Annotated in this window: 57 protein-coding genes and 2 riboswitches (2 of these 59 only partly in view); of the genes, 9 read left to right on the top strand and 48 right to left on the bottom strand. The window is 37.6% G+C overall.

The features are described from left to right. The 17 genes in view from AEA09_RS06465 to AEA09_RS06385 are tightly spaced (at most 25 nt apart) and all read right to left on the bottom strand, a layout consistent with a single transcriptional unit that may run on beyond the window. On the bottom strand, window positions 1–69 hold the beginning of the coding sequence (locus AEA09_RS06465; RefSeq protein WP_053583056.1) for a class I SAM-dependent methyltransferase. The gene continues 768 nt to the left of window position 1, outside the view; the window shows 69 of its 837 coding nt (coding positions 1–69); it begins with the start codon at window positions 67–69; its stop codon lies beyond the left edge, outside the window. Further along, window positions 66–1,571 (bottom strand): cobyric acid synthase, encoded by a 1,506-nt coding sequence (locus AEA09_RS06460; RefSeq protein WP_053583055.1) that lies wholly within the window; start codon window positions 1,569–1,571, stop codon window positions 66–68. Before AEA09_RS06460 ends, AEA09_RS06465 begins: the two co-directional genes overlap by 4 nt. Before the next feature lie 12 nt (window positions 1,572–1,583). After that, entirely contained in the window at window positions 1,584–2,120 is a 537-nt protein-coding gene (locus AEA09_RS06455) for a cob(I)yrinic acid a,c-diamide adenosyltransferase (RefSeq protein WP_053583054.1), read from the bottom strand. A gap of 25 nt (window positions 2,121–2,145) precedes the next feature. Then, on the bottom strand, window positions 2,146–2,709 hold the full coding sequence (locus AEA09_RS06450; RefSeq protein WP_053583053.1) for a nitroreductase family protein: 564 nt from the start codon (window positions 2,707–2,709) through the stop codon (window positions 2,146–2,148). A gap of 15 nt (window positions 2,710–2,724) precedes the next feature. Continuing rightward, the gene (gene cobA / locus AEA09_RS06445) at window positions 2,725–3,492 is read right to left on the bottom strand and encodes a uroporphyrinogen-III C-methyltransferase (protein WP_053583052.1); all 768 of its coding nucleotides are present in this window, start codon (window positions 3,490–3,492) and stop codon (window positions 2,725–2,727) included. Further along, the gene (locus AEA09_RS06440; RefSeq protein ID WP_053583051.1) at window positions 3,489–4,127 is read right to left on the bottom strand and encodes a precorrin-2 dehydrogenase/sirohydrochlorin ferrochelatase family protein; all 639 of its coding nucleotides are present in this window, start codon (window positions 4,125–4,127) and stop codon (window positions 3,489–3,491) included. The genes cobA and AEA09_RS06440 overlap by 4 nt, the downstream gene beginning before the upstream one ends. Further along, complete coding sequence (locus AEA09_RS06435) at window positions 4,120–5,487, bottom strand: cobyrinic acid a,c-diamide synthase CobB (protein ID WP_053583050.1); 1,368 nt, start codon at window positions 5,485–5,487, stop codon at window positions 4,120–4,122. The genes AEA09_RS06440 and AEA09_RS06435 overlap by 8 nt, the downstream gene beginning before the upstream one ends. 11 nt (window positions 5,488–5,498) lie before the next feature. Next, window positions 5,499–6,620, bottom strand: coding sequence for a cobalt-precorrin 5A hydrolase (locus AEA09_RS06430; protein WP_053583049.1), 1,122 nt, complete (start codon window positions 6,618–6,620; stop codon window positions 5,499–5,501). Next, complete coding sequence (gene cobM / locus AEA09_RS06425; protein ID WP_053583048.1) at window positions 6,613–7,398, bottom strand: precorrin-4 C(11)-methyltransferase; 786 nt, start codon at window positions 7,396–7,398, stop codon at window positions 6,613–6,615. The genes AEA09_RS06430 and cobM overlap by 8 nt, the downstream gene beginning before the upstream one ends. Beyond that, complete coding sequence (gene cobI, locus AEA09_RS06420) at window positions 7,398–8,105, bottom strand: precorrin-2 C(20)-methyltransferase (protein ID WP_053583047.1); 708 nt, start codon at window positions 8,103–8,105, stop codon at window positions 7,398–7,400. Before cobI ends, cobM begins: the two co-directional genes overlap by 1 nt. After that, window positions 8,098–9,300 (bottom strand): bifunctional cobalt-precorrin-7 (C(5))-methyltransferase/cobalt-precorrin-6B (C(15))-methyltransferase, encoded by a 1,203-nt coding sequence (locus AEA09_RS06415; RefSeq protein ID WP_053583046.1) that lies wholly within the window; start codon window positions 9,298–9,300, stop codon window positions 8,098–8,100. Before AEA09_RS06415 ends, cobI begins: the two co-directional genes overlap by 8 nt. Beyond that, the gene (locus AEA09_RS06410; RefSeq protein WP_053583045.1) at window positions 9,275–10,408 is read right to left on the bottom strand and encodes a cobalt-precorrin-5B (C(1))-methyltransferase; all 1,134 of its coding nucleotides are present in this window, start codon (window positions 10,406–10,408) and stop codon (window positions 9,275–9,277) included. Before AEA09_RS06410 ends, AEA09_RS06415 begins: the two co-directional genes overlap by 26 nt. Further along, complete coding sequence (locus AEA09_RS06405) at window positions 10,408–11,067, bottom strand: precorrin-8X methylmutase (protein ID WP_053583044.1); 660 nt, start codon at window positions 11,065–11,067, stop codon at window positions 10,408–10,410. The genes AEA09_RS06410 and AEA09_RS06405 overlap by 1 nt, the downstream gene beginning before the upstream one ends. Then, window positions 11,057–11,839: a precorrin-6A reductase gene (gene cobK / locus AEA09_RS06400; RefSeq protein WP_053583043.1), complete on the bottom strand. Its 783-nt coding sequence runs from the start codon at window positions 11,837–11,839 to the stop codon at window positions 11,057–11,059. The genes AEA09_RS06405 and cobK overlap by 11 nt, the downstream gene beginning before the upstream one ends. Beyond that, window positions 11,836–12,717, bottom strand: a complete 882-nt coding sequence (locus AEA09_RS06395) for a sirohydrochlorin chelatase (protein WP_053583042.1) — start codon at window positions 12,715–12,717, stop codon at window positions 11,836–11,838. Before AEA09_RS06395 ends, cobK begins: the two co-directional genes overlap by 4 nt. 14 nt (window positions 12,718–12,731) lie before the next feature. After that, window positions 12,732–14,390, bottom strand: coding sequence for a precorrin-3B C(17)-methyltransferase (gene cobJ, locus AEA09_RS06390; RefSeq protein WP_053583041.1), 1,659 nt, complete (start codon window positions 14,388–14,390; stop codon window positions 12,732–12,734). Window positions 14,391–14,397: 7 nt separating this feature from the next. Beyond that, window positions 14,398–14,769 (bottom strand): (2Fe-2S) ferredoxin domain-containing protein, encoded by a 372-nt coding sequence (locus AEA09_RS06385; protein ID WP_053583040.1) that lies wholly within the window; start codon window positions 14,767–14,769, stop codon window positions 14,398–14,400. Window positions 14,770–14,907: 138 nt separating this feature from the next. After that, window positions 14,908–15,088, bottom strand: a riboswitch (cobalamin riboswitch). Between the two features lie 251 nt (window positions 15,089–15,339). Beyond that, window positions 15,340–15,522, top strand: a riboswitch (cobalamin riboswitch). A gap of 348 nt (window positions 15,523–15,870) precedes the next feature. Here AEA09_RS06385 and AEA09_RS06380 point away from each other — a divergent pair. From AEA09_RS06380 to AEA09_RS06365, 4 genes are read left to right on the top strand one after another with little or no spacing between them, the layout of a single operon-like run. Continuing rightward, window positions 15,871–16,620, top strand: a complete 750-nt coding sequence (locus AEA09_RS06380) for an energy-coupling factor ABC transporter permease (protein ID WP_425411969.1) — start codon at window positions 15,871–15,873, stop codon at window positions 16,618–16,620. Between the two features lies 1 nt (window position 16,621). Next, window positions 16,622–16,894 carry an energy-coupling factor ABC transporter substrate-binding protein gene (locus AEA09_RS06375; RefSeq protein WP_053583038.1) on the top strand — a complete coding sequence of 91 codons (273 nt, stop codon included), beginning with the start codon at window positions 16,622–16,624 and terminating at the stop codon, window positions 16,892–16,894. 5 nt (window positions 16,895–16,899) lie between these two features. Next, window positions 16,900–17,673 carry a cobalt ECF transporter T component CbiQ gene (gene cbiQ / locus AEA09_RS06370; RefSeq protein WP_053583037.1) on the top strand — a complete coding sequence of 258 codons (774 nt, stop codon included), beginning with the start codon at window positions 16,900–16,902 and terminating at the stop codon, window positions 17,671–17,673. Next, window positions 17,670–18,506, top strand: coding sequence for an energy-coupling factor ABC transporter ATP-binding protein (locus AEA09_RS06365; RefSeq protein WP_053583036.1), 837 nt, complete (start codon window positions 17,670–17,672; stop codon window positions 18,504–18,506). The genes cbiQ and AEA09_RS06365 overlap by 4 nt, the downstream gene beginning before the upstream one ends. Window positions 18,507–18,544: 38 nt before the next feature. On the opposite strand, the gene AEA09_RS06360 is transcribed toward AEA09_RS06365, so the two are convergent. Beyond that, window positions 18,545–18,988, bottom strand: a complete 444-nt coding sequence (locus AEA09_RS06360; protein WP_245622798.1) for a GNAT family N-acetyltransferase — start codon at window positions 18,986–18,988, stop codon at window positions 18,545–18,547. A gap of 286 nt (window positions 18,989–19,274) precedes the next feature. Between AEA09_RS06360 and AEA09_RS06355 the strand changes: the two genes are divergently transcribed. Continuing rightward, a complete protein-coding gene (locus AEA09_RS06355; RefSeq protein ID WP_053583034.1) occupies window positions 19,275–20,126 on the top strand; it encodes a sugar nucleotide-binding protein in 852 nt (283 codons plus the stop codon). Window positions 20,127–20,135: 9 nt separating this feature from the next. Here AEA09_RS06355 and AEA09_RS20595 read toward each other — a convergent pair whose 3' ends face one another. Further along, window positions 20,136–20,240, bottom strand: a complete 105-nt coding sequence (locus AEA09_RS20595; protein ID WP_156312174.1) for a DUF3889 domain-containing protein — start codon at window positions 20,238–20,240, stop codon at window positions 20,136–20,138. Between the two features lie 1,359 nt (window positions 20,241–21,599). Further along, window positions 21,600–23,753 (bottom strand): ATP-dependent helicase, encoded by a 2,154-nt coding sequence (locus AEA09_RS06350; RefSeq protein WP_053583033.1) that lies wholly within the window; start codon window positions 23,751–23,753, stop codon window positions 21,600–21,602. 530 nt (window positions 23,754–24,283) lie between these two features. Between AEA09_RS06350 and AEA09_RS06345 the strand changes: the two genes are divergently transcribed. Next, a complete protein-coding gene (locus AEA09_RS06345) occupies window positions 24,284–24,928 on the top strand; it encodes a 2OG-Fe(II) oxygenase (RefSeq protein ID WP_053583032.1) in 645 nt (214 codons plus the stop codon). A gap of 293 nt (window positions 24,929–25,221) precedes the next feature. Here AEA09_RS06345 and AEA09_RS20435 read toward each other — a convergent pair whose 3' ends face one another. From AEA09_RS20435 to AEA09_RS06330, 3 genes are all read right to left on the bottom strand, one after another. Then, on the bottom strand, window positions 25,222–25,584 hold the full coding sequence (locus AEA09_RS20435; RefSeq protein WP_082332575.1) for a GreA/GreB family elongation factor: 363 nt from the start codon (window positions 25,582–25,584) through the stop codon (window positions 25,222–25,224). A gap of 265 nt (window positions 25,585–25,849) precedes the next feature. Then, the gene (locus tag AEA09_RS06335; protein WP_053583030.1) at window positions 25,850–27,151 is read right to left on the bottom strand and encodes an NCS2 family permease; all 1,302 of its coding nucleotides are present in this window, start codon (window positions 27,149–27,151) and stop codon (window positions 25,850–25,852) included. A 468-nt stretch (window positions 27,152–27,619) separates the two neighbouring features. Beyond that, on the bottom strand, window positions 27,620–28,873 hold the full coding sequence (locus tag AEA09_RS06330; protein WP_053583029.1) for an MFS transporter: 1,254 nt from the start codon (window positions 28,871–28,873) through the stop codon (window positions 27,620–27,622). Window positions 28,874–29,137: 264 nt separating this feature from the next. Between AEA09_RS06330 and AEA09_RS06325 the strand changes: the two genes are divergently transcribed. Next, window positions 29,138–30,049: a LysR family transcriptional regulator gene (locus tag AEA09_RS06325; RefSeq protein ID WP_053583028.1), complete on the top strand. Its 912-nt coding sequence runs from the start codon at window positions 29,138–29,140 to the stop codon at window positions 30,047–30,049. Window positions 30,050–30,264: 215 nt separating this feature from the next. On the opposite strand, the gene AEA09_RS06320 is transcribed toward AEA09_RS06325, so the two are convergent. Both AEA09_RS06320 and AEA09_RS06315 read right to left on the bottom strand, forming a co-directional pair. Then, entirely contained in the window at window positions 30,265–30,543 is a 279-nt protein-coding gene (locus AEA09_RS06320; RefSeq protein WP_053583027.1) for a hypothetical protein, read from the bottom strand. A gap of 436 nt (window positions 30,544–30,979) precedes the next feature. Then, a complete protein-coding gene (locus AEA09_RS06315) occupies window positions 30,980–31,552 on the bottom strand; it encodes a hypothetical protein (RefSeq protein ID WP_053583026.1) in 573 nt (190 codons plus the stop codon). Between the two features lie 371 nt (window positions 31,553–31,923). Between AEA09_RS06315 and AEA09_RS06310 the strand changes: the two genes are divergently transcribed. Beyond that, window positions 31,924–33,162: an IS110 family RNA-guided transposase gene (locus AEA09_RS06310; protein WP_053582568.1), complete on the top strand. Its 1,239-nt coding sequence runs from the start codon at window positions 31,924–31,926 to the stop codon at window positions 33,160–33,162. 410 nt (window positions 33,163–33,572) lie between these two features. Here the strand turns inward: AEA09_RS06310 and AEA09_RS06305 are convergent, their stop codons facing one another. Together AEA09_RS06305 and AEA09_RS06300 are read right to left on the bottom strand one after the other, a co-directional pair. Continuing rightward, window positions 33,573–34,127: a DUF6241 domain-containing protein gene (locus AEA09_RS06305; protein ID WP_053583025.1), complete on the bottom strand. Its 555-nt coding sequence runs from the start codon at window positions 34,125–34,127 to the stop codon at window positions 33,573–33,575. Between the two features lie 355 nt (window positions 34,128–34,482). Next, window positions 34,483–34,893 (bottom strand): hypothetical protein, encoded by a 411-nt coding sequence (locus AEA09_RS06300; protein WP_053583024.1) that lies wholly within the window; start codon window positions 34,891–34,893, stop codon window positions 34,483–34,485. A 303-nt stretch (window positions 34,894–35,196) separates the two neighbouring features. Here AEA09_RS06300 and AEA09_RS06295 point away from each other — a divergent pair, with 303 nt between their 5' ends. After that, complete coding sequence (locus AEA09_RS06295; protein WP_053583023.1) at window positions 35,197–35,616, top strand: hypothetical protein; 420 nt, start codon at window positions 35,197–35,199, stop codon at window positions 35,614–35,616. A 373-nt stretch (window positions 35,617–35,989) separates the two neighbouring features. Here the strand turns inward: AEA09_RS06295 and AEA09_RS06290 are convergent, their stop codons facing one another. The 21 genes from AEA09_RS06290 to AEA09_RS06190 form a co-directional block, all read right to left on the bottom strand. After that, the gene (locus AEA09_RS06290; RefSeq protein WP_053583022.1) at window positions 35,990–36,940 is read right to left on the bottom strand and encodes a hypothetical protein; all 951 of its coding nucleotides are present in this window, start codon (window positions 36,938–36,940) and stop codon (window positions 35,990–35,992) included. Next, the gene (locus AEA09_RS06285) at window positions 36,933–38,033 is read right to left on the bottom strand and encodes a DUF6677 family protein (RefSeq protein WP_053584630.1); all 1,101 of its coding nucleotides are present in this window, start codon (window positions 38,031–38,033) and stop codon (window positions 36,933–36,935) included. Before AEA09_RS06285 ends, AEA09_RS06290 begins: the two co-directional genes overlap by 8 nt. A gap of 2 nt (window positions 38,034–38,035) precedes the next feature. After that, window positions 38,036–38,473, bottom strand: coding sequence for an anti-sigma factor (locus AEA09_RS06280; RefSeq protein ID WP_053583021.1), 438 nt, complete (start codon window positions 38,471–38,473; stop codon window positions 38,036–38,038). Beyond that, complete coding sequence (locus AEA09_RS06275; protein WP_245622796.1) at window positions 38,473–38,988, bottom strand: sigma-70 family RNA polymerase sigma factor; 516 nt, start codon at window positions 38,986–38,988, stop codon at window positions 38,473–38,475. Before AEA09_RS06275 ends, AEA09_RS06280 begins: the two co-directional genes overlap by 1 nt. 844 nt (window positions 38,989–39,832) lie before the next feature. Further along, window positions 39,833–40,423 (bottom strand): VanZ family protein, encoded by a 591-nt coding sequence (locus AEA09_RS06270; protein WP_053583019.1) that lies wholly within the window; start codon window positions 40,421–40,423, stop codon window positions 39,833–39,835. A gap of 378 nt (window positions 40,424–40,801) precedes the next feature. Beyond that, a complete protein-coding gene (locus AEA09_RS06265) occupies window positions 40,802–40,996 on the bottom strand; it encodes a hypothetical protein (RefSeq protein WP_053583018.1) in 195 nt (64 codons plus the stop codon). A 442-nt stretch (window positions 40,997–41,438) separates the two neighbouring features. After that, entirely contained in the window at window positions 41,439–41,846 is a 408-nt protein-coding gene (locus tag AEA09_RS06260) for a hypothetical protein (RefSeq protein WP_156312067.1), read from the bottom strand. A 274-nt stretch (window positions 41,847–42,120) separates the two neighbouring features. After that, the gene (locus AEA09_RS20155) at window positions 42,121–43,059 is read right to left on the bottom strand and encodes a YolC/YozM family protein (RefSeq protein ID WP_211263231.1); all 939 of its coding nucleotides are present in this window, start codon (window positions 43,057–43,059) and stop codon (window positions 42,121–42,123) included. Window positions 43,060–43,261: 202 nt separating this feature from the next. Then, entirely contained in the window at window positions 43,262–43,567 is a 306-nt protein-coding gene (locus tag AEA09_RS06250) for a hypothetical protein (RefSeq protein WP_053583016.1), read from the bottom strand. A 159-nt stretch (window positions 43,568–43,726) separates the two neighbouring features. Then, the gene (locus AEA09_RS06245) at window positions 43,727–44,011 is read right to left on the bottom strand and encodes a hypothetical protein (protein WP_053583015.1); all 285 of its coding nucleotides are present in this window, start codon (window positions 44,009–44,011) and stop codon (window positions 43,727–43,729) included. 180 nt (window positions 44,012–44,191) lie between these two features. Then, complete coding sequence (locus tag AEA09_RS06240; protein WP_053583014.1) at window positions 44,192–44,437, bottom strand: hypothetical protein; 246 nt, start codon at window positions 44,435–44,437, stop codon at window positions 44,192–44,194. A gap of 523 nt (window positions 44,438–44,960) precedes the next feature. Then, on the bottom strand, window positions 44,961–46,757 hold the full coding sequence (locus AEA09_RS06235) for an ABC transporter ATP-binding protein/permease (protein ID WP_053583013.1): 1,797 nt from the start codon (window positions 46,755–46,757) through the stop codon (window positions 44,961–44,963). After that, window positions 46,757–48,700, bottom strand: coding sequence for an ABC transporter ATP-binding protein/permease (locus AEA09_RS06230; protein ID WP_053583012.1), 1,944 nt, complete (start codon window positions 48,698–48,700; stop codon window positions 46,757–46,759). The genes AEA09_RS06235 and AEA09_RS06230 overlap by 1 nt, the downstream gene beginning before the upstream one ends. Window positions 48,701–48,720: 20 nt before the next feature. Further along, on the bottom strand, window positions 48,721–49,395 hold the full coding sequence (locus tag AEA09_RS06225; protein WP_053583011.1) for an ABC transporter ATP-binding protein: 675 nt from the start codon (window positions 49,393–49,395) through the stop codon (window positions 48,721–48,723). Window positions 49,396–49,406: 11 nt separating this feature from the next. Next, window positions 49,407–50,786 (bottom strand): ABC transporter permease, encoded by a 1,380-nt coding sequence (locus AEA09_RS06220; RefSeq protein ID WP_053583010.1) that lies wholly within the window; start codon window positions 50,784–50,786, stop codon window positions 49,407–49,409. Between the two features lie 183 nt (window positions 50,787–50,969). Continuing rightward, window positions 50,970–51,380: a hypothetical protein gene (locus AEA09_RS06215; protein WP_053583009.1), complete on the bottom strand. Its 411-nt coding sequence runs from the start codon at window positions 51,378–51,380 to the stop codon at window positions 50,970–50,972. Window positions 51,381–51,606: 226 nt separating this feature from the next. Continuing rightward, a complete protein-coding gene (locus AEA09_RS06210; protein WP_053583008.1) occupies window positions 51,607–52,746 on the bottom strand; it encodes a sensor histidine kinase in 1,140 nt (379 codons plus the stop codon). Continuing rightward, on the bottom strand, window positions 52,746–53,429 hold the full coding sequence (locus tag AEA09_RS06205) for a response regulator transcription factor (protein WP_053583007.1): 684 nt from the start codon (window positions 53,427–53,429) through the stop codon (window positions 52,746–52,748). Before AEA09_RS06205 ends, AEA09_RS06210 begins: the two co-directional genes overlap by 1 nt. A 497-nt stretch (window positions 53,430–53,926) precedes the next feature. Then, window positions 53,927–55,162 carry a DNA polymerase IV gene (locus tag AEA09_RS06200; RefSeq protein ID WP_053583006.1) on the bottom strand — a complete coding sequence of 412 codons (1,236 nt, stop codon included), beginning with the start codon at window positions 55,160–55,162 and terminating at the stop codon, window positions 53,927–53,929. 587 nt (window positions 55,163–55,749) lie between these two features. Beyond that, window positions 55,750–56,460 (bottom strand): acetyltransferase, encoded by a 711-nt coding sequence (locus AEA09_RS06195; protein WP_245622795.1) that lies wholly within the window; start codon window positions 56,458–56,460, stop codon window positions 55,750–55,752. A 668-nt stretch (window positions 56,461–57,128) separates the two neighbouring features. Continuing rightward, window positions 57,129–57,671: the 3' portion of an ABC transporter ATP-binding protein gene (locus AEA09_RS06190; RefSeq protein WP_053583005.1), read on the bottom strand. Its footprint extends 216 nt past the window's final position; only the last 543 of its 759 coding nucleotides appear in the window; its start codon lies off the right edge, out of view — the gene reads right to left on this strand; its stop codon occupies window positions 57,129–57,131.

The following is a 57,671-nucleotide window of genomic DNA, read 5'->3' as shown; positions in this document are numbered from 1 at the left end:
ATGCCAATCTTTCATACCTTCTTGCCATAATGCCTCATAATTAATAGCGAGTGGTCCTTTTCTTGTCATGCCTTCACCTCTAAATTAAGCAGTTCATATACTTTTTCCATATCTATATTTGCACGCACATGTTTAGCCAACATATTATAGGCTTCCTCACGGCGTTCTGCATCACTTTTCACATCACTTGTTAGCAATGTTAACCCTTTTTTCACGCGTAATTCATTGACAAGTTTTCGTGTAAACAGACGGTTATGGAATAATCCGTGGAAATATGAACCGATCACTTGCCCATCTGCACTTACAGCTCCATCAACACGACCATCTGCTAACTGTAAAAACGGTGATACTTCTTCACGTAAAATCGTTGTGCGTCCAAGATGAATTTCATAGCCAGTTAACTCCATAGCACTGTCCGTTAATGTGCCGGACATTTGTACCGTTTTTTTATCGCCAACAAAAATCGTTTCAATAGGCAATAACGCTAACCCTTGTGCATTTTCTCCATTGCCTTCAACCGCATCAGGGTCTAATAACGTTTCCCCAAGCATTTGGAAGCCACCGCAAATACCGATAATTTTCGTTCCACATGCACGTAGATTTTCAATAGCTAAATCAAAACCTTGCGCCTTTAACCAAGCTAAATCATCTATCGTACTTTTCGTTCCCGGCACAATTAAAAGGTCTGGTGTCCCTAGTTCAGACACATTCGCTATTAAACGGACACCGACTTCAGGCTCATCAAAAAATGGATCGACATCGGTAAAATTCGAAATACGCGGTAAACGAATCATGGCCACATCAATCGCAAATTCATCTTTTTTTGGTTTTTTAAATCGTAATGCAGACAATGCTAGTGAATCTTCTGCTTCGATATTGACATCCATATACGGCACTACACCCAGTACAGGAATTCCCGTTTCCTGCTCAAGCCACGTAATTCCATCATCTAGCAATTCGCGCATACCACGGAATTTATTAATAACTATGCCTTTGACACGCGCACGCTCCGCGTCATCTAAAAGAGCAAGTGTTCCAATAATCGACGCAAAGACGCCCCCTCTATCGATATCGGCCACTAAAACGACTGCTGCATCAGCTAAATGTGCCATGCGCATATTAGCAATATCACGGTCTTTCAAGTTGATTTCAGCTGGACTTCCTGCGCCTTCTAACACAATGACATCATATGCTTCTTGTAATTTCCGCACGGATTTTTCTACAATTGGCATCGCATCGCTTACAAACTTGTTACGGTAGCTTTTTGCATCCATATCTAAAAAATGCTTGCCGTGCACAATTACCTCAGACACCATATTTTGCTTTGGCTTTAGTAAAATCGGGTTCATATCCGTCGTAGCGACTACGCGCGCTGCTTCCGCCTGTACGCCTTGTGCACGACCGATTTCCCCACCATCCTCTGTCACGAACGAATTGAGTGCCATATTTTGTGACTTAAAGGGCACTACACGTAGTCCATCATTCGAAAATATACGACAAAGCGCGGTACAAATCATACTTTTCCCTACATCTGAAGCCGTTCCTTGAATCATAATTGACTTAGCAGGCATATTAGTTCCTCCTTAAAATTCGAGCCCTTTGACTGCTGGAATTCCTTCGTCATAATAATGTTTCGTCGCATCGATTGTCGATACTAAATCAGCCATTTCAATGAGTGTTGCATTTGCACTACGACCTGTTACGACAATATGCATCGTTGGGGGGCGATTTTGAATAGCTTCAATGACTTCAGCTAAAGGTAGGACATCATCGACAGGGAATTTCGTAATAGCAAGTGCATTATTCAGTTCATCTAGCACTAGTAAGTCGATGCTGTCATCTTGCAAAGCTGCTTTTGTTTTTGTCCAGGCTTTTGCAAGGGCTACTCTGTGTTCTTCTGGTGTTTTCGTCCATGTAAAGCCGATCCCCATTTGTTCCATTTCAACCCCGAGCTTACGAAGCGCAATTTGCTCTCCATAAGTACGATCGGGTGATTTAATAAACTGCATATAGCGTACATTTAAGCCGCGGCCAACTGCACGTAATGTCACACCAAGTGAGGCAGTTGTTTTCCCTTTGCCTTCACCTGTATACATTAAAAACAAGCCTTTTCTAGCCATTTATTTTCATCTCCTATCAATTAAGCTAAGCAAGCCAAGTTGTTTTTTCTTCAAATGAAGTGCGTTTCTTTTCTGTTACGAGTTGCTCTTCTGGATAGCCAATGAAAATCGTACCAACGACCTTTTGTGTGTTACTTGCACCGATAAATTCATGCATACGCGTATCATGTACAAGTCCTACGCCACGTGTACGCCACACGAAGCCAAGTCCTAGTTCCTCTGCTGCAAGCCACATCGACATAATGGCACTGCATACAGCAAAAACATTGTCTTCTGTTGCGTCAGCATCACCTTCAACGATATCTGCGGTAACAACAATAGCAACTGGCGTCGTTTGTACAACTTTTAATGAACTTTCAACTAGATTCGGTTTTGTCGGAAAACGTTCTTGTAAATAAGCAGTTGCCATTTCTTCATAACGTTGCATTGCCTCACCTTGCATGACATAAAAATGCCAAGGTTCACGCATTCTGTCATTTGGCGCATAAGTAGCTGCTTGTAAGATTTGCTCAATCTTCTCTTTTTCAACAGCTAGTGTTGTGTAATTACGAATCGCTCGTCTTTGTTTTAATGCTTCGATGACTGACATACTGTTCTCCCCTTATTATGTAGTTTCGAGTTGTTGCTCTTGGAACCACTGGATTTTCTCACGTACATGGACGACATCTCCAACGACAATCATCGAAGGGTTATGATAGCCTTCTCGTTCAATAATGCTTGCAATTTCATCCAGTTGTCCCGTAATCGTACGCTGTTTGTCTGTAGTGCCCCACTCAATGACTGCAACTGGTGTTGTTGCTTTACGTCCATGTTCAATCATTTTTTTCGCAATATATGAAATATTGCCGACGCTCATATAAAAGGCAACCGTATCTATACCTGTTGCAAGCGCAGGCCAATTTAAAAAGTCTTGTCCTTTATCTTCACGGCCATGTCCAGTGACAAGCGCAAAACTTGTAGCGTAATCCCTATGTGTAACAGGAATTCCTGCGTACGCTGGTGCTGCGATACCTGCTGTAATGCCCGGAACAATTTCATAGGGAATACCATGATTTTTTAATACCTCAGCTTCTTCTGCACCACGTCCAAAAACAAACGGATCTCCGCCTTTTAAACGCGTTACAACCTTACCTTCTTGCGCTTTTGCAACAAGAAGTTCATGTATTTCCTCTTGAATAAGGTGATGTTTCCCGGGCAATTTTCCGCAGTAAACGAGTTCGGCATCTTTTTTTGCATAGTCCAACAATTTAGGATTAACGAGGCGATCGTACGCGATGACATCTGCCTTTTGAATGCATTCTAGACCATATACAGTAATCAATTTCGGATCACCAGGGCCTGCTCCAACTAAATATACTATTCCGTCATTCATTGTGATTCTCCCGTCAATAATTGTTGTAAAAAAGCTTCTCGTTTCTCGATATCGCCACTGCGTGTCCATTCCAGTAAAGACGGTTCAAGTAAAGCTTTTAAAGCCGTACTACGCTTTTCACCTTTTTCAAACGTAGCGGTAACCATCAACCGTGCTTGCTGTAAAAAGCATACATAGTCTTCATAGACATCATCAAATTGCAGTGCTAAATCTTTTTTTATTTTTCGCGCTAAAGCCGGGCTCGCACCTGACGTTGAAACGGTTAAAACAAGTGGACCACGGCGAACCGTTGCTGGTGTTATAAAATCACTAGCCCCTTGAGCATCCGCACGATTCAATAACTGCCAGTGTTGTGCCGCTTCTTGCACCGCATCATTGACTGCGGGTTCATTTGTTGCCGCAATAATAAGCGAGGCATCATCTAAATCACGCGGCTCAAATGCTTTTTCACGCCACGTGATTTGTCCTGACTCAGCAAGTGGCACTAGTGTTTCATGCAATGTTGGACTGATAATCACAACATTTGCCTTTGCTAGTAGTAATGATGCCACTTTTTGCGTTGCAACATGCCCACCACCAACAATGACAACTGTTTTATATTCGATATTTAAATGTATTGGAAAATAATTAGTCACCGTTTTTCACCTTCTTACATGCTGTAATCCAATTGTCCACGAGTTGTGGATTCGATACGAAATGAAAATGCGTATAGCCCGCTACTAAATTGTTCACGTTATAGCCTTCCTGCTTTTGACCGAAACGACCTTTCGTTTCATAAGCTGGTGTTTCATGCTCACCGCTATATTTCGAATAATGGAATTCATGCCCTTTCGCCTCTTCATTCGCTCCAATTAAAAAGTTACCCTCTGTGCCGGAAATTTCGCGATACCCGAGTGCCGCAAGTTTTGTTTGCATCGCTACCTCACCTGGAATAACTCCAAGCATTTCATAACGTTCATCAGAACTATTCGTAATGGCTTCTGTGCAATACATAAACCCTCCACATTCGGCTAAAGTCGGCAAGCCCTTATTAATCACCTCGCGAATTGATTGCTTTGTTAGATCATTTTGCGCAAGTGTTTCAGCAAATTCTTCTGGGAAACCACCACCGATATATAGCCCGTCTGCCTCAGCTGGCACAGGTTCATTCGCTAATGGGGAGAAAAATTGCAACGTCGCACCTTTTGCACGTAGCAACGCTAAATTTTCCTCATAATAAAAGTTAAATGCTGCATCTTTTGCTACCGCGATGCATACATCTTGTTGTGGTTCTTGGTCAAATAAGTGACCTGTTTCTTCAAGCACTGGTGCTTTTGTCAAGGCAAGAAGTAAATCCAAATCAATCGTTTCTGCTATTAAAGCGCCAAGCTTATCAAAAAAGGTATCTAGCTCTCCACGTTCAATTGCAGGAATTAACCCCAAATGGCGGCTCGGAATATCAATGTCTGCCTCACGCTTTAAATAACCAATGACCGGAATGCCACATTCTTGCTCAATGGCTGCTTTTGCAATTTCATAATGTCCTTCACTACCAACTTGATTGGCAATGACGCCAACAATATTCGGCTTGTCAGAAAGTAGTTGGAAGCCCTTCACAACAGCAGCAACACTTCTTGCCATACTCGCGCAGTTCACAATCAAAATCACAGGACTTTCCGTAACCACACTGATTTCAGCAGCCGAACCGGCATCCGATAACGGGCTTTTGCCATCATAAAACCCCATGACACCCTCAATGATCGAGACTTCTGCATCCTTGCTTGCACGTGCTACAATGTCACGTACTGCTTCATGTGAAAACATCCAGCTATCAATATTACGGGATACACGGCCTGTCACAGCTGTATGATAGGTTGGGTCAATATAATCAGGACCACATTTAAAGCCTTGCACGATTTTCCCTTTATCCTGTAATGCCTTCATGAGACCAATTGTAAATGTCGTTTTACCAACACCACTTCCAGTCCCGGCAAGTACAAAGCGATTTGTTTCCATGCAATTCCTCCTTAAAATGGGCGTCTTGCAACAGAAATCGTCGCATTGCCTGATTTTTTCTTTGGTAATACTAATGTCTCAACTTTTGCGTAACGCATCGCGGCTGGTTCACTCACACCGTATGCCCCTGTAAATTTGAATACCGTTTCAGATGGTGATGGGAATTTAATTTCGTTCAATTCATCTGGTGTATACGTGATGAATTCCCAATCGTATTTTTGTGTTATATCAATAAAGCACTGCTCGTCTTTTTTCAAGTCAATCGTACAAAGTGCTTTGACACTTTTTTTCGATAGCTTTAGTTCAGCCAATGTTTCATCAATGACTTGCTCGATCTCTTCGATTGATGTGCTTCGATTACAGCCCATACCAAGAACAACTGACTTTGGTCGATAAATAACACCATTCTCAAGTAATACTTCTTCTTCTGGCTCAATGATGCGGTCCGTAATAAGTAACGTCGCATGAGGCTTTGCTTCGATTGCCGCTTGCGTTGAGGGATACACTTTTATTTGTTCTGGCATCGGCGTATCACGCATCCACCAATCACGCTCACCTGTTTCCTGTACAATCGCAACATGCTCCTCATTCACAACAGAAGCACTAACAGGCGTTAACTTATCCTCACTATCCCACACCCAACCAAAACGCGAACCGAATAAATCGACCGGAATCGTTTTTTGCACATCAGAAGCTGTTGTAATAATAGGGTTTGCACCCATTGCCGCCGCCACTTCATACGTTAATTCATTGGCACCGCCTAAATGACCAGAAAGTACACTAATGACATTCTCCCCTCGATCATCAATAACAACAACACCCGGGTCTGTCTTCTTATCCTTTAAAATCGGTGCAATCATACGAACGACTGCACCGAGTGAAATAATTAAAATTAACCCTTTATATTGCTTAAACAAAGTTGGTAGAAGCAGGCGCACTGTGCCAGTAAACATTTGAATATGTTTTTGCTCCTCGTCACCGTGCTCGAATTTCCCCATATAGTAAAGGTCGCCTTGCGAAAATGACTGTTGTAATTTTCGTCCCAGCTGTACACCATGCTTCGTAATCGCGACAATTGCATAAGGATGTCGCTGATTAACCTCTGGTAATACGCCTTCTTGTAACTCAATCACTTGTCTTCACACCTTTACGGAAGCCGTGTGTAAAGCTTGCGTCGTATAATTTCGAACGGTACTCATCCTTGTCATGAATGTCCGGATCTAATGCCCAGCCTGCTAAAATCATAGCATGTTTACGAATGCCGTTAACGCGCATTGCCTCATCCAATTCGACTAAAGTCGTACGCACAATTTTTTGATCCGGCCAAGTCGCTCTTTGAATAACAGCTACTGGCGTATTATCTGCCCAGCCTGCATCTTGTAATTCCTTAACAATTTTCTTCGTTAACGTCGCACTTAAAAATAGCGCAATTGTACAATGATGACTCGCTAAACTACGAAGTTTTTCAAATTCAGGCACTGGCGTACGTCCTTCAGCACGTGTTAAAATCAGTGTTTGTGTTAAGTCAGGAATCGTTAACTCCGCACCAATAGCCGCTGCAGACGCAAATACAGAACTTACACCTGGAATGACTTCATAACCAATGTCCTGTTTCTTTAATAGAGCTACTTGTTCCATAATCGCGCCGTACATCGCAGGGTCGCCTGTATGCATACGCGCAACAACTTTACCTGCATTTACACGGTCCGCCATCACACCGACCATTTCTTCTAAATGCATACCAGCTGTACGAATGACTTCCGCACCTGGTTTTGCCTTCGCGATTAAATCCTCATTCACTAAAGAATCTGTGTACATCACTACATCAGCTGTTTGTAAAATATGTAAACCCTTAACTGTTATTAAATCTGGATCCCCAGGGCCAGCACCAACTATAAAAATCTTCTTCACTATTTACGCACCACCATTAACGTTAAATATTCTAAATCGACGCCATCTAGCTCGCGCACATCCCAAATGATTTCCTCATCGGATGTCACTTTTGTCACAACAGAGGCTTTATCGAGTAAATCTAAATCACGCAGTACTTCAAGCATTAAATCGATGACTTTCGCCACTTTTATGAAAACAACGGCATCATGACTTTCAATCGCTTGACGCATCGCATCATAATCATCGTGTGCAGGAATAATCGCTACATGGTCATCTCCATCTGCAAGTGCGATACCTAGACGCGAAGCCGAACCATTGAATGAAGAAATACCAGGCACTGTACGAATTTCCACGTCCGGGTGCATTTCCTGCATCAATTTCATCATATGGATAAACGTACTATATAATAGTGGGTCACCTTCTGTAACGAATGCCACGTCTTTACCTTCTTGCAATTTTCCGTATACAAGCTCAACGGATTTCGTCCATTCACGCTCTAGCACAGCCGCATCCTTCGTCATTGGGAACACAAGGCCTAGCATGTCCTTCTCTTCCGGTTTAATATAGACTTCAACAATACGATGTGCATAGCTTTTACTACCTTTTAACTTTTTCGGATATGCAATTACCGGAGATTCTTGAATGATACGGAATGCCTTTACTGTAATTAACTCTGGATCGCCAGGGCCAACGCCTAAACCATATAAAATACCTAAGTTACTCATGATTTTCTTCCTTTCGATGTGCCGAAATAATGTAAATTGGATTGAGTGGTACAAATCTTGTCATATCTAAAATCGGTTTACTACGAGAAAGTTGCGCCTGTAAAATATCGACTGCAAAACCGCATGCCTTAAATGCTTCCACCGCTTTATATAAATTTTCAATAGTTGCCGCATTTAAAACGATGCGTCCATTTGGCTTCAAACGAGTGCAGCAAAGCTTTAGTAGCTCCACCATTTCGCCACCCGTACCGCCGATAAAAATGGCATCTGGATCTGGGAAGTTTTCCAGTCCTGCAGGCGCTTTACTGTGAATCGCTGTAATATCGACACGGAATTTTTGCTGATTTTGCAGACAGTTCTCTAGGTCTGGTGCATTTTTTTCCACCGCAAACACTTGACCTTCTGGTGCTAGCTTCCCTGCTTCAATCGCCATTGAGCCTGTACAAGTTCCAACGTCCCACACAATGCTATCCCTTTGTAATTGCATGGCATGTAGGCTGAGCACACGAATTTCCTTCTTCGTAATTAATCCTTTATCCGGCTTACGCTGGGAAAATTCTTCGTCGTCAATGCCGAGTGCATAACGTTTTGGTGCTTCCATTTGCTTGAGAATCACGACATTTAGTGGTGAAAATTCAGCTTCTTCTAATTCATCTAGTGAATACCAGCCACATTTTTCGTTGTCACCTTGTAAATTTTCAGCAACAAATGCTCGGTATTCTGTCATACCAAAATGTTTTAAATAGCGAGCGAGTGCATTTGGGCTATTGTCTGCGTCTGTTAACAGTGCGATCTTTTTCTTACCATCTATTCGCTGAGCCAAACCTTTCATAGATCGCCCGTGAATACTTGTCACATATGCGTCCTGCCAGCTTTCACCCATTCGCGAAAACGCTAATTGCATGGAGCTCATATACGGATATAACTCAATATCTAGCTTCTTTGCTAATAAGCCGCCGATCCCATAAAACAATGGATCACCTGACGCTAAAATAACGATATTTCGAGTTTCTGTTGACAGTTTCTCTACAAGAGTAGATAGACCACCTTTAATCACTATTTTTTCGCCTGTATAAGCTGGGAAAAATCCGAGTACACGTTCTCCGCCGACAAGTACTTCACTGTCTTCAATCCACTGTATGTACTGTGGCAGTAAGCTTTCCTGTCCGTTATCCCCGATCCCAATCAATTTCATCGATGGATGCAATATTCTCAGCCCTTCCTAATAGTTGTCCCTTCATCGAGTAAATCGATGTGGCGAGTGTCATGTCGCCCTTAATATGATGCAACGATGAAAAACAACAAGCCTCACACAAGCGGTGAAAGAAAGCATCAAAGCCCTTTTCTGCCATAATTTCACCAACTTGTGATGCCGTATTTGCATTCCGTACTTCTTCCTGTGTTTCATCATCTGCGCCAACATCACTAGCTAACTGCGCTAAAAAATTAAAGTCAATGCCAGCACTTTTTGAATGCACCATCATGACACCTTGTGCGACTTTTGAAAATTTCCCCATCATGCCAACGAGTGACACTTGCTTGATGCCTTGTCGTTTACAATGCTTCAACGTAAAGCCGACAAAATCACCCATTTCAATAAATGCCTCTTCTTGTAACTCTGGATACTGTGCCATCCCATATTTCTCACTGCGCCCACCTGTCGTTACAACAAGATGTTCGCAGCCTGCTGCTTTTGCTACACTGATAGCTTGCACAATACTTGCCATATAGGCGGAACTCGAAAAAGGCACGACGGTTCCCCTTGTGCCTAATATCGAAATACCACCGATAATGCCGAGCCGTCCATTCAATGTTTTCTTCGCCATTTCCTCACCCAGTGGTACTGAAATAACGACATTTACCCCACGTTCAATTTGAAATGTTTCGAGTACTTCTTGGACAGCACCTAGAATCATTTTGCGTGGTACTGGATTAATCGCTGCTTCTCCGACTGGAACAGGCAAGCCAGGCTTTGTGACACGCCCGACGCCAATACCTCCATCTAGATGAATACCCGATTTATCTGCCCAGCTTACCGTGCCAATAATTAGCGCTTTATGCGTAGCATCTGGATCATCACCAGCATCTTTAATCGTTTCACAGCTCACTTCGTTGCCGTCAAATGTACATTTTTCAATCGTAAAAGTTGCATCACGCCCAACAGGCAAATGAATCGTACTCGTTTCTTGCTCTTCATTCGTAATGAGGGCAATAAGGGCTGCCTTTGTGACAGCCGTAGCACAGGCTCCCGTTGTGTAACCGTGACGCATATCTTTGGGATCCTTTTTTGCCTTCCGTTCCATTATTTTTTCGCCTGTTCGTCCGCTAATAGTGAAATGGCATTCAGGGCTGCAACCGTTACTGTACTTCCACCTTTACGGCCAACATTTGTGATGTACGGAATTCCTTCAATTTTTAATAATTCTTCTTTTGACTCAGCAGCTGATACGAAACCAACCGGCATCCCAATAATTAAATCAGGCTTCGCAATACCTTCTTTAATCAGACGAATTAACTCAAGTAGAGCAGTTGGCGCATTACCAATCGCATAAATACCGCCTTCATGTAAGCTCACTGCTTTTTGCATAGAAATAATTGCACGCGTTGTATTTTGCTTTTTTGCTTCAATCGAAACATCTTCGTCTGCGATATAGCAATGTAAATCCCCACCATGTTTTTGGAAACGTTTTTTCCCAGAACCACTTTCGATCATTTGCACATCCGCAATGACATGACGACCCGCTAAGATTGACTTAACGCCTGCTTCAAGCGCTCCTGGTGTGATAATTACACTACGTCCTAATTCGAAGTCAGCAGATGCGTGAATAACACGACGTACCACTTTCCACTCATCCTCTGTGAAGTTATGCTCGCCCATTTCCTCGGCAATAATTGCGAAACTATAATCATAAATCTTGTCTGGGTCTACCGTTAAAGGTTTGAAATCTGTTTTAAAGTCCATTAGTGTTGCCTCCTAAAGTGTCTGTGACAGCTTGTACTACCTCTTCAAAAGTAGAATATTGCTGTCCATATTTAATATTTGGTCGTGCAATTAAAATTGTTTCTATATCACAAGCAAGTGCCGCTTCAAGCTTCTCGTCGACAGAACCGACCTTACCACTTTCTTTTGTAATCATTAAAGTGACGCCGTATTGGCGGAATAATGCTTCATTTAATTCTTTCGAAAACGGGCCCTGAATGGCTACGATATCCTTTTGTGCAACGCCAAGTGCCTCACATTTCTCCATATTATCGAGTCGAGGGAGCATGCGTGCGATCAGGCGTGTGTTTTCTAAACCGTGCAATACCTTTGTGAAGGTCGCAAGTGTTTTACTACCCGTTGTCAACATAATGACACCACGTTTTTCAGCAGCTAACTGTGCCGCTTCCTCGTAATCTTTGACGACTGTAATGAGTGGATGTGCGTACTGCTCATGGGCACGCTCATAACGAATATATGGAACATTTGCTATTTCAGCCGCAGCCATTGCATTTTTCGAAGCTTCCTCTGCAAATGGATGCGAGGCATCGACAACGAGTTGGTAGCCTCGATCTGTTAAAATTAACGCCATTTCCTCCGCCGTTAAACGACCAACTAAATGCTTAAGTCCCACTTCTTTTAGGCTCGCCGCTGCAGATTCTGTGACAACAGTTGCTGTCACATCATAATCCACTTCCTGCAATTCAAGTGCTAAGCTTCTTGCATCACTTGTACCCGCTAACATGAAAATCATTTCACTGGCTCCTCATGATGGTGGTGGTCGTGACTGTGGTCATGGTCGTGATGATGATGATGGTGTGCATGACCATGGACTTCTGCATAAGCTCGGTAATTTTCTAAATCTTGCATACCCGTCGATGTACCGTTAACTGCTTGTTCAACACGCTCAAGTAGGACATTTTGCAGACGCTCATGAAAGCCAAAATAATCGGCAATCTGAATATCGCACGCTGGATATTTTTCGCTAAATTGCTGACGCATCTCTTGCATGCGCTCCATTAAGATACCTGTAAATAAAAAGTACGGCAGCATAATGATTTTCTTTGCACCTAGCTTCACACAACGTTCAATGCCTTCTTCCACTCGTGGGTCCGCAACGCCCATAAATGCACTTTCAACATACTTCACAGGTAACTTCTCCCAAAGCAAACGCGTAATTTTATAGAAATCGCCATTTGCATATGGATCACTGCCGCCACGTGCAATAAGTAAAATCGCTGTGTCTTCATGTTTTGCTTCCGCATCAAAGCCTGTCTCAGCTAAACGATCTTGTAAAATCGCAAAAATCTCTTCATGAATGCCAATTGTTTGCCCATACGTAAACTGAACGTTTGGATAATGCTCACGTGCATGTTCGATTTCTGCTGGGATATGTAACTTTGAATGCCCTGCATGTAGTAAAATAATCGGAATAACATGTACTTCTGTTGCGCCCTTTTTCACACAATTCGTTATGCCCTGTTCAATATTTGGGGAAGCAAACTCTAAAAAGCATGTTTCCACTAAAAAACTTTCATCGACTCTTGGCGTCATTTGTTCAATAAATGTACGTACCTCATCATTTCCTGCTGCTAAACGGCTACCATGGCCGACAAATAAAATTGCTTTCATCTCTTTACCCCTCACTAATCGCCACATGGAGCTGGCTCTACTTCAATTTTTGAAGACATATCTTGATAATTAAAATGCAAGATTTTTTTCACACGCTTAAAATATTTGAACAAACGCTCATTTGGATGCGCATTTGCTTTGTATTCATCAATAATATCTGTAATCAATGGGATCAGTTGTTCAGGCTCTAAACCTTCTACCACAGGCTGTGCTGCATGGGCAGTACGACCAACTGGCTTTGCCCCAATAAAAACATCGAATTTACTTTTCCTATAAACAATTCCAATATCATCAAACACTGCACGGTAACACGCCATACCACAGCCGTTAAAACCGATATGTAATGTTTTTGGTAACGATAACCCGCCTAGTTTTTCTTGAATTTCCTCGGCGTAAGGAATTGAATCGACCTTTTCGCCGTAACAAAAATCACAAGCTTTTAGTGAAAGGACATCTCCAATTGGTGCAAGTAAGAAGTCCACACTTCTCAGTTTCGCTGTAATTTCACCAGGCTCTGTCGTCGGGATTTTCAAATGAATTTGGTGGTCTGGTGTATACTCCATCGTGCCTTCTTCTCCAACAACCTCAGCTAACATCATCATTTGTGCGGGCGTGAAAAACTTATTTGCCACACCTGGACTGACAGCAAGCTCAAAAATCGACTCTATTTTCTGCTGAACTAGTTTCGGAGTTACTTTAACTGCACTTGTCCCCTTCACCATTGCTAGAGCATCACTCGCTATTTCAAGGGATGTTTTTTTTTTCACAGGTTGGGCTGTTATAGGCATCACTCGCCCAGCATTTGGATCTGCTGCAAAATCAGTGCGCGCTGCTCCCGTTTCTTGATTCATTGCCCATGGTTCGGCTTCTTCTTTTAATCGTTGGTGTGGACGTAGTGGTTGTTTCTCTTCGCCAAGTGTATATTTACGCTGGTAGCCCCTTGGTGTAATCATTTTATTATCATAGAAAAATGTCGAAGAGTTCCCGATAATAACCGTCGTTAACATACCGATATCATGATTTAGCATTTCCGATAAAGTTGTCATCGTTACTTCCTGACGATCTCGGTATGCACTTTTCACAAGTCCAACCGGTGTATCTGGCGAACGATATTCTAGTAAAATACGCTGTGCTTCAACAATTTGACGCGTACGTCGCCCACTTTTCGGGTTATAAAGGGCGATCACAAAATCCGCCATAGCCGCTGCTTCCACACGTTTTTCAATTAAATTCCACGGTGTTAAATGGTCACTCAAGCTAATCGTGCATGAATCATGCATAATCGGTGCGCCTAGTAAACTTGCACATGAGTTAATAGCTGAGATGCCAGGTACGATCTCCACTTCGACACCTGTTGCTTCTGTCCATCCAAGCTCAATTAGCACTTCATAAACTAGTCCTGCCATACCGTACACACCAGAATCACCACTGGAAATTACCGATACGATATTCCCTGCTTCTGCCTGACGAACCGCATCTTGTGCACGTGACACTTCTTCAGTCATCCCAGTGCTGACAATTGATTTTGCACTGACTAGATCTTGGATAAGATCAACATACGTTTTATAGCCGATAATAAAATCACTTTGTTGAAGTGCTTCTACGGCACGCGTTGTAATATGTTTAAAATCGCCAGGGCCAAAGCCTACAACAAAAATTTTCCCTTTTTTCAACGTCTCATTACCCCTCTTTCACTTTCTTAATCCCTTTAATAGCAGTCGTTTGTGCCGTTCGCTGTAACGTACCTTCCCGCAGTGTAAACACATGTTCACTTTGCAAAGATTCATGGTGTAAATCTTGCACTAGTGCCTTTGCATGCTCAGTTGTTGGTACACGATACCAATTGCCCTGCGGATACGCAATCACTACACAAGCATCCTTACATCTGCCATTACAACGTGTTCTTGTCGTATGTATTTCTTGATCAAGCGCAAGTGTTTGTATTTCATCACGAATCACCTGCGTAATATCCTCCCCATCTTTTTTCATGCAACTACTCCCGTTACATATAAAAAGATGTGTTTTCATGCCTTCTAAATTCCAAGTTGTCAAAGTAATTCTCCCCTCATTACTTCTAGAAAAAAGAAAAAACCTTCACTCAAGACGAAGAGTAAAGGTTTTGTTGAAGCCAAATGAATACGGATGTATACAAAAAACCGCATTCGCTTCAACTTCTCCCTCCGAAAAGTTTGCATGCCATCAACTAAGCAGGTTTCCTGACTTAAGCTTCCATTTACTTTCGCGCCTTCCCAAGTTTACACCAGTGGCATTTGCGATTTCATCAGCTATTACAGTAGCGGGGGCTGTACCGGATTCTCACCGATTTCCCTATTATCTCGATTGATTTCGAGCACTTATAGATGTATTTATATTAAATTTTTAGATTGTTAAAATAAAATAGAAAACTCTCTTTATCATAGCCTATTATTTTCAAATTTCAACAATTCTTTTTTTAAATATTGCAATTCCTATAATTTTTCGACAAATATTCCCTGCAATACTACCTAACTTCTCTTTGATTTGTCAGAATTTTATACTTCTCAACTTACTGAAAATATATATTTTTCTAAAAAGGGGTGGCTTATTTTCTGAAAATTATGTTACAATCCGTTGTGAAAACTCACAACAATATCATTTTTTGGTGCAAGATGCATGCATTTTGCTTAAAAGGGAAGCCGGTTCAAGTCCGGCGCGGTCCCGCCACTGTAATAGGGAGTTTTATAGAAATGTCACTGTCCAACGGATGGGAAGACCTATAAAATGATGAACTAGAGCCAGGAGACCTGCCAAAAAAAGTGTGATCGTTTCAACCTACGCGGATAGGTGTGCGGCTTAGCAAATCGTTTTCATATTTGCTTTTTTCAGCTATGCACTTTTCCAAAAAGGAGAAGTGCTTTTTTTATTGCGCACGCTAAAAAAGGTTCATCATCAAAGGTAGATGATGACATTTGGGTAAAGAGCATAAATATTAGAATGCTTGTTGATTGGAGTGGAGGATGGGCGACTCCTGGGGGATTAGCGTCCTAGATGAGACCCTGGAGCGAGGCTTGCCGAGTGAAGCGGCTCATCGGACGCCCCCCGGAAAGCGCCCATCCAGAACGGAAATCAACCCCAAGTTATGGTGATGGATCTAAAAAAACAAAAGGAGGAAGAATGTTGAAATTTTCATTTTGGAAGCTTAGTTATTTTTTAGTGGCCCTATTAATGGTGCCAAATCGTGCGTTTGCGATGCACATTATGGAAGGCTTTTTGCCGATTGAATGGGCTATTTTTTGGTGGGCCGTATCGATTCCATTTATTATTTTAGGATTACGTTCAATTCGTAAAACCATTGATGAAAATCCTGAAACAAAAATGATATTAGGTCTTTCAGGTGCCTTTGCATTCGTCTTATCGGCGCTAAAAATCCCTTCTGTTACAGGAAGTTGCTCACATCCTACAGGTGTTGGCCTTGGTACCGTTTTATTTGGACCATTAGCGATGAGCGTCATCGGAACAATCGTATTATTATTCCAATCTTTACTTTTAGCACATGGCGGGCTAACAACATTAGGAGCAAATGTCTTCTCAATGGCAGTTGTCGGACCGTTTATTGTGTACTTTATTTTTAAAGGGGCACAAAAGGTTGGCTTATCATTCTCACTTGCCGTATTTTTTGCAGCAATGCTTGGGGATTTAGGTACATATATTGTGACATCTGTTCAACTTGCACTTGCCTTCCCATCTGAAGTGGGCGGCTTTATGGCTTCATTCACTAAGTTCTCTGGGATATTTGCATTAACACAAGTTCCACTGGCAATTAGTGAAGGAATTTTAACGGTGATTGTCATGAACTTCTTGAAAAAATACAACGTCAGCGAATTAAAAGCATTACGTGTATTTACGACAAAGGAGGCACAATAACATGAAAAAAAATTTACTATTACTAGGGATTGTTGTCCTACTCGCAATCATTCCCCTATTTGTACAAAAGGGCGCTGAATTTGGTGGTGCTGATGGAGAAGCAGAGGAAGCAATTGGTGAAATTAACGCAGAGTATGAGCCGTGGTTTGAAAGCATTTGGGAGCCACCAAGTGGTGAAATTGAAAGCTTATTATTCGTACTACAAGCTGCTATTGGTGCTGGTTTTATCGGTTATTTTATCGGTTTCATGCGTGGCAAACATAAAGAAGGTTAAAAGAGATGTTACTAATTGACAAATATGCTTACATGAATAAACTAGCGTCTGTTCATCCACTAGAAAAAATGATGTTTTCACTTGGATTACTTCTTTTGTCGCTTATTATTCGAGATGAACATATTTCACTCATTACATTTATTGTAATGAGTGCTTTTATCATTTTAGGTGCAAAAATTCCCTTTACGTATTATGCAAAACTACTACTACTACCTGGATTTTTCCTGCTCTCTAGTCTCGTATCAATCTTGATTTCCGTTGCACCTTCGTCTAGCGTTTTGCCAACCCATATATGGGCTTACCAACTGAATGCTTGGACGATCTTTATCGGTACATCAAGCGTGGCAACGGCGCAGGAATTATTTTTTATCGTGCTAGGAAGTATTAGCTGCCTTTACTTTTTAATATTAACGACATCCGTGCAATCCATTTGCTATGTGCTACGAATGTGGCGTCTCCCGGTCTTATTTGTAGAACTAGTAGAATTAACGTATCGCTTTATTTTCATCTTTTTAGAAAGCATGCAAAAAATTCACCTTGCCCAGCAAGCACGACTTGGCTACCATTCGCCAATGCAGTGGCTTCGGTCCGTTTCAATGATGATTGCGGCATTATTTGCTGAAATGTTCCAGCGTAGTCGGGAACTAAATAACGCAATGCAAGCACGTGGAGGTGCAACTGTTTACTGGCAGGATACAGCTATTTATAGTACGAAAAACTGGCTCGGTATCGCTGGCATTGCCACATTATATATCATTTATGGAGGTTTTTTCTTATGACAGAACTTTACTTTGACCTCAAGAATTTATCGTATGCCTATGCAGACGGTACACATGCACTAACAGACATTACATTACAAATACCAAAGGGTAAAAAAATTGCTATACTCGGCCACAATGGCGCTGGAAAATCGACGTTATTTCAGCATCTAAACGGTATTTTGCAACCGACAACTGGTAGTATTTCGTTTTGCGGTGACGCATTACGCTATAACAGAAAATCGTTAAAATCGTTGCGCCAACAAGTTGGGATCGTATTCCAAGATGCCGACAATCAACTCTTTTCAGGTACGGTCAAACAGGATATCGCCTTTGGTCCACTAAATCTCGGCTGGCCCACTGAGAAAATCGAAAAAAATATCGCTTGGGCGGTTGCTCAAACAGAGGTTGAAACTTTACTTGAAAAGCCCATTCACTTTTTAAGTGTTGGTCAGAAAAAACGCGTCGCTATGGCTGGTGTTCTAGCAATGGAGCCGTCTGTGTTACTGCTAGATGAACCAACCGCAGGACTCGATAATTACTATGCTGCACAAGTATTACAATACTTAGCCAAATTGGAGAATGATGAACGTACAATACTTCTTGCTACCCATGACATTCAACTTGCCTATGAATGGGCTGACAGTATCCTTGTGATGGAAGCCGGTCAAATCATCTATAACGGGGATCCGGTCGCACTTTTCCATCATAAAGATGTGTTAGAAAGAGCCCATCTCGAACGACCTTGGGTATTTGAAATGGCCCTCGCTCTGCAAAATAAAAAGCTATTTGACAAAAACATTCCGCTCCCTCGCTCTAAAAATGATTTACAGCAACTGATTGAACAACTTTAAAAAGCATCTCTACCATGAAAAGGTGGAGATGCTTTTTCTTAATCAAAATATTTTACATAATTACAGTATTCATCTTGCTTCATACCTAACTTCTCATAGAGCCCACGAGCATTTGCATTATCCGGGGCTGTTTGAAGCGTTACATAGCGCGCATGCTGCTGTTGACTATACTGGAATACTTTCTCTGTTAATGCCTTCCCAGCCCCTAATCCCCTTGCATCCTCTGTAACATACAGATCATTTAATATAAATGCACGTTGCAAAGCTACGGATGAAAAGGTCGGATAAAGCTGTGTGAAGCCAATCGCTTTACCATCTTGAACAGCTAAAAAAATAATAGATTCATTTAACGTCAGACGTAATTGTAAAAAGGCCTTTGCGCTTCCTACATCCGATTCATGACCGTAAAACTGACGATAATCATTAAAAAGTGCAGTTACATCCTCTAATTCATTCATCGTCGCACGAATAATTTCCATCATAATCCCCCTACTCTATCAAAAATTTTCTCAAGCTTTTCAGTGAATTATACGTCTTGAAATTACCAATATCAAGAAGGTAATCTTTTATTTCCATATTTTATGTACGTCTCTAAAGTAATTGCCTAGAGAAGAATTATTCGGTTGCATATAGTAGATAAAGAAGACAGACTTTGATTTTCAAGTAAAAAAGATGATTCACCCTAAATAATACTTATTAAATATTCAACAAGACTATAAAAGAAAATATTATTTTTCGGTATTAATAACTTTGGAAAGGAGGAAAACCTTGAAATTTCTAATTCTTGGCGCAACAGGAATGGCCGGACATACAATCACCTACTATTTACGAGAGAAAGGTCATAACGTCACTACCTATTCAAGAACGCACTTCCCTTTTGGAAAAAGTAGTACTGGAGATATTACTGATCCTTCTTTCATGCGGTGGATTTTATTAAATGATTATGATGTGATTGTCAATTGCATCGGTGTTTTAAACGAAGCCTGCGATGCAAACCCCGAAACAGCCATCTATTTGAACAGTTACTTACCACATGCCATTGTCGATGCCCTAAAAAATACAAAGACGAGGCTTATTCATCTAAGTACAGATCGTGTTTTCTCCGGAAAAGCAGCACCCTATAACGAAAATAGCGTTCATGATGGGGATACTTTTTATGACTTCACAAAGAGTTTAGGTGAAATTAATAGTAACCTGCACCTAACATTCAGAAATTCGTTCATTGGGCCTGACATGAAAGAAAACGGCATTGGCTTATTTAATTGGTTTATGAAACAAAGTGGCACGATTAATGGATATGCAGGAGCAATTTGGACCGGTGTAACAACGTTAACATTAGCAAAGGCAATAGAAAAGGCTGCAGCAGAAGACATCACTGGACTCTACCACCTCGTTAATTCAACAAGCATAAGTAAATTTGATTTACTCCAATTACTCAATAAACATTTTAAAGACAACAAAATGACTATAATACCTTCCCATTCAGTGAATGTAGATAAAACTTTAATTAATAACCGGCAAGATTTTTCATTTATCGTACCTAGCTATGAAGAAATGATTGTCGACATGAAAGATTGGATAGGGTCACATAAAAACCTATATCCGCATTATTTTAAGTAACGAGGTCGTTCACCTCGTCGATTCTCTGAATATAATGTCCATTATTTGTTCTGTTTTATGATCAAACTTAATGTCAACAAATACACTGAACTTTTTTTCTCTTAACCAAAGAATGGTTGAAGCATATTTTCTATACTACAACCACCCTTTTTAAATTTTTTGCGAGTTATAGGTCAGATGCTTGCCTTCATCTACGCCGAAACCATGCGAAAATTCACTGGGCAATGACAAGTGAATATCTTGCCCTACAAGGCTCAGTTACATCGAAATAACCTTCATCAATCAATACGGCTCAACTAATTCCATGTAACTGCGCAAACTATCAAATTGAATTTCGAATCAATTTGAAGGCTCCTAACCAAAACATGTACTTACTCTCTTTAAGCAATCAAGAAACATTTAACTGCATTCTTCTACTAAAATCCATGGTTTAGCTTCGTTCATAAATAAGTGTCATCCACATTGACAAAAACAACCAATAAACACCTGGAAAAGTACAAAAACAACTCAAAATAGAACCAATTCTGCTTCTCAGATTATGCTTCAAAATAAACACAACAGGAAAATAGACTTATATTTTTTCTGGTGAAACAGGTCATAAAAGTTCTGAATTCCCCTTAAAAAATACATTTTTGATTACTTTTTGCTCCCGAACGAATGATTTGAACGCATCTGGTTCTTCTTATGTTGTACCGAGACATGATTGATTCGTCATCTACTTTCTAAAAAAATGTCGCCAAGACTTCCTTATATTTTGAGTAAAAAGCAAGGAACACAACTCTGTATTTAAATGAAAGAACCGTTAAGAATACCGCTGAATATTTTTTGGGAATTCTTTGAAATGCTTATATAACAAGCTTAAAAGAATTCCTATACGAAGAGTTGCCTCAGTAGTCTTTCAAGAATTAGCGCAGCAAACGTTCTTTGTTGATTTTTCTGCAAGCTATATTTTTCTATCAAAATTGATCGAGTCCCTTTTCGTTTTAGCACAAGGGAATTTTAATAGCGCCTTAAAAACCTCGCATTTATTCAATTTGTCGAATTCGATATACAACATATTTTTATATAAGTGCCACTTTAGGTCTTTAGTGCCTGTTTGTCACATATTTATTAATAAGTTGTATATCGATTCTGACAAATGGGCTTTTTTACGTTTAAAAATTGGTTGTGCAGTATTCGCCTCTGAAAAACGAATGCGACCTCACGTTTTAGTGCGCTCAAAATTCATGTGAATGGTTTGCAAAACAGATTTTACTGGGAACCTTACATCAACGAATAAATTAAGTACCTTTGAATTTTTATATTGACAATGAATCTAATAGTTAGGCTGCAATATTAGTATCGGCAAGTGATTATCTCTTTTTATTGGATGCGAAAGTTGAGCTATAAGAATATGCTTACGCGCTTCTTCATTTTCCATTCCATTCACTCCTTCATTAAACGGACTTAGTCATTTAAATTATCACCCGTTCCCTAGAGCCTCTCTAAGTAACCCTGTTGCAAGCATGTCTCTATTACAAATTTTTTTATATCCTTAGTAAATGACAGTTCAATCAACCCACGCGATACGGATAAAATCTTCCCTTCTCCAAACGCAATATGGCGGACCTTCAACCCTTCAATTAATTCAGACTCAGATGTAATTGTATTTTCATTGAGATATTGCTTTGGTTCTTTTTTCTTCTTAGTCTTTGGTTGATTTGTAGTTTTATTATGAGGTGAGACAATTCGATTCAGTTCCCTCCAAAAAATGGACGGCTTCACCGGTACTTCAAAACGGTTCAAATACGAAATACATTCCAAATGACGTATCGCTCGCGTAATGCCGACATAAAAAAGGCGCGCATCTTCTTCAACTTCTTCCTCCGATTCACTCGGTAAAACCCCGTCAATTAAATCAATTATATACACACGCTCAAATTCCAATCCTTTTGCACTATGTAAAGTCGTTAATGTAATCGCACTGGCTTCATTTTGAAAATGCGAAGTACGTGCTAGAGTCTCGAGCTGCTGCAAACGGCTGGCAAATTCGGTCATCGTTCGTGTATGCCTCGCAATGAGGCCAAGTATATTGAATACGTCTAGTAAATTATCAGAATTCAAACCAAGATATTCACTCATGTTTTTCAATTCACGTTCATAGCCAAAATCAGCGCGAATGTGCTCTAACATGACGGTCGGAAGTGTTTTGTCAAATTGAATACTGTCATATGTTTTTCGGATGTGCTTAATATACTCCAGTTGATAGTTCTTTAACTCTACATGATTTAACAACCGCGTAAAGACACAGCCATCCCCTTGCACCTTCTTCAGTGCCTTCAATTGAGCATGCGTCACATAAGCATTCATTTTACGATAAACTTTTTCAAAGACCGCGATATTTTTCGTGTTATAGGCAAGTCGCATGAAGTTTAAAACATCCTCCACGACCCAGTGAGTAAAGAAGCGCATGGACGAATCCTTCATATAAAATGGAATGCCCGCACGATCCAGCGCATCCATCAGTGGGATTGCGGACGTATTATTACGATATAAAATGGCCGTACTACTAAGGTCAGGTAATTTTTTCAGCTGGTCGACTACATATTTCGCTTGGTCTCGGTAATTTTCTAGGGCTTGAAACGAGATTGGTTCAGCCGCTGCATTTTCAGTAAACATTTCCTTATTATAACGCTTTTGATTACGTTTTATAAATTGATTGGCTGGTTTCACAATAGTAGATGCCGAGCGATAATTTTGTGTCATTAACAAAATATGTGCTTCCGGATAAACCTCTCGGAAATCTAACAAGTAATCCGGCTCCGCACCGCGCCAGCTATAAATTGCCTGATCCTCGTCCGCAACAACACATAAGTTTTGATGTACCGCTACAAGCTTGGCAATAATGGCATGTTGCACCGGCGACGTATCTTGACTTTCATCCGTTAAATAAAAATCATAGCGGCGTTGGTATTGTGCTAGCACATCTCGATTTTGTGTAAATATAGCATTCGCCATTAGCAGCATATCGTCAAAATCGATTAATAAACAGTCAGCTCCCGTGCTCTTATATTCTTCATATTGCTTAAATATCCCTACCTTTTTCGGCACCTTTACTTCCGCAATATCCCACTCATTTTCCGGCAACATTTTATTTTTAATAAACGATATATAGGTTAACAGCTCGTCCAACTGATCTTCTGTAATTTTCGTCCCATTTAATTTTTCAAAAATCTCTCGTAGCACACTTTTTTTCGATACAACGCCTGGCTTGTCCGATTCCTCAATGATGCGATAAGGCGTCCCTTGACGATCAAGCGTCTGACGTACTACTTGAAACGCCAAACTATGGATTGTAGAAAAATCAATTGGCGGTAAATGCGGAAAAAATTTTGCAAAGCGCGCCTTCATATCACCTGCTGACGCCTTACTAAACGTCACCGCTTTAATGCGAGAAGGCTGCACACCAAGCACTTCAATCATATAGCCAATGCGCATAATAATCGTTGTCGTTTTCCCTGATCCTGGTGATGCCAATAATAATAGCGGACCGTTCGTTTCTAGGACCGCCTGCTTCTGCACATCATTCAGGCGCACCCCAAGCGTCTGTTCCTTTTCTTCAAAAAATGCCTTTTGCGCTTGCATCATAAATTTCGTCCCCGTTCCTAACAATTCTCTACTGATTATAACAAATGAAAGAAAAAGAGAGGAACGAATACGACCTCACGATTTAGAGCGCTCAAAATTCATGCGAATGTTTTATCAGAACAGATTTTGATGTAGATCCTCTTTATGATCATACCTTGCACGGCAATTACTTTTCTCCCTCTTTAGCTAACAGGATACAATTTTGGTTTTTTAATTTTAATGACAAATTGACTTGCTAATACACAGAAAACACCTGGTAAAGGAAAGCGCACAGTTGGAACGGAATTCAACAAGCATTTTTCTGAAAAAAAAAGGATTCTTTTCTTCAACTTATATATTAGATAAGCTTCAATGTTAGTGCTGGCACTTGAATGGAATAAAGCTGTCTAAAAAAGGTACCTGGTTCTGATACAATTCTGTATTGCGTTAGTACCAGGTATCTTTTTAAAAATTTTCACAAATTTGCGATATATAAAAATAATATGATAAAATAAAAGAGAATAAATTCCAAAAAAAGGATAAGGTGATGTATGAAATTGATAACGGAGAATAAAGAGCAAACTATATTCAGTCACGTTGGAAATAAAATAATAACAGATAGAGAGATTGACATAATCACTAGATTAGAAGAACCTTTGATCGTGATTTTAGGAAATGTTTTAAGTAACGAAGAATGCGATGAATTAATCAGTTTGTCGAAGGACAAAATGCAACGTTCAAAAATTGGGGCTACACGCGAAGTAAATGAACTGAGAACAAGTAGTAGTATGTTTTTTGAAGAAAGTGAAAATGAATTGGTTGCTAGAGTTGAAAAAAGAATCTCATCTATTATGAATATCCCCATTGAACACGGAGAAGGCATTCAAATCCTTCAGTATACTCCTGGTCAAGAATATAAGGCTCATTATGATTTCTTTTCATCAACAAGTAAAATAGCAAACAATAATAGAATTAGTACGCTCGTTATGTACTTAAATGATGTAGAACAAGGTGGAGAAACTTTTTTCTCTAAACTGAATCTTTCAGTATCGCCCCAAAAGGGTATGGCAGTTTATTTCGAGTATTTTTATACCGACGAAAACTTAAACGAGTTAACTTTACACGGTGGAGCTCCCGTTATAACTGGTGAAAAGTGGGTTGCAACGCAATGGATGAGAAAACAAAGAGTAAGGTGAGAAGATTTCACTAAAAAAATTACCTAGTACTAACCCCTATTCTACAAATCCACCGGAAGCTTTGGGCCAACAGGATGTTGGTCACTCAGGCGTTGCCGCAGGACGCGGGGTTCTTAGCCAAAGTTCCACTATTCAGCAGGGGTTTGAACACCCACTGAATTAGAAATTTCGTTCGCATTTATCTCGCTACGTTTAGTAATGGGAGACTTTTGCAGAATCAAAAAAACAGGATATTTATACAACAATCGATTAATCGAAATGGCTTGTTGTATAAATATCTTGTTCAAATGACTTTACCCATGATAACTAACTTTAACAGTCTCCATTAATTCATTCAGTCCAATGAACATCAAATTCCAACCATGTTCAGATCCATCGAGGTACTCTCCAAGTGCTTTTTCAATACCAGCTGTTTTACCTAATATGAAAAATCGTTTGCGCATCATCTCGGGGATCAGCCAAGCGTTAAGAACACGTTCAGGTGCTACATTAAATTGTATTGTCACCTTATCCCCAACCCTATGTTCCATTGCAATCGGGAATTCTTTGAAAATTATTCCTTCTATCGGTTTGACTTCTGCACGTCCAATTATTGTATACGCCTCCTCTTCCCCATTTGGGATTTCGATGAACGATACGATTTTTCCGAGAACGATTGTATTTACACGCCACTATTTCCCTCGATAATCTCTACGTTCAAAACCACCTCTTTTCGCATCAAAACAAGTGTTTCAACGTCTACCTGTTCTCCAAGTTACGCTCAATATTCCGAATACTAAAAAACAATAAAACTACAGACGCTTTTATGCGTTCAATGAAATTTTGGCCCATGTTGTCGTGGACCACCCTCTCGTATACAAATCGTCAGTATTAATTCAAAAAAATGCCCACTGCATCTAAATATACAGTGGGCATCTTTTATTAGTGAGGTAAGAATAGTAATTGGAATGCAAATAGGATCGCGAAAACATAAAGCATTGGATGCACTTTTTTCGCTTCACCTTTCACTATTTTTAAAATAGGGTAAATGATAAATCCAAAAGCAATACCTGTTGAAATGCTTGAAGTAAGCGGCATAATCAAAATGATTAAGAAAGCAGGGAACGCTTCATCAAACTTACTCCACTCAATTTCTTTTACAGAACCAATCATCAATGTACCAACAATAATTAAGGTTGGCGAAGTAATTGCTGCAACACCAGATACAGCACCTACTAAAGGCCCGAAGAAAGATGCAACAATGAATAGAACCGCGACAGTTAAACTCGTTAAACCTGTACGACCCCCAGCAGCAACACCAGCTGAAGACTCAACAAATGCTGTTGTTGGACTTGTCCCGAACATAGAACCAAAAGTTGTAGCAACTGAGTCAGCTAATAATGCTTGACGAGCACGAGGCAATTTACCGTCCTTCATCAAACCAGCTTGCTTAGCGACACCAACCATTGTGCCTGTCGTATCAAAAAGTGTAACTAAAATAAATGAGAATACAACTCCATATAAGCCATAAGAAATAACCTGGCCAATTGCTTCAATTGGATTCCAAATTAAAATACCTTCTGGTAAATGAGGAAGAGCTACCACTTTATCAATTTGTAATTGATTTGTGAGCGCAGCTACAATACCCGTCACAACCATACCAATAAATAATGCACCTTTGACATTGCGTACCATTAAAATAACCGTAATGAATAAACCAAATAACGTTAAAAGTACACCAGGAGAAGTTAAATCACCTAGCATGACTAAGTTACTATCACTTGCCACAATAATGTTAGCCATACGTAAGCCTAGGAAGGCGATAAATAAACCAATACCTGCCGTAATGGCATGCTTTAAATTTTCAGGAATTGCCGTTATCAATTTTTCTCGTAGTGGCGTTAAAGATAAAAGAATGAAAATGATCCCTGACACGAAAACAGCAGCAAATGCTGTTATATAATCAATTTTACCGTCAGAAGCTAACACGACAGCGTACGTGAAATATGCATTCAATCCCATACCTGGAGCAATTGCGATTGGATAATTAGCACAAAGCGACAACCATAATGTACCGATTACAGCAGAAATAATCGTTGCCATAAACACTTGGTCAAGTGGTACACCTGCATCCGATAAAATAATCGGATTCACAACAACGATATATACCATAGTGAGGAATGTAGTCATTCCTGCAATAAGTTCAGTCTTAACATTTGTACCATGTTCCTTCAAACGAAACATCTTTATACCGCCTTTCTTAAACACGAACATTTTTTACAACATCAATTATAATATTCGTTTCTAAGACAGAATTCAACCCTTTTACTTAAAGTCATTATTCTCTAAATTGTTTGATTACATTCGCATAATATATTATCCAATTAGAGGTTCTTCATCATAACTTGGGGTTGATTTCCGTTCCGGCTGGGCGCTTTCCGGGGGGCGTCCGATGAGCCGCTTCACTCGCAAGCTCGCTCCAGGGTCTCATCTAGGACGCTAATCCCCCAGGAGTCGCCCAGCCTCCACTTCAATCAACGAGCATTCAAATATTGTTTTGCTCATTAACCAAATATCATCCCTGGCTTTTGGTGATGAACCCAATTAAAAGGATTTTCCACAATTCATCTGCTATAAGATACTTAATTTCCTATTATAGAAACGCTTAGAATCACTAGCTATTCCCTAACCGAGTTTATCATTCCTCCTACTTTAGTTAACAGGCTGTAATGTTGGTTTTTTAATTATAATGACAAATAGACTGGCTATTACACAGAAGACACCTGCTAAAAAGAATGTCCACGTGTAAGAATCGAAAAATTTATAGATAAGGCCACCACCATAAGCAGCTGTAGCGGCACCTGCCTGATGAAAGGCAAAAATCCAACCATAGATAATGCCGCTTTTATTTATCCCGAATATTTGTCTTGTGATTCCAATAGTCGGTGGAATCGTTGCAATCCAATCTAATCCATAAAATACAGTAAAGATAGCTAAAAGTATAAAGGAACCTTCCATCAATGAATATGGAAGTAGTACTAGAGAAGCCCCTCTTAAACTGTAGTACCAAAATAATAACCATCGATTATCAAAACGATCTGACAACCAACCTGATAAAGTGGTTCCTACTAAATTAAAGATTCCCATAAATGAAAGAAACGAAGCCGCTGTAACTAAAGGGATTCCAAAACTGATGCAGTAAGAAACAAAATGTGTACCAATTAAACCGCTTGTTGAAAGCCCACAAATGTAGAAACTACCAGCTAATAACCAAAACTCCTTCACTTTCACCGCTGCGAATAAACCTTTGAAAGCCAAAACAATAGGATTTCCCTTCTGTTCTTCTTTGCTAACTTGTTCCTCATCTTCAATTCCATATGGAAGAATGCCTGCATCTTTCGGTGTGTTTTTCATAAATAAAAAGATGATGATAAGCATTATGAAGCAAAGAACTATAATTAAGGCAATAGCCCAACGCCATGAATATTTATCGATAATAGCCGCTAAGACCGGGAGTAAAATTAACTGACCTGTGGCAGTACTTGCCGATAATATTCCTAATGCAAGCCCCCTTCTTTTCCCGAACCAATGAGTCGACACGTACGGACTCACTACCGTTAAAAAAAGACTCGCGCCAAGTCCTATTATAAAACCCCAAATGATGATTAGATGCCATGATTGATTCATTACTAATGTTAGCGTGCTACCTGTTATCAAGGTTGCCATTGAAACTAACATCATTTTTTTAACCCCAATTACTTCTAATAATGCAGCCATAAACGGACCTGATATACCATATAAAAACAGGCTAACGGCGAACGCTAATGCAATAACAGATCGTTCCCAGCCAAATTCATTTTCGAACGCATTAATAAAAACTCCTGATGAAGATATAACGATGCCAGCTACAATAATAGAGAAAAATGTAATGACAAGAATAATCCAGCTATAGTGAATACGTTTCATACCCTCCCCCGCTTTCTACGGATAATTTTAGTCCATCACCATAACATGGGGTTGATTTCCGTTCCGACTGGGCGCTTTCCAGCGGGCGTTCGATGAGCCGCTTCAATCAACAATCAAAATATCATCCCCAACTTTTGGTGATGGGCCACCAATTTCCTTAACATTAACTCGTAATTAATCATTAGTAAAATTGAAGTTTATGAAGTTATCCATTGATTTTTTTGATACTATAAAAGAAAGAGTAAAATAAAGGTTGGTGAAAAGATGGAAATACGCCATTTTGTTACGTTTAAAAAAATCATTGAAATGGGTAGCTTCACACAAGCAGCAGAAAATTTAGGTTACACACAATCCACAGTGACTTCTCATATCCATGCGCTTGAAGAACATTTAGGTGCACCCCTGTTTGATAGGATGGGTCGAAAAATAAGTTTGACTGATATTGGAAATAAGTTATTACCCTATACGCAAGAGATTTTAGATACTTATGGAAAAATCGAAAGTATTACTAGTGATGGAGAGGAAATGAGTGGAGAGTTAAAGATTGCGGCTCCAGAATCTCTAACAGTATATCGTCTAGAACCGATATTAAGAGAATTTAGAAAGAAGTTTCCTCATGTAAGCATTAGTCTAACTAACGCTACCTGCGGAGATAACAAAAAAGCAATACTTAATGGTAGTGCTGATCTTGCATTTGTCATGTTGCCCCAGATGCAGGATTCAGATTTAATCGTCCATCCTTTATTGGATGAACCTATTGTCCTTGTTGGAAGCCCTGACTGTCTGCTGAATATTATAGATGAGCGCTACAAAAATCAAAAAATAAGCGAATGTTTGATTACCAACGAGAAAGAATGTAGTTATCGAAGAATATTTGAAGAATACCTTGGAGAACAGAGAATTATTCCTTCCTCCACGATGGAACTTTGGAGTATTGAGGCGATTAAGCGCTGTGTAATGAGTGGGCTTGGTATTTCTTATTTACCGTTAATGACTGTAAAAGAAGAAATCCAAGAAGGAACATTAAAAATTATTCCTTGTGTCGGTGACTTAAAACAGATTTTTTCCCAAGTCGCTTATCACAAAAACAAGTGGATTTCCCCAGCTTTAACCATGTTTATCGAAATTACCTTGAAACATGCATGTGAGTGGTCATGTGCGGAGACTACTAGTTAAGCGAACATGTTGCTTTAATTAAATAATGGCTTTTTTATTAAAGATGTTGCTAAATTAAATCTTGAGGGACAACAAAAATACAGAGTTAATCTACAAAGATTGAAGTGATGCGTAGAAATTAACTCTTTTTTTTATTTCGCAAACCGAATCTTCAACTAAAGCCCCGTTACTTTAATAAGAAAATAACTTAATTCTTTATCTTTTCCCCAATCTTCTTATATATATTGAAACGCAAACATTAAACCGATAGGGATAGTTAACCAAAGCAAAGAGTTACTCAATACAATTTTAAAATAAGAAGTATTTTCTAATTTGTTTTTAGAAACAAATCTCCACATCAATAGTGCCCCAATAGCCCATATTGGTAAGATTAAAAAAAATTCTGGTGTCAAAGTATCAGATTCGCCTATAGCCCCTTCTGCAAAAAACCAAGCAATAAATAATGCAGCAAAACCACTAGATGTGACATTACCCTTAACTAATTTTGATTTCACTTTGAACCCCTCATTTCTCTTTGTTTATATAAAACTCTTTATTCACCAGTTTATTTATATATTATTCTTACTAAACTATTCTGCAACGTTCGTATTATAAGGTCAGCCAGAGAAATCTGGTTGACTATTTTTTATTCAATTTATAGATTGATAGTAGCCGGGGTAGAACGGACCTGCGCGTGGGACTTGATCCCGACAACTAAACAGTTCGCCATCTACTTGTTAACACATGATTAGGCTGGTTGGGACATAGTGATCCCGTATGACAAGCTATATAGAGGTTATTTTAATAAGAACAGTGATGCTTATTCAAGATAAGCACCAGTTACTTTAAGTGCATTCCTTCCCAATCTAACATATAAAATTGCATAATCTGAGCATAGATAATAATATCGTTTAATTTCGAAAGGAGAATAGTTCATAATCTCCCTATATACTAATTTATGCTTTCCTGTAATTTTGGCACTAACGATTTATAATTCACCCAAAAATCTTGTATTGATACAGCCAAAAAATAAGGGATATTCACAGATTTCCCTATTACATATTCATCAAAAATCAAAGTAATATGTAGAAACTTTTGAGGCTTTCTTCCGCTTTGTTTAAGTCCATTAGATAAATCATTGTATAAGTTTTGTGCCTTATCGCCAACAGAGTGTTCCACTGAAAATTGCCCTGCTAAACTTCTCCACCATACTGAAAATGCTTTATAAATCTCGTTGAAATGCTTTGACGTATCACGCTCAAACAACGTTTCATAAAACAATCGCTTTTCATTGCAAAAGATTTCCATATCATTACTTTCTTTTTCACATAATCTTACTAGAAGTTCATTCCATAAACCTTGGAATTTCTCTTCAAATGTTTCTATAAAAGGTGATGCACTTTGCATCAAAGGATATTTCAAATTGTCATCGTCCAACTTTTCATTTAAGTAAAGATTTTGAAGGTAAATCATAAAATTTAATACATACGTTGCATCTAATTGAATAAGCAATGACTTCTCCATAATCGTCCTCCTTCTATAAATATTATTATATCAACGGATTAGAATATGTTCCTATCCTTAATAACAAGTATTTCAAATCCATACATTTTTTACAACCACTTTACTCCACAATCTGGCCCGTTCGTAATATGAGGTTAGCCAGATTTTTCTGGTTGACCTTTTTCTTTTAGGTCTTATTATAACGGTAGTCGGGGTAGAACGTCTGGCCCGTGGGACTTGATCCCGTCCGCAAAACTGTTCACCCCCTACTTGTATAAACATGTTTCGAGCTGGTTGGGACAAGGATCCCGTTTAACAAGCGAACCTATGACATTACAAGCAGCTTTAGGGGTTACCGACGAATTTAGTTTTCTTAAGGAGGAGATTTGATTATGAATCCAGTCGTAGGTCTGGATGTTTCAAAAGGAGAAAGTCAGGTTCAAGCCTTTTTAGATAAAGGCAAACCATATCGTAAGAGCTTTAGTATTAAACATACTCTTGATGGTTTGGATGGTTTATTAGGATTTCTAAGGGATATAGAGAAAGTGGCTGATGGTAAGCAACCTTCGGTTATTTTAGAATCTACAGGTCAATATCATATGCCTATCATTCAATTTTTGGAGGAGCAACAATACGTCTATATTATTGTAAACCCACTTATCTCTCATCGTGCTAGAAGTACAAATTTACGCAAAGTAAAGACCGATGCCATTGATGCCTATCATCTATGTGAACTATATTACAAGGAAGAGTTAGAACCATATAAAAAAAGAGGCATACAACTCTTAAATCTTCGTAATCTCACTAGACAACAAGAAACCGTATCAAGTACGGCTGCACAAACAAAGTTACAGCTACAATCAATATTAGATCAGGTATTTCCTGAATATAGAGGTGTCTTTGGGAATCTCTACTCAAAAATCTCGTTACAGATTCTATCAATCTTCCCAACCTCCAAAGAGGTTTTAAGTGTTAACGAATTAGATCTTACTAATAAAATTGCGGAATTATGTACAACCCGTTCAGAAAAATGGGCAAAAGAAAAAGCAATTAAATTGAGAGAAGCTGCATTACGTAATCCATTTCAAAACAACTTATACCAAAGCCATATCTTTAACCTAAGAATGTTTATTAACATTGTTCTTCAATATCAAGAGCATCTATCAAAGTTAGCAGCAGAAATAGATGCCCTCGCTAAAGAAATTGAAGAATATGAAATAATCCAGTCTATCCCTGGAGTTGGAGAAAAGATTGCGGCAACAATCATCTCCGAAATAGGAGAGATAGAGCGGTTTAATCATCCTAAAAAGCTAGTAGCATTCGCTGGGATAGATCCTAGCGTTTACTCTTCTGGTAGGTTTACTGCTTCAATAAATCGCATAACCAAAAGAGGTTCTAGCAGGTTAAGACAAGCGTTGTTTATGGCTGTACAATGCGGTATAAGAGATGCACGTAAGCAAAAAACAAGTGATGAAATAATCCCTAGAAATAAGAAATTAAGAGAGTTCTACGATAAAAAACGCGAAGAAGGAAAACCTTTTAGAGTAGCAATAATTGCTTGTGCTAATAAGCTTTTACATTGGATTTATGCCCTACTTAAAAGGAAGATGACCTTCCAAAATACAGATTAAAAAGAAATAACTAATTACATTAAATAAAACCTTCCAATTTTATAGGAAGGCTTATTTGGTATACCCTTTTTTAGTATATCATGTAGGTTTTAATTTTTTTATTGAAAAATCTTGACAACTATTAGCTGGTTTTGTTGAACAAGTAGGACTTTTTACAAATTATCAATTTTTATATAAATGATCAGACTTTTATATAAATTATCGAACTATGGACAAGAACTTTTAGATGTTTTTTTAGTACAGTCCGAAATTTCACAACCTTTTTTACTTGTTAGGTCACCGCAGCCTGCCCATTCTTGTCCACGCCCGTAGTGGAAATCAACGCCTTTACTTCATTTTATAGTAAAAGAAAAAAGACTGTAGGCAAACTCAAAATTCATTGAGTTTGTCTACAGTCTGAATAGTGCTCATTATTGAGCACTATTTTCTGGTTTTAATGGTTTTGTAAAATAAAATTTGATGTGCGATTTTTCTTCTTCGGGCGTTAATAAACGAATCGCTTTTCCAACCTCTCCATTTTGCATTTCCCAGATAGAATTATGGTCATCAACAGCATTTGAAAAATCTCCTACCGACCATCTCTCCAATATTTTTATATATACATCGCCATTGTCGTAATTTTTCATATTGAGTTTTGCTATTTCTAACAATCGGTCTACTTTGGCTTTTGTTATTTGCGTATTTCCTATTTTTTCGTCATTTTCAGTTTTGACTTTTTGGTGGGACATGTTATGAATGATGTTTCTCATTTTAAATTCTTCTAAATCGTCAGGATATGGCAACTTTTCTTTTTCTTCAGGAATAGTATTATCTTCAAACGTTACTTCAACATGTCCAACGGCTGCTTTTTCTTTTTCGGGAGTAGGTTTCCCCATCTGTTCAGTGAATTTGATGTAACCAAAAATCCCTCCAAAAATGACCAATACTGCAATGATAACAATTGCCGACTTTGTTTTCCTCTGCATATTATTAAACCCCACTTATAATTTGTATGTATTTGTTTAATTCGGTTTGTTTTATATAATTAGGTTAATAATAACAGATTATTGAAATCAAGTTAACTGGGAGTACCTATATACATTGTATATAGCGTGTTAACCAACACAAAAATGTGTCCGTTTAATTTTAACCAACTCAGAATTGAGTTCGTTAATTTCAACCAAATCAAAGTTGATTAGGTTAACCAACGCAAGTGGTCTTGGTAGACTGCTCTAAAAAAATGAGCGGAGTATACGATTAATTTACAATCTAACAACGGTTTTAGCAGATGTATAATAGTGTTGGTCCACAATCGCGCCCGATCGGATATATGAAATTTGATTAACCCTCAACAAACCCATAGTATTTATACAGTTTACCTTCTGATTCTACGAGTAAAATTGGTCCTCCAATTTCTTCTTTTTCTTTAACCGAAAAGACTTTTGCACCAACAGGCAATTTGTTCGACATTTCGTCTTCAAAGTTTGTATCAGTATCGTTTTTTGTTTTTATTTCTCCTACCTGCTCGTCTTTTGTTAATGTTGTTTCTTCAACCCAATCAATTCCAGTCTGATAAATCACTCCATTGAACTGAAATATATCGGCTTCAGGATCTAATTTTAAAATCTCTTCCGCATTAGGATTTTCAGGTGTATAAATCTCTACTTTACCTTTATCCGATGAATTAGAACATCCAACAGCAGTTAATAAAACGAAAATAACCAAACACAAAATTAATCTTGACACTTTCACTTTATCCCTCCTTGGATTGTTAGACGGATAAAGGTTAATTAAGTTACCTATTTGTTCTGTTAAATGGCCCTTTAATGGAGGAAGGTGCATTCCTTATTAAAGAATTGCGCCCGATTGTGGAACAAGTACCCAGATGGAAATATAGACGTACCTACAATAGATAATTATGCTATCTATATATTAGGGTGAAAACTTATCTGCTCTAGGTTCGCAAATAATTGTAATTAAACCAATCATAGAAAATATCTTTTCTTCGTGGTTTTTGAGAAGTTGTGCTATATTCAAAGTGTTAGGAGTGAGTTGATGAAAAAGTTTTTAATAATTACCGCAATAATTCTTGTTTTACTCGGAGGAGCTGGCTATGCTGTGTGGCATTTTGGGACAAATATCGCTTCCGAAAAAATAATCGAAAAAGTGGAATCTACTTTAGATGACGAAAATCTAGAAGAAGTAAAATCCTATATCGAGAACGATTCGCAGGTTCAAGAAATTGTAAGCGAGGCAGCAACTATAAATCCGGATACCCTTCCCTTCCAAACTAAGGAAGAAGCGACACGTGTGTTAATAAAAAAAGTGGGCATTAATCGTTTACTTGAAATTCAGGAACAAGCGCAAAACGGTTCAATTAGTAAGGATGAGGTATTATCCGAAATTGAAGGTAAACTGTCTGAAGATGAAATTTCTGCCTTAAAATATATTTTATATAAGGAATTGAATAAATAAAACTAGCCATTGAAGAGTTTAAATTAAAAAAGCAGAGAGGCTGAGATTCACATAAGGATTTTCAACACATCTATTTTTTATTTATGTATACTAACTCCAACCACTCGACAGCCTCACAATGTGTCGAGTGTATGTGGCAACACATTGGTGCAGGTGGGTTTAATTATAGAGGCTCGATTCCTATTTAGTGGAATCGAGGCCTTTTTTCTTACCATTCTTCTACTGTTCCTTTATTAAACTAAAGCGTCCGTTTACGGAACAAAGCCACTCCTCCTAAGAATATTTTAAAAAATAGCGAAAAACAGATACCTTTTCATAAAAAAACTCTATCCTACGAAAATACCACCACTTTGGAGATATCTTGAATTGACAATTAAAGCCCTTCTACTAAATTCACCGAAATTAGCTCACTATTAAATATATTAAGATGGTATGTTCCGTTTCCTACCTTTAAAGTTCCTTTGTAAAGTTTGTCGTTTACTTCCTCTTCAAACTCGTCGATTCCGCCTTTGTCTGATATTTCGATTGAATCCCATTTCACATTACCATTTTCCGGTCTATTTCTTGAAGTAGCTGAAAGTAAAACATCATTATTTTTTCCAACATGCATGGTAACATAGCTTGGTCCATCAACGGTCCAATGGTTTTTAAGAGAACCTGGATACAGCGCAATTGTATTATGCTTTCCTCTCACCACTAAGCTAACATTATCTGGCACAATAATTGTAGGCTCGATTGCGATATAGGTCGAAAAAGGACCCGAATGACGAGTAGTAGCTTTAATCGTCACATACATTGTGTCACCTACTATTTTTGTTAGCGTATAATTATCCTTATCTGCAATCGGAGGATTGCTTTTCGGATTAACCTTCGCGCTATAGGTACCAAATATATTTATTTGATTTACGTCAGAACCCTCTATTTTAACTTCATGATCACTCGTTTCCAGGACAATTCTTTTAATGTTGTCTGGTAGCTCTTCCTCAATTGAAGGTAGATTGAATGATTTATCCTCTGCCACCACAAGGGTTTGAAGCTCGGTTAATAGACCCGTTGAAGTTAAAAGCGTAAAACCAATTCCAATAGTACCTAATATTCCAACAAATAAAATGCTTATAAAATCGTACTTTACAATCGGATTTTCTTGCTTTGATAAAAAGAGGTAAACGATAATTTCAATCCCTAACACAACAAGGATGATCGGCCACCATACAAGAAATGGTTCAAACATAATTTTTCCCTTAATTTGAGTTATAAATAAAAGAACCCCTAGTAACATAAGGGATAATCCCATTGATACAGTACCAACACGCCATTTACGCATCATGACTCTCCTTTCGGCTTTTGCTTCCGAACATCAGCTTCAAGCCTCCGCCAATTAATAAAATACAGATAACACTGACTTGGAAATAGTTATAATACCAGTATTCAATATCAATTCCTAGATTCGTCATTAACGCTGGCGCTGACGCAGGGATGATCACATTTGCAACCAAATAATAAAGTCCTAGTGCCAACATACCAATCCCTAACCATTTGTGGTGATTCACAAAATACGAGATCACTGGGATATCTTCTAACTCCTCTTCCCCGTGCATTGAAACCTTTTGCAATGCATCAAAAAAGCTGTAAAACCAGATGATAGGGATTAAAAACAGAAACAGTGAAAGTCTTAAAATGTCTAAAATATAAATTCCCAACAAAAACGCTGCCATGAGCTGTAAGCCGCGTTTTTGTAAGCCTAAGTACATATGTCCAGCACCTGGGAAAATCGATAATAAGGTTGCTAAAGTCTTACTTTTCTTCCCTTTTTCACGTCGTGTTTCTTCGAAATCCTCTAATATCGTCTTATCTATTAATTCTTCTCCTCGTAACTTTTTGCTCACTTGTTGAATCGCATCAAACATGTTATAAACCCAAAGCACAGGGAGAATCCCTATAAATACCAAGAATGCAATTTGGTCCGTGAAAACTGAAATAAACAAGACCATCGTTCCAAGTCCAAAAAAACCGATAAGGAATGTTAATCCCCTATTCATTAAACCTAGATGAAAATGACCTAACCCCGGGATAAAGGAAAGTAAAATTGTATAAAAGCGTCCATTTTCGTCCGTTTTAGTTTGGGTTGGGTCCTGTAACGTTTCTTGCGTTTGGTCAGTTTGTATCGTAACTCTCTTATTCTTTAATAAGTAAAGTAACATATCCATTACACTAATCGCCGTGACGATTAGTGCGATGAAAATCCCAATAACTAGTGGTTGTTCTGAATACATCAGAAAATATAGGAAGAAACCAAATATGAACGGTAATATAGCCCCTGCCCCGTAGAGGAGCCCTCTGACATTTCGATTTATGTAGAAATGGCCCGCCCCCGGAATAAAGGTTAGGAAGAACGCAAGTAGTGGATTTTTAGTCATCATTATTGACCCTCCTTTTGTTTTATATCAATTATTTCAAATAGTGCCAACGATTTTTTCATTAGGCTACTCGATACACTTTGCTGTGGCTTTGATGTCGATGATACTTCAACGGTAGTTACAACACCCATAATAGATTGGAAGAAGCCAGTTGTCATAAGTGTTAATGTTATGACGGCTGCTACTGCGTAATGAAATAGTGTTCGCTGATAAAGTATTTTTTTTCGCATCTTCTTTTGAGGGAGTTCTGCAATAATTTCATCTGTAAAGCTACTATAATCTATTACTGGTAGCTCCTCTGCCTGTCTATCTATCATTTTAATATAGACTTCTAAACATTGGTCACAGGAAAATAGGTGATCTTCTAGCTCTTCACACGTTGTTTTTGATAACTTATCGTTTATATAACTCATCCACTCTTCGTTGCTGAAATGCCTCATCAAAAATCATCCTCCTTCCAATGTTTCTTCATCCAATTTCTTGCACGGTACAGCTTCATTTCTATTGTCTTAACCTCAACCTCCTGCTCATCAGCTATTTGTTTATAACTTTTTTCAGTTATGTAATACGCATAAATAACATCTCTATAATTAGGGGGCATTTCATCTAATCGTTGTCGTACCACCTCTCTCTGTTCTTTTCGCAGAAGAAGAGCAATGGTATTACAACCCGTTTGAGATATTGCTGAAAACACTTCTGGTTCAAGAACCGTTTCATTCTGACGTTGCTTCTTGCGCTTCAAATCAATTGCATGATTAATTGCAATCCGCGTCATCCACGCCTTCAGACCTTGCGATTTGTACTCAGGGAGAGCATAATAGATTTTTAAAAACACTTCTTGAGTTACATCCTCTGCATCCTTCTCATTCCTGAGGATCGGATATAACGCCTTGAACAAATCATTTTTATATCTTTCAATAAGAAAACGAAATGCCTGCTCATCGCCTGCTTTCACTTTTTCTACTAAAATCTCATCCTGAATAGCACTCTCCCCCCTTTCTCACTATCTACCTTATAAGACGAATCTACTCCTACTATACCCTACACATTTTCAAAAAAATAAAAAAAATGAGAAAGTCTGGCACAGTTAAATAAATACTTCTTAATCCATTATTTTCGCCATCTTTACTAACTTCCTCATTGTTTCCCAAATGTTCCATCTACTCAATAGGTACTTGTTCAATTAAATAGCCCGTTTACGCAGTAACCTAATATTAAGGTTACTAAAAAGAAACCCCTTTAGATGAATCCAAAGGGGCAAAACGGTATAACTTTATTTTAAATGGTACATCTTTTTTGGAAAACGATATGACCATATTTCAAAGCCATAAAGAACAATATTTATCAGCTATTCATTCTATATAGTGATGAAATTTTAAATTCTACTTTTGTATAACTGTTTAAAGAACCATCTACTACCTCATCTTCAATTAACATGTTCCTTTAGTTTAATAAGAAAAAAGAGCCGCATACTTATCTCAACGTTCTTTCACTAAAGCCTCCGTTACTTTAAATACCATCCTTCACAAATCAATAATCTTAACAATCATTTATAGGGGTCCCGGCAGATTTATGCGGATTTACAACGTTAAGAAATATACACGATTTTATGCAAAGTGAAAAACAAACCAAACAAGTAACAATACTGCTACATCAACCGCTTACGCCATCTGTATAAAAAGACGTATAAACAATGTTCATAAGAAAAGCCATAAACGTTGATTTAACAACATTTTCGGCTTCTTGGTGTATTCCAAAACTTGCGTTTGGGAACGTTTTTAGGTATATATGTGTATATTTTATTCGACAATTTTTGTTTGGTTGTTTAATTTATATGAGTGAATATAATTTACTGCGTACTTTACTAAAAATATTCCTAAGACTCCACCCAAAACATTAAATAACAAATAGATAATATCCGTATTACCAAAGTTGCTTATAGTAAAACCAGACCACCCAAGTAAAAGACGGGCGACATCTATCACTAAACAACTTAAAATAACAATAGAAATTGCTTTTTTGTTACTTTTTAAATTGAAAAGGAGTAATAAGAAAATCCCAAACGGTACAAATAAAATAACATTATAAAATAAAGCTGAATAACTCCAAATAGAAATATTAAAGTGCATCGTATCAAATATTCCAAACCAGTCATTCGTTGAAATAAAGCTGCTACTATTGTCTGCTGGATTTTGAGGGAGCGTGAATCCACCCAATTTAATTTGAACTAAGCTTATTACGTAAAAAATAGAGCTATATAACATAACTCGTTTCTTAGCACTTTTTTCTACTTTTCTAAAATAATCAAGTAATACATCAATAAAAATATATACTAGCAAAATTAAGAATGCTAAGGGAACAATATTGTAAAGAACATATGTTGAATGCATAATTAACATCTCCCGTTGTTTTTAACATTTTATAGTCACTATTCATTTTACTAATTTTTACATTGTAAAACAAATCAAAATAAGAATAATCAAATTTACCCTTTTATATGTTACCGCCATTCAGAACAAGTGGATCGAACAGTCTTCTTTAAAATTATTTTTCGCAGCGTCTCAGAGTGTTATTTTCTATAAAAAACAGCGAAAAACACCGATTTAACAGTGTTTGTCGCTGTTTGAAATGTTATCAAGCTTCCATTTGGGAACGTTTATGAGGTTTAGTTATGTATACGTTATAAATCCTTGCTGCACTAAATCCCCCGTTGAAGAACAAAATGCAATTACTAACATTCACACATCCATAAAAAAACGGATAATTCTCTATTTTTCTCTCTTGTCAACAAAAGTATTAATTACTTCTTGAGTAATTGTTCGATCTCCATCATATAGTTCTACAATAACTGCCTTATTATTTTCTATATATTTTTTTATTTCACCTATTTTATATTCTTCCGTTATTTCCCTAAAATCTGCTGCACTAATAAAGTGTACTCCACCTTTTGGTACTGACACCATTTTGAAAGTTTCAGGGATTTCTATTACTTCGGCAGCAATCAGGTCACTTATATGAGTATCTTGAATAACGAATCTAACATTGTACTCTTGCTCTGGTTCATTTCCATAATCGTTAATTTATACGCTAAAATGTAGTACCTCAACATCGGAACCCTCAACGGAATTAATTTCAACAGAAGCACTCTCAATAACAGGATACTTTAACTTTTCATTCTCACTTCCACAAGCAGACAAAACGATAAAAATTATACTTAGGTAAGTTAAGAAAATAATTTTATTCCTCAATATCTCATCAATCCCTTCCCTGCTGCGTTAGTTCAATAAAAAATGCACTCAATACCTGGTTTTGTTACCTAACTTTCATTTGGGAACGTTATTGGGTTTATTTATGTATACGTTATAAATCCTTGTTGCACTAAAGCACCCATTTAAGTACATTCATTTACAAATCATCATTATATAATTTATTAGTTGACTCCGTTACAAATTGAAGCCACTTTTCTTCTGACAAATCATCATAAGCAAATCCCATTACAGAGAACTTACCATACTTGATTACATCTAGCACCGGATCAAGCAATCCTCCTCCAGCTACCCAATCTCGAAATCTTGCATCGCTACAAGAAAATGTATCTTTACAATTTCCACACCGAATATAGACTATATTTTTTTCATCTATTTTACCATCATCGTCATAGTATAAATTATCGCTTGCAGCATTACAGGTAGGACAAACAGCTTCAAGATACTTTTTATACAGATTTTCATAATATGTACACCTTTTAGTAGCTAATTCTAATGAACATTTACAAACCTTTGCATACTCTTCAGGATTCAATAAAATCATCAATTTCATTCCTCCCTATATGGATAATAATTATACTCTTCATTCAGCTATATTGGGACATTTTGTAAAGTGTATAATATACCATTTAGTTATTGCACTAGACTCCGTCGTTAGTTGAATAAAAAAATGCACCCAAAGCTTAGTTTGGAAAGCTTTCCTCGTAGAGTCACCAAAGTATGATTTGGAAACGTTATTAGGTTTATTTATGTATACGTTATAAAACCTTGTTGCACTAAATCCCCTGTTAAAGAACTTAACTTTGTTAAAGTCTTTCTAATTAGTTCGATGGAGCATCACATAGACTAACAAAAACATCCCCTTTAAAAATTCTTCCATCAGATGTTGTGACCATTATTGTATGATCACCAGAAGAAGCAGCTGATTGGACCCATGTACTAGAACCATTAGCCACTAAATTATAAGTTTGCGTGTGACCACTCTGTTGAATTTGAACGGTTACATTTGTCCCGGTATTGTTTGTGACATGAAATTGATAGTCCTTCGAATCTGATCGTTGCGCCCAAGACATTTTATAGATACCATTTCCTTTAAAAATATCTGTACTAGAAATAATTAAATGGTTTGCTGTTCCTTGAAAATCTTCAACAACATCACTGATTACGGCATCTAATTCAATAGTACTTTCATTAGTACGCTCTATAACCTGGATTTCATAGGAAATATCTTTTTTTGATAGTTCTGCGCTCTTGGAAGCTAATACATAATCTAATTCCTTTTTCATATTTTCGCTAGAACGTTCATTGGATTTAGGAATTGATATTTTTAATATCGGTTTAGGTTCAATTGAAGGATGGTAAAGTTCCACATCGTGATATTTTTTTTCTTGTATATAATCAGATACAATATCTGAAACCTCGCTCATAAAACTCTCTGTCTCAACTTCTTGTAAACTTTTTTTAGTAATATCGATATTGTATTGGCTCAAATCTGTTTTATTCACATTTTCCTCTAAATACTTTTTCAGTTGTAATTCACTTTTAGTTTCATCCATTTCAATTAAAATTGTTGAATCTGGGGTTACTTGAAAACTAAATAAACCAAATTCATCCCACGCATTGTCAAGTACAGATGCAATACGGTTCCCTTGTTTCTCATCGTCATTATTAGAAGAGAAACTATCATTTTTATCGATGTCTATATTAATTACTAAGACGACTACAACAACTATTATGAAAACAGAAATAAAATTTCTCACTACATTCCCTCCCTCTTAATCTATTTTACCAAATTAATTCACACTTTTATTGAACTATAAAACGTCCCCAAGCGTGGTTAGGGGACATACGGATTCTAAGCAGCAAAAAAACAAACACCTCATTCAATTAAATGGGTTGTTTTACTCCCCAACTTACATTTGGGAACGTTATTAACGTTTATTTTGTATACTTTATAAATCTTTATTCTTTTTTGCTATAAATTTCATAAGCAAAGTATCCAAATAAAAAACCTATTCCAGCTCCTAAAGTAATTGCAGAAAGTAAAGAGATTGGGGAAAATATGCTAAGGAGTATACCAACAACACAACCACTCAACATTCCCAATGGTATTAAACTATCTAATAAATTTTGAGCGCCTTTTGATTTTTTCTTACCCAAGGAGCCTTTCTTATATTTACGTTCCATTCTTTTAATTACGAATACCGCAATTCCACCTACTATTGCAAGAGGTAGTAAAGTGCGAGCGATTTCCAAAGCTAAATCCATATTAGAATCTCCCTTCTTTCGCCTTACAATTATTTCAACTTTAGCATAATTTGTTCAGCAAAATGGCCCGATTGTTGAATAATGAAAATGCCCTCAAAGCGAGATTTGGGGACGTTTTTTTGCCTCACATTATAAAGCCATATGAACCGCAATAAGAAATTATTTTTTATTTTTCAATTCTAAAAGTACAGGTGCTATATTTAGTAAAATAGAAACAATTGTCAAAAACCAAAACGCCCTAGCCATACCAGGTACTACATCTGATAAAGCTGCCCAATCTTCCACCTTTACCCACCTATTTAGATAACTGTAATCTGCACAAATTGTTAATGCTGTAAATGATAACCCCATTGCCATTGCAAGCTTATAATCTTTACCTGTTGCATACATAAAAAGATTTATAAAAGTTGCTACTATTGCAATAAGACCTAATATTAACCACATAATTATACCTCCATTATAGTTTTATTTAAGATTAACGTTTGAATGAAACTAATAATCAACAAGATTTTTAAGAAGTTAAATAATTCCTTTTAGTAAAGACTGTTTTTATTTTAGTAAGTTCCCAAACCCTCGTTTGGAAACATTAAGTGCTTAACGTTGTAAATCCGCATTTTTCTGACGCTACCCCAATAAATTATGGATTAAAAGCTTAATTATTAGTATCTTCATCACTATTTTCAAATATGGAAAAATAGATTTCTTGTCTTTTCTTAAATCTCGTACTTCAGTTATAAGTAAACTTATAAATATTAATATGAATGCGACTTCTGTTAAATTATCGCAAGTAAACCCAAGTATTGCCAGTAGTAATCCGATGCTAGCAATAACGATTTGTATCTTATCTAACTTTTTAAAAGTTTTTTTCATCGTTCCTCCTTTTCACCTTCATTTGAAACAAATTTCACCACAAGAAACAGTTACATATTGAACTAACCTGCGCCGTTTAAGTGTAAAACTTCACAAATTATAATATATATTGTTTCTTACATTCTATGGACATCCATTTAAGAAACCTCTGAAATTTGAGAATTTGGTAAAATGCCTTCTGCTTCACAACGCATTTGATAAAACTGAATAATAAGTGGATGTGTTTTGTTTGAAATAGAAAATAACATCAGTCTTCTTTTGCCAAATCTTTTATCGAATCATGCTAATGCTTGATAAATTAATATATTTGATTGAATAAGTTCATCAATTATTATTAAACAATGCACATATTCCGCAGCTCAAAGAAAAACATCTAAGTTAATTGAGCAAACCAACTTATAAAGAAACCCTCCTAACATAAAAACGAACGTTAGGAGGGTTGACTTCATTATAGTATGGTATATTAGCTTGCCAAAGCACCGTTTTTAATATGGCAGGTTACTATTCGGATAACTCTACCATCTTACTTTCTCAATGCAACGGCAGGCTCTGTGTTTATAAGTTTATGGCTTGCAAAAATACTAATTATCACAACCGCAAATCCTGTCGATACTATTGAAACAAAAATTTGCAGGGGTGAAACGCTAATTGCAAAATCAAAAATCATTCCAATTAGGTACGCACCTCCGATAAGCACAGCATTGAAAATTGCCGCCATAGCGGATAAAAGAACATTTTCACTGATAAGAATCCTTTGTATTGTGCTTTTCTTAAAACCTAATGCAGATAAAAGCCCCAATTCCTTATACCTTGAATTTTGTAGTTTAACAAGTAATACTGCACTGATGAACAAACCGATTGCTAAAATCATGCTTGAAACGGTTAGGAATAAGCGACTAAGACTTTTGAATGTACTTTGCAAAGCCCCCACTTCACTAGCTGCGTTTTTACTGTCTATTTCTTTTTCACTAAGCATTTGACTGACTGAAACAATATCTTCAAAATTTTTCACATCATAACTGATGGAATAAACTTGCTCATCCTTAATATCAGTATAAAATCCCTGTTCAACATCAGAGCTGACAAAGAAATCATCATACCCCGCATTATAAATACCACTTACAATTAGTTTGTACGATTGATCTCCATATTTAAGTGTTATCTCTTTACCTACTAAATTGCTAATATTACTCGCAAATTTTTTAGCAAGACTTGGAGTTAGGGCAATTTCATTTGCCTCTTTTTTCGGCATTGTCCCGTATGACATACTTTCCGTTGTTTTCGGCATCGGATACTTTTCTATCATTGTTTTGCTGTTGTCACCCATACTTAAGCTAACATTGTTTATCTTATATTGACGATAAACATTTTCAATACGCTCATCTGCATTTAACAACTCAAAAACTGCCTTGTCATCTTCGGCTTTGATATAGCCATTGTTATAAGCTGTATTTTTCTCCTTGAAATCCGCTATAGACTGCTGCATAATATTGCCCGAAGACAAAGACAACATAAAGCAAAATACCCCTATAGAAATGGCTAAACTGACAGCAGCATAACGTGTGAAGTGCACCTTGAAATTTTTTAGTCCTCTTTTGAAAGCTGATACTTTTATAGTTGGTTTAGTTTTAAGGTTTTGTACGCTATCATTTTCTTTTTGAATATTTGCATCTTTTGCGACTATTTTAGCATTCTCAATAGAGATCACGTCATCAGCAAAATCGCATATTTTTTGGTCGTGAGTAATCACGATAACCAATCTATCCTTTGAAATCTCTTTAAGCAAAGTAATAATTTCAGTAGAATTGCGACGATCAAGTGCTCCTGTGGGTTCATCCGCTAAGATGATACTTGGATTACTGATTAAGGCTCTTGCAATTGCAACCCTTTGCTTTTGACCGCCTGACAAATTTTCGATTTTTTCACTAGCCTTTTCCGCTATGCCGATTCTGTTTAATAATTCTTTTGCATTCTCTACATTGCTTTGTTCATCTAAACTGTTTAGTTCACAATGTAGCATGATATTTTCAAGTACAGTATATCCGCTCAACAGATGATAGTTTTGAAAAATAAAGCCTATGTTATCTCTGCGGTAAGCACATAACTCGTCCTCATTCATTTTGCTAATTGATGTGCCGCAAACGGTAATATCACCGCTGTAATCACTATCAAAGCCTGCAAGTATATTAAGCAATGTACTTTTGCCACTACCAGATGCACCCAGCAAGCACACAAGTCCTTTGTTTGGAAACGCAAAGTTTGCATCGTCAAGAATAAGCGAATTATCGTATTTTTTTGTAAGGTTTTTAACCTGTATCACTATCGGTCACCTTTCTTTAAAGCTGTTGCGATGTTTGTTCTTACATAAGCTAGTACAGTTGTACCATAAGCAATAACCGCAACACCAAGTATTAGAAGCATTCCTTTAGTCAGCATTTCTGCATTTAGAATATTCACGGAAAATAAAGCTTCGGTAGCTACATTAATAAGTGGAGATGTAACAAGCATTAGTAAAATGCCAGTGATAGCTACTGTTAGTGTTTCCGCTACATTCAACAAGTTCAAATGACGATTGTTAAATCCGCTTACCTTATAAATAGCATATTCTCGTTTTCTCATAACACCTGTGATCAGGAAAATAGCCATGACCATCACAACAGATAAAAATCCTATAGTCGTACTTGCAGAGCCTGTTTGCTCGGTTGTTTGAGTATTTAATCTAACAATGTCCTCGACCAGCTCAAATCTACCAAGTGGAACGATACCTTGTTCGTTTAGTTCATCTTTAATTGAAATCAAATCGGCAGGGGATTTCGCTCGAATAAGGAAGTTTATCCCATCCCCCTTAATCTCTGTCTGATTTCTCAAATCATCAAGAGCTGTTTTGCTGAAAAAGAAGGAGTCATCAACACTAAATTCCATCATTTGATCTTCATATTCATAAACAGCCGTTGTATCAGCAACGCCTACAATAGTTGCTTTAATTGTGGCATCTTTCAATACAGGACTACCAGTATCCCAATTATACATAGAGACGCTGAAATCAATTTCTTTGCCAATTGCTTGATCATTATCAATTCCTAATGTTCTTACAAAGCTCTCAGGAACAACTACCTCATTGCCCGCACCCGATGGCATTTCTCCCGTTACGAGTTTATTTATAACAGGCGCGTTACCGGAGCTTTCCACTGTGTAGTTTTTCCCGTCGACTGTAACAGAAATGTTATCCATGGCTTGTAAAAAGGCTGTGAAGGCAACACGCTCATCACTTGCATACTTCTCATACAAGCCTCCAATATCTTGACTTACATCGGCATTTGGCTGGTCATCCTCGTTTCCCTCCGTTCCTTCAGCACTTGTAAAGCTCCCAACAATACTGAGATCCAGTAGTCCCTCGCCATAAGTATCAATTAGTTTTTCAAACGCATCTTGGCTATTGGTGTTAATTGCTCCGCCCAGTGTTGTAAGCAATAATATTGCCGCCATCATGAGCGAAAGTGTAGATACTGTAAAACGCCCAATATTTCTTTTTATCCCTGTACGCGCTATCGAAAAAGCATTTTTTAATGATAGGCTATGATTTTTTCGCATGTTTGGTTCGGACGTTTTGACAAGCTTATTGCCCACCGAAGAAAAAAGTTCACCTTTATCAAGCTCAAAGACATTGTCTTTATCACTAATCAAAGAGGTGTCGTGCGTAACGACAATAACTGTTCTGCTCTTTGAAATCTCTCTTAAAATATCCATTGTAATCTTTGAATTTTTTTCATCTAATGCACTTGTTGGCTCATCTGCAATAATTACCTGTGGATTTTTCATGAGCTCTCGCGCAATGGCCACACGCTGTTTCTGTCCGCCCGAAAGGTTCTTTACTTTTTGGCTTGCAATATCGAAAATTTTAAGTTCTTTCAGTATTTTCTCGGCATTCTTTGTTTGTTGATCGTCTTTTAAATACTGAGGTAGCAATACATTCTCAAGCACTGTAAAATCCTCTATTAAATTAAAATCCTGCCAAACGAAGCCAAAGATATTGTTGTAAAAATAGCTTTTTTCCTGGTTTGTTAATGCTTTTATATCTTTACCACCATATGAAACTTCTCCGTCAAAATCCTGCTCCATACCACTCATGATTTTTAGCAAAGTAGTTTTGCCGCTCCCCGAAGCACCGACAATAAAATTAAGTCCTTTTCCTATTTCAACTGTGACATTATTCAAGGCAAATTCGCCTTTATATTTTTTCGTTACATTTTTTATTTCAAACACTTATTTTCCACCTTTCTGAGTTAGTTTTTTTTCCTCACAAGAGAAAGTTTACCGTCTGTAATACCCCAAACTTCATCTGCATAATCTGCAACCTTTTCGGAATGGGTAACAATAATCACACACTTGTCTTCCTTTTCGGAAAGTGAGGTTAGTATTTTCATAATGCCTTCTTCTGTTGCGGTATCCAAATTCCCAGTTGGCTCGTCCGCTATAATTATATCGGGATTATGTGATAACGCTCTTGCAATACCGATACGCTGTTGTTCACCGCCGCTTAATTTAAGTACTTTTCTGTCGGCGGTTTCCTTGTCGATACCAACCTTTTGCAAAAGACTGTATGCATATTCTTTTTTGTTATCCACTTTGACACCGCTAATATCAATCGAAAGCATAATGTTATCCATTGCAGTAGCATTCGTAAGCAAATTATAGCTTTGAAAAATCACTCCGATTTTCTTGGAACGGTAATCATCTCGATCAATCGTTTTTAGGTTGTCGCCGTTGTATAGGATTTCGCCGTTCTTACAAAGGTCAAGCCCTGAAAGCAAGGCTAAAAGAGTGGTTTTTCCTGAGCCTGACTTGCCAATGATTGCGTAAGTTTTCTTTGATTCAAAGGAAATGTTTATATTATTAAGAACTTTCTTTTTTGTCCCCTCATAAACATAAGAAAGATTATTGACTGTTAATACGCTCATTTTGTCCCCTCCTAATTTCTTTCCGATAGAATTTTAATCGGCTCGTATTTTGTGATATAGATTAGTGACATTGAACTTGAAATTATCACGAGCAAGCCACCAATCAGAAATATTGCAAATACAACACCTAAATCCAATTCTGCATTTAATGAATCTATAATGTCAGCATCATTTGGCAATGCTGCGCTCGCTCCGCCAAAGTTACCGCCCATATTATCCATTTGTTCTTGCCTTTGCTCAATTTGGTCAGCAAGAAGTTTATCTGACACTGGCTGTGAAGCAAGACCCCCTACCCCTAGACCAATAGTTACAGCAACCATCGTTACAATGATTGACTCATATACCAAAGTTTTGATAACGTTAATTTTTTTCATTCCGATTGCTCTTAAAACGCCGATTTCATATTTACGTTCTCTTAAAGCAATTAGGTTTAAAAGAACCAGAATAATTCCGCCTAAGATTAGCACTACCACTAAAAATACGGTACTTATTTTTTGAACGCTTTCAACAGGACCTGCAATCTGCTTGTACAGATATTCATTATTTGTAAAATTGTAATACTCACTAAGTCCCTTACCTTGCGCTTCTTTTACAAAGGATTCTAAATCATCGGGAGAATTTAAGAAATATTTAATGCGTGACATCGTATTTGATTGTTCACCTACAAGAGTTGTTGCAGTTTCATAATTAGTAAGAAGCTCATTTCTCCGTGTCATATACGGATCTTTGTATGCATAATCTGCGGAATCGTCTTTGGTTAAATCTTGGTAAATGCCTGTGATAGTTAGTGTGATATCTTTTTCTACATCAGCTATTGAACGTAACACAATGTTATCGCCGGATTTTAGGTTGTTTAGCTTAGCTAAATCTTCGCTAATCACTATTTCATTGTCATTTTCAAATATTCTGCCGCTAATGATTTTGCGTTCGCCTTTCTTGAATTCTTCAAAAAGCTGATATGAAGTGCTTCCGATTACTTTCAAGTTCGGCGGGCCAAGCTCTGGGCCACCGCCAACAGCCCCTTCGCTGCCCTGTATCCCCGAATTATCCTCTTGATTTAAGGAAGAAATGTGATTTGAAACTGCAGGAGCTTCTAAATAAAAGTAATAATCCTTAACATAATCAGAGTCGGCATAACCCTTAAGTTCTTCAATTGTTACAGTTGGAAGCTCATTTATATCTCCGCTTTCATAGATTTTTGCATAATCAAGTTCGACATTTACTTCACTTCCAAATTGATTTTTATAATCGGTTATGATGCTTGTTGTCGCACCGTTAATTACCAATGCAATAACACAGGTAACCGAAATAATAACCATTACTATAGCCATTAAAAGATTTCTGCCTTTATTTCTTTTAATGTTCTTCATTGCGTTTTTAAAAATGTACATCTCAGTTCCTCCTAGTTATTATGTCGTCATTGTATAACAATCCATGTTAAATTCTTGTTAAGAGGAATACTTCTTATAAATTTGCAGAAAAAAAAGGCTTTGAATATACAGTTTCAACTGCCATTCAAAACCTTTTTCACACGAACAACAGAGCTGTTTCAAAAGCTCCAGTTACTCTATTGATTACTTATTGCTTGTTTCTACTTGCTTGGCCTCTGTTAATTTTGCAGCTTTTGTCAGCTTGCCTTCTTTTTCAAGCTGCGCAATCAGTTCATCTAACGTGATTCCTTTTTCTTTAGCCATTTCTTCTAAGTTGACAGGTTCACTAGATTTTATGGCTTCAGTTGACTGAACTGCTTTTGTCATCTTACCTTCTTTTTCAAGCTGCGCAAACAACTCCTCTAGTGTAATGCCTTTCTCTTTAGCAATTTGAGCGAAGTCCTTGCTGTTATCCTCTTTTGCAGCCTCCTCGATACTAACTGCTGCAGAAGATTTAGTAGGTTCCCACATGTCGGTGTTGCTCGCAGCATATGCAGATCCTGCAACAACAGATAACCCCAGCACCAATGTCGAAATTGTTAATTTTTTCTTCATCTTAAATTCCTCCTTGAATGTTTTTAGCATCACCCATACGATGGATAGATACCATAATTTTCACAATATAAACTGGTAGCCTGCATCCTTTCTATTTGATGTTGTTAATATATAACAATTCATGTTAAATCCGTGTTAAGAGGATTATTTCTTATAAATTTGTAAAAAAAGTCTTTAAATAAACAGTTCTATCTGCCATTTAAAGCCTTTTACGAATCCTGTTAAATTAATTGAAAATAATCTTAAAACAAGTACCGCCATTTTGGTTGTCCGTAACTGCAATGTTTCCTTTGTGCTTGGTTATGATACTTTGCACAATGGAAAGCCCCAAGCCTGCGCCGCCCAATTCACGAGAACGTGATTGATCCACTCGATAAAACGGCTCAAATACTTTCGTTTTTTCCTCAGCGGGGATACCAATTCCCGTGTCTTTAATTTCAACCATTATCTGCTTTTTATCCGATTTAACTTTAATCATTACCTTACCGCCGTCAAAATTGTATTTAATACCATTTTCTACAATGTTATAAAACGCTCGATACAGTAAGTCTGTATTTCCATAAACAACACTTTCATCGCAATCCAAAGATAGTTTAACCTCTTTTTCATCAGCAATATGAGAAAGTTCGGAAACAATATCTTCTAAAACATCCTTCAAGTAGTTGGGTCCATTCTCAAATTCATCATTCATATTTGTCATCTCTAAAAGAGTAAATACAAGCTCGGATAATCGCTGTATTTGCTTCTCAAAAATGTTAATGAGTGCATCATATTCTTCTGTAGAATGTACGTTTTTCTTTTTGAATACATCCACCTTTGTTTTTAAAACTGCAAGTGGTGTTCGGAGTTCGTGGGCTGCACTTGCAGAAAAGCGGCTTTGCATGATAAAAGCCTCGTTTAGCTTATCCGTCATTTCATTAAAAGACTGCGTTAGCTCAGCTATTTCATCATTGGTTGGTGGAATGTCCATCGTTTCCGATAGATTATGCACAGTCCTATTTTTAATTTGACTATTTAATGTATCAAGTGGTTTTAACACTTTGCCCGATACATAGTATGTCAATACGCCACCACAGACAATGATTAAAAGCATATAAAAAACACTTTCAAACCGAAAGTCCGTTCTTGCTTGTTGTTTATTTACAGATGGTGTAGACATCATGCCATCTGATGGCATTTGAAAATGGTCAATAACATAACTTTCTTCACCAACCTCTTGTGCCGGTAATGTAGAGGCTGCATCAATTCTTGTTGCCATTATACCAGCAGAAAAATTTAAAATTACTGTAAGCCCTACACAACAAATCGTTAATAAAATTACCATCATTGCAGTAAGTCGCAGCCGTATTGGCATTTTTTTAAACATCAAGCGTCACCATCATTTTTAGTAATAAAATAACCCTCACCAATCTTTGTACGTATTGGATCATAATTTAAAAGAGCTTTAAGCTTTTTTCGTAATGTAGCTATGTGAACTCGAATAACTCCACTAAAACTATCCGTATTTTGGTCCCATACATGTTCAATCAATTCTTCTTGACTGACTACCTTTTCTTGATTAAGCAGGAAGTATTCAAGCAATCCGAATTCTTTTTTTGTGAGTATCAGTTCTTCTTCACCTACAAATGCGGTGCGTTTTGACAAATCAATTTTTATATTACCGCAAGACAAAAGACTATTTTCCTGCACAAATTTCCGCCTTAATAAATTCCTTATTCTTGCTTCCAATTCCGCAAAGTCAAATGGTTTAGTTAAATAATCATTCGCACCAATATCTAAACCTTTAACTTTGTCATGTACGCTACTTCTTGCACTAAGGATTAAAACTTTTAATTCTTTATTTTCTTCTCTTAACTTTTCTAAAACCTTTATTCCGTCCATTTTCGGAAGATTTAAGTCAAGTATTATTAAGTCATAATTTTCAACATACGCCAGTTCATAAGCATCTTCACCATTACTACAGGTATCAACTGCATACCCTTCCATTCTGAGTCCCTCGGCGATCGCTTCCTGCAAATCTAACTCATCTTCAACAATAAGAATTCTCATATCGTAATCACCTCATTATCATTATTTTAAATAGGTGTGTGTTAAATCTATGTTAAGCAATTATTATCAAATAATAATTTATTTCTGTAAAGAAATACATCCATTGTCCCTGGTTGATGCTTACATGCATGTTAATTAACCTATTTTTACCATTACTATTAAAGTGGGTGGTTGATTTCCGCTACGGGTGCTCGCTTTCCGCGGGCAAGCACCGAGCCGCTTCCTTCGCTTCGCTCCGTGCAGGGTCTCGGTATGCTTGTATTTCCCGCAGGAGTCGAGCCCCTCCGCTCCAATCAACTAAAAAATAAAGTAATATACGTTTGTGTTGAAGATAAAAATAACCAATTTATCGGTAATTAACAACCTAATATATCCCTTATCAACACACCTGCTAAAGCGTTTTTCTATGCAATTGTTCAAAACCCTATCTGTAAGTATGTTCTTCTGTCTCCACAAACCTTTCTCTCCCTTAAACAATATTAAAAGGGATGAACTAATTATTTATGTTCATCCCAAAAGTCCTTACTAAAACTCGTATTCGCATGATGTTTCCCTGTTGGTTTGGCAATATCTGAACCACGAAGAATTGCACCTTTTCCAAACTTCTGCTCAATTTGATCGACAAGTTTAATGATGGGCTCTTCTTTTACATAATCTTCAAAGTTAAAAAACGTTAGCTGCTGTGTCGTTTCTTTAATATCACTAACATTCGATACGGTAACTCCCAGTAGTCGAACAGGCTCATCATTCCAATGCTTATTAAATAGATTCCATGCTATCTCAACTATTTCTTCTTTTGAGTTAATCGCGTTATTCGTGGATTTACTTCGCGTATAGGTCTCCCAATCCGCTGTACGAATCATAACACTTACGGTAACCCCAGCAAGTTTCTTTGCCTTTAACCTTTCAGCTACCTTTTCAGAGAGCGTTGAGATTATTTCATATAATTCATCTCTGTCCGTCACATCATATGAAAGCGTCGTTGAATTCCCTACACTTTTCGTATCGTAAATGGCATCTGGGTCAACAGGTCTATCATCTACCCCATTTGCCTTTTGCTTCATACGTGGACCATTGATGCCAAAGTTTTGCTTTAATAGATATTCGTCTGCTGCAGCAAGTTCTCCAATTGTTTGAATACCTAATTTTTTCAACTTCTCTGCTGTACTTTTGCCAATCCCATGCATCTCAATGACATTCAGCGGCCACAACACCGATGGCACATCACGCTTACGCAGGACTGTAATACCCATCGGCTTTTTCATATCACTCGCCATCTTCGCCAAAAATTTATTCGGCGCAATACCAATTGAACAAGGCAGTTGCAGCTCGTTCCAGATTCTATCTTGCAAATTTTGAACATGTTGCAATACATTTTGGCCCTCGATAATTGGTAGTTGCAAATACCCTTCATCGATTGAAACGGGTTGCAGGATTTCACTATATTCTTTTAACAAATTAAAAAAGGACTTTGACGCAGCTCTATAGCGATCAAAATTAGGAGGTAGAACAATAAGTTCCGGGCATTTTCGTCGCGCCTCCCCGACATTCATCGTCGTATAAACACCTTTTGCCCTCGCTTCGTAACTACATGTAATGATGATCCCTCTACGTTCCTTAGGATTCCCCGCGATTGCGATTGGTTTTCCCTTTAAAGTAGGATCGTAAATTTGTTCAACAGAGGCATAGAAGCAATTAAGATCAATATGTAAAATGATTCTTCCTTTGTGCATAAGTAATCACCTCATTTACTCAACTACAGTATATTATAAAATTATTAATACGCATTTTTTCTCGTAGACTGTCCATTTTGTTATAAATGCTAACTTGAATTGTGTATAAAAGTGCTCATGTAAGTTTGTACACTTTTGCTTAGTTACATCATACTACTCTTGATGTAACTAGTGTGCATATAATGATTGATGTTAAAACGAATTTCTAGATTTTACGTTTGACCATTAAATATTACTCATTTTACCTATAAATACGCCTTGAGTAATTAAAAAAGGGATAGTGACTAGGATTTCAAATCCTGATCAATATCCCTACTTCACTATGAATACTTTTAGCGATTATTTCACTGTGGATATGTTGGGGGTCAAACCGTCGATTGACGTTACTACACGGATACCGATAGCCTAATTGTAAGTACGTAAAAGTTATATGTAAGTAAATTTTATTTCGGTATAATTTCAATACATAAATAGAAGCACGTTTTAGAAAGAAAAATGAATTCCTCAAAACTTTTTTTCGTTAATAGTACTTACATTTACATATTGAACTCTTAGCTAAGTTTTTCGATTACTAGTGGATTTTCATATTATAAGACATGCTCACTCTCTATATTGAAATTTCTATAAACATCCACAAGTGATGCCTTTGCAGGGCTGCCTTTATATATTTTCCCTTCTATCGTATTCTTAATTACTAATGCTCCTGAGGAAATAAAACAATCCTTCCCAACCTTTATTTCATCATTAAATGTACTATTTACGCCAATAAAACAATTCTCTCCAATTTCACAGTTTCCTGCAATAACTACATGTGAAGAAATAAAACAATTATCCTTAATAACCGACCGGTGTCCAACATGGTTTCCACTCCATAATATAACGTTATTCCCTACACTAACATGATGCTGCAATACATTATTTTCAAAGATAAAACAGTTCTCTCCTACTGTTACATTTCTCCAAACGAAAGCTTTGGAGCTAATATAAGTTACTAATTCATATCCTTTATTTTTAGTTTCATGATATAACCTCGTTCTTAATCTATTAAAATTAGTATAAGGAATTGCCACAAATGCTTTATATTCAGTTGCTGGATAAATTTGATGCACCTCTTCAAAAGGAACCACAGGCAAATCATAAAGCTTGTCATTTTTTATATATTCTTTCTCAGCAGAAAAAGCTACTATTTCATATGGAGAATCGAAAGTGAAATATTCATATGCAATTTCTGCTAGCTCCCCAGCTCCCACAATTACTAACTTATCGCCATTCTTCATAGGTTTATCCATTGTATCCATTCACCAGATCCTTTAGATGATTATTTTTTACTTCTTCCTAGATAAACATATGAATAATAATCCGTTGAAATGTTAAAACACTAAAAGATGTTAAAATTTCTTTCTTCTCGCTTAATTGGATATATAGGATTCACTAAGGAAGGATACTATGACATAGGATTTTTAACGGGGATGCAGCTCAAAAATTTGATTAGAGCAGTACTATATTCTCTTGGGGTATAACACACTAAAACCTAATCAATTAGCTTTTAGTAATTGAGCAGAATGACTTTTTACAACTCTCCAAAACACATAAATGTCTTGTTTATGAATTAACAAAGTATAATCTACCAAAAATCACTACACATGGCCTGTGCCATATGCGTTGCTCTTTACTATTTGAAACAGGTGCAAAGTTAAAAGAGGTACAAGATTGCTTAGGACATTCTGATATGAAACTACCATGGATATCTACACACATATTTCACAGAAAGCCAAGGAAGAATCTATTCAGAAATTCGAGGGCTAAAAAAAGTTTGATTACGGATGAATACGATTAAATGAGACTTAATGAATTATAAAAAAAGCGCAAAACCATTGATATACAAGAGTTTTGCACTTCGTTTGAAATCCTTTAATTTCTATTTAAATCAATGGTGGGACTAATATCGCGACTGTGATAGAACAAATCATATTCCTATTTCCCACATTTTCGCGGTAACTTTCTCTACCCTGCCATCCATATCCGTCCCGTCAAACCTCGGAAGCTTCAGCTCGCTTACAATTTTCCCATCGAGCATAAACATAATACGCTCAGTCCGCGCCGCAATCTTTGCGTCGTGCGTTACAAGCATTATCGCAGTACCATCGGCGTTTATTTCGGAAAATATGTCCATAATCTCCTGCGCGGATTTTGAGTTAAGCGCGCCCGTAGGCTCATCGCCGAAGATGATTTTCGGGTTGCTCAAAAGCGCGCGGCATATTCCCGCTCGCTGAAGCTGACCACCTGAAACCTGTGTAATGTCGCGCTTTTCAAGCTCCGCTATGTCTACCCTCTTCATAAGTGCTCTAGCCTTCTCCGAAATTTTTGCGACGTTTTTTCTGTTGTCGCGCATTGATGGAAGAATGATGTTGTCAAGAATATTCAGACTTTTAAGCATAGTTGGCTGCTGAAAAACAAATCCCATTTTTGTTCTACGTAAATCTGAAAGCTCATTCTCTCCTACTGTTGA

It is taken from the genome of Lysinibacillus contaminans, assembly GCF_001278945.1.
Classification (GTDB): Bacteria; Bacillota; Bacilli; order Bacillales_A; family Planococcaceae; genus Lysinibacillus; species Lysinibacillus contaminans.
The sequence above is the reverse complement of the archived record's forward strand: the minus strand, read 5'-3'. Positions and strand labels throughout refer to the sequence as shown.

Excerpts from the sequence above, each read along its gene's own strand:
- AEA09_RS06460 (WP_053583055.1), bottom strand. The coding sequence starts at position 1,571 with ATGCCTGCTAAGTCAATTATGATTCAAGGAACGGCTTCAGATGTAGGG.
- AEA09_RS06455 (WP_053583054.1), bottom strand. The coding sequence starts at position 2,120 with ATGGCTAGAAAAGGCTTGTTTTTAATGTATACAGGTGAAGGCAAAGGG.
- AEA09_RS06450 (WP_053583053.1), bottom strand. The coding sequence starts at position 2,709 with ATGTCAGTCATCGAAGCATTAAAACAAAGACGAGCGATTCGTAATTAC.
- cobA (WP_053583052.1), bottom strand. The coding sequence starts at position 3,492 with ATGAATGACGGAATAGTATATTTAGTTGGAGCAGGCCCTGGTGATCCG.
- AEA09_RS06435 (WP_053583050.1), bottom strand. The coding sequence starts at position 5,487 with ATGGAAACAAATCGCTTTGTACTTGCCGGGACTGGAAGTGGTGTTGGT.
- cobI (WP_053583047.1), bottom strand. The coding sequence starts at position 8,105 with ATGAGTAACTTAGGTATTTTATATGGTTTAGGCGTTGGCCCTGGCGAT.
- AEA09_RS06415 (WP_053583046.1), bottom strand. The coding sequence starts at position 9,300 with ATGAAATTGATTGGGATCGGGGATAACGGACAGGAAAGCTTACTGCCA.
- AEA09_RS06410 (WP_053583045.1), bottom strand. The coding sequence starts at position 10,408 with ATGGAACGGAAGGCAAAAAAGGATCCCAAAGATATGCGTCACGGTTAC.
- AEA09_RS06405 (WP_053583044.1), bottom strand. The coding sequence starts at position 11,067 with ATGGACTTTAAAACAGATTTCAAACCTTTAACGGTAGACCCAGACAAG.
- cobK (WP_053583043.1), bottom strand. The coding sequence starts at position 11,839 with ATGATTTTCATGTTAGCGGGTACAAGTGATGCAAGAAGCTTAGCACTT.
- AEA09_RS06395 (WP_053583042.1), bottom strand. The coding sequence starts at position 12,717 with ATGAAAGCAATTTTATTTGTCGGCCATGGTAGCCGTTTAGCAGCAGGA.
- AEA09_RS06380 (WP_425411969.1), top strand. The coding sequence starts at position 15,871 with ATGTTGAAATTTTCATTTTGGAAGCTTAGTTATTTTTTAGTGGCCCTA.
- AEA09_RS06375 (WP_053583038.1), top strand. The coding sequence starts at position 16,622 with ATGAAAAAAAATTTACTATTACTAGGGATTGTTGTCCTACTCGCAATC.
- cbiQ (WP_053583037.1), top strand. The coding sequence starts at position 16,900 with ATGTTACTAATTGACAAATATGCTTACATGAATAAACTAGCGTCTGTT.
- AEA09_RS06365 (WP_053583036.1), top strand. The coding sequence starts at position 17,670 with ATGACAGAACTTTACTTTGACCTCAAGAATTTATCGTATGCCTATGCA.
- AEA09_RS06360 (WP_245622798.1), bottom strand. The coding sequence starts at position 18,988 with ATGATGGAAATTATTCGTGCGACGATGAATGAATTAGAGGATGTAACT.
- AEA09_RS06350 (WP_053583033.1), bottom strand. The coding sequence starts at position 23,753 with ATGATGCAAGCGCAAAAGGCATTTTTTGAAGAAAAGGAACAGACGCTT.
- AEA09_RS06345 (WP_053583032.1), top strand. The coding sequence starts at position 24,284 with ATGAAATTGATAACGGAGAATAAAGAGCAAACTATATTCAGTCACGTT.
- AEA09_RS06335 (WP_053583030.1), bottom strand. The coding sequence starts at position 27,151 with ATGTTTCGTTTGAAGGAACATGGTACAAATGTTAAGACTGAACTTATT.
- AEA09_RS06330 (WP_053583029.1), bottom strand. The coding sequence starts at position 28,873 with ATGAAACGTATTCACTATAGCTGGATTATTCTTGTCATTACATTTTTC.
- AEA09_RS06325 (WP_053583028.1), top strand. The coding sequence starts at position 29,138 with ATGGAAATACGCCATTTTGTTACGTTTAAAAAAATCATTGAAATGGGT.
- AEA09_RS06315 (WP_053583026.1), bottom strand. The coding sequence starts at position 31,552 with ATGGAGAAGTCATTGCTTATTCAATTAGATGCAACGTATGTATTAAAT.
- AEA09_RS06310 (WP_053582568.1), top strand. The coding sequence starts at position 31,924 with ATGAATCCAGTCGTAGGTCTGGATGTTTCAAAAGGAGAAAGTCAGGTT.
- AEA09_RS06305 (WP_053583025.1), bottom strand. The coding sequence starts at position 34,127 with ATGCAGAGGAAAACAAAGTCGGCAATTGTTATCATTGCAGTATTGGTC.
- AEA09_RS06295 (WP_053583023.1), top strand. The coding sequence starts at position 35,197 with ATGAAAAAGTTTTTAATAATTACCGCAATAATTCTTGTTTTACTCGGA.
- AEA09_RS06290 (WP_053583022.1), bottom strand. The coding sequence starts at position 36,940 with ATGCGTAAATGGCGTGTTGGTACTGTATCAATGGGATTATCCCTTATG.
- AEA09_RS06285 (WP_053584630.1), bottom strand. The coding sequence starts at position 38,033 with ATGACTAAAAATCCACTACTTGCGTTCTTCCTAACCTTTATTCCGGGG.
- AEA09_RS06280 (WP_053583021.1), bottom strand. The coding sequence starts at position 38,473 with ATGAGGCATTTCAGCAACGAAGAGTGGATGAGTTATATAAACGATAAG.
- AEA09_RS06270 (WP_053583019.1), bottom strand. The coding sequence starts at position 40,423 with ATGCATTCAACATATGTTCTTTACAATATTGTTCCCTTAGCATTCTTA.
- AEA09_RS06265 (WP_053583018.1), bottom strand. The coding sequence starts at position 40,996 with ATGGTGTCAGTACCAAAAGGTGGAGTACACTTTATTAGTGCAGCAGAT.
- AEA09_RS06250 (WP_053583016.1), bottom strand. The coding sequence starts at position 43,567 with ATGGATTTAGCTTTGGAAATCGCTCGCACTTTACTACCTCTTGCAATA.
- AEA09_RS06245 (WP_053583015.1), bottom strand. The coding sequence starts at position 44,011 with ATGTGGTTAATATTAGGTCTTATTGCAATAGTAGCAACTTTTATAAAT.
- AEA09_RS06240 (WP_053583014.1), bottom strand. The coding sequence starts at position 44,437 with ATGAAAAAAACTTTTAAAAAGTTAGATAAGATACAAATCGTTATTGCT.
- AEA09_RS06225 (WP_053583011.1), bottom strand. The coding sequence starts at position 49,395 with ATGAGCGTATTAACAGTCAATAATCTTTCTTATGTTTATGAGGGGACA.
- AEA09_RS06220 (WP_053583010.1), bottom strand. The coding sequence starts at position 50,786 with ATGTACATTTTTAAAAACGCAATGAAGAACATTAAAAGAAATAAAGGC.
- AEA09_RS06215 (WP_053583009.1), bottom strand. The coding sequence starts at position 51,380 with ATGAAGAAAAAATTAACAATTTCGACATTGGTGCTGGGGTTATCTGTT.
- AEA09_RS06210 (WP_053583008.1), bottom strand. The coding sequence starts at position 52,746 with ATGTTTAAAAAAATGCCAATACGGCTGCGACTTACTGCAATGATGGTA.
- AEA09_RS06205 (WP_053583007.1), bottom strand. The coding sequence starts at position 53,429 with ATGAGAATTCTTATTGTTGAAGATGAGTTAGATTTGCAGGAAGCGATC.
- AEA09_RS06200 (WP_053583006.1), bottom strand. The coding sequence starts at position 55,162 with ATGCACAAAGGAAGAATCATTTTACATATTGATCTTAATTGCTTCTAT.
- AEA09_RS06195 (WP_245622795.1), bottom strand. The coding sequence starts at position 56,460 with ATGGATACAATGGATAAACCTATGAAGAATGGCGATAAGTTAGTAATT.